This is a genomic window from Fulvivirga sp. M361 (genome assembly GCF_007097395.1).
Classification (GTDB): Bacteria; Bacteroidota; Bacteroidia; order Cytophagales; family Cyclobacteriaceae; genus Fulvivirga.
Genome location: NZ_VKDC01000008.1, coordinates 1 through 57,671 on the forward strand (window position 1 = coordinate 1; position 57,671 = coordinate 57,671).

General features: G+C 42.6%; 47 protein-coding genes and 1 tRNA gene (1 of these 48 running past the window's edge). 20 read left to right on the forward strand and 28 right to left on the reverse strand.

Going from position 1 to position 57,671, the window contains the following annotated elements:
* On the forward strand, positions 1–418 hold a 418-nt coding region (locus tag FNH22_RS10720; protein ID WP_221420256.1), incomplete at its 5' end, for a T9SS type A sorting domain-containing protein.
* A 139-nt stretch (positions 419–557) separates the two neighbouring features.
* On the opposite strand, the gene FNH22_RS10725 is transcribed toward FNH22_RS10720, so the two are convergent.
* From FNH22_RS10725 to nirB, 13 genes are all read right to left on the reverse strand, one after another.
* On the reverse strand, positions 558–1,586 hold the full coding sequence (locus FNH22_RS10725; protein ID WP_143398376.1) for a DUF2235 domain-containing protein: 1,029 nt from the start codon (positions 1,584–1,586) through the stop codon (positions 558–560).
* Positions 1,587–2,004: 418 nt separating this feature from the next.
* Positions 2,005–2,661, reverse strand: a complete 657-nt coding sequence (locus FNH22_RS10730; protein ID WP_143398377.1) for a hypothetical protein — start codon at positions 2,659–2,661, stop codon at positions 2,005–2,007.
* Between the two features lie 180 nt (positions 2,662–2,841).
* Entirely contained in the window at positions 2,842–4,299 is a 1,458-nt protein-coding gene (locus FNH22_RS10735; protein WP_255518029.1) for a rubredoxin, read from the reverse strand.
* Positions 4,296–7,811: a nitrate reductase gene (locus tag FNH22_RS10740; protein ID WP_143398378.1), complete on the reverse strand. Its 3,516-nt coding sequence runs from the start codon at positions 7,809–7,811 to the stop codon at positions 4,296–4,298. The genes FNH22_RS10735 and FNH22_RS10740 overlap by 4 nt, the downstream gene beginning before the upstream one ends.
* A 63-nt stretch (positions 7,812–7,874) precedes the next feature.
* A complete protein-coding gene (locus FNH22_RS10745) occupies positions 7,875–8,708 on the reverse strand; it encodes an ABC transporter ATP-binding protein (protein WP_143398379.1) in 834 nt (277 codons plus the stop codon).
* Between the two features lie 2 nt (positions 8,709–8,710).
* On the reverse strand, positions 8,711–9,595 hold the full coding sequence (locus tag FNH22_RS10750) for an ABC transporter ATP-binding protein (protein ID WP_143398380.1): 885 nt from the start codon (positions 9,593–9,595) through the stop codon (positions 8,711–8,713).
* A gap of 1 nt (position 9,596) precedes the next feature.
* Positions 9,597–10,697, reverse strand: coding sequence for an ABC transporter permease (locus tag FNH22_RS10755; protein ID WP_143398381.1), 1,101 nt, complete (start codon positions 10,695–10,697; stop codon positions 9,597–9,599).
* A 12-nt stretch (positions 10,698–10,709) separates the two neighbouring features.
* On the reverse strand, positions 10,710–12,083 hold the full coding sequence (locus tag FNH22_RS10760; protein ID WP_143398382.1) for a CmpA/NrtA family ABC transporter substrate-binding protein: 1,374 nt from the start codon (positions 12,081–12,083) through the stop codon (positions 10,710–10,712).
* A 38-nt stretch (positions 12,084–12,121) separates the two neighbouring features.
* Positions 12,122–13,372: an alginate export family protein gene (locus tag FNH22_RS10765; RefSeq protein ID WP_143398383.1), complete on the reverse strand. Its 1,251-nt coding sequence runs from the start codon at positions 13,370–13,372 to the stop codon at positions 12,122–12,124.
* A 337-nt stretch (positions 13,373–13,709) separates the two neighbouring features.
* Positions 13,710–14,393, reverse strand: a complete 684-nt coding sequence (locus FNH22_RS10770) for a response regulator transcription factor (RefSeq protein WP_143398384.1) — start codon at positions 14,391–14,393, stop codon at positions 13,710–13,712.
* Positions 14,394–14,396: 3 nt separating this feature from the next.
* A complete protein-coding gene (locus tag FNH22_RS10775) occupies positions 14,397–16,184 on the reverse strand; it encodes an ATP-binding protein (RefSeq protein ID WP_143398385.1) in 1,788 nt (595 codons plus the stop codon).
* 132 nt (positions 16,185–16,316) lie between these two features.
* A complete protein-coding gene (nirD, locus tag FNH22_RS10780) occupies positions 16,317–16,700 on the reverse strand; it encodes a nitrite reductase small subunit NirD (RefSeq protein WP_143398386.1) in 384 nt (127 codons plus the stop codon).
* A gap of 43 nt (positions 16,701–16,743) precedes the next feature.
* Positions 16,744–19,236, reverse strand: a complete 2,493-nt coding sequence (gene nirB / locus FNH22_RS10785; RefSeq protein WP_143398387.1) for a nitrite reductase large subunit NirB — start codon at positions 19,234–19,236, stop codon at positions 16,744–16,746.
* 93 nt (positions 19,237–19,329) lie between these two features.
* Here nirB and cobA point away from each other — a divergent pair, with 93 nt between their 5' ends.
* The 3 genes from cobA (at position 19,330) to FNH22_RS10800 (ending at position 22,107) form a co-directional block, all read left to right on the forward strand.
* Positions 19,330–20,103 carry a uroporphyrinogen-III C-methyltransferase gene (gene cobA, locus FNH22_RS10790; protein WP_143398388.1) on the forward strand — a complete coding sequence of 258 codons (774 nt, stop codon included), beginning with the start codon at positions 19,330–19,332 and terminating at the stop codon, positions 20,101–20,103.
* A gap of 371 nt (positions 20,104–20,474) precedes the next feature.
* On the forward strand, positions 20,475–21,056 hold the full coding sequence (locus tag FNH22_RS10795) for a DUF4202 domain-containing protein (protein ID WP_143398389.1): 582 nt from the start codon (positions 20,475–20,477) through the stop codon (positions 21,054–21,056).
* A 151-nt stretch (positions 21,057–21,207) separates the two neighbouring features.
* The gene (locus tag FNH22_RS10800) at positions 21,208–22,107 is read left to right on the forward strand and encodes a hypothetical protein (protein WP_143398390.1); all 900 of its coding nucleotides are present in this window, start codon (positions 21,208–21,210) and stop codon (positions 22,105–22,107) included.
* 7 nt (positions 22,108–22,114) lie between these two features.
* On the opposite strand, the gene FNH22_RS10805 is transcribed toward FNH22_RS10800, so the two are convergent.
* From FNH22_RS10805 to FNH22_RS10825, 5 genes are read right to left on the reverse strand one after another with little or no spacing between them, the layout of a single operon-like run.
* Positions 22,115–23,653 (reverse strand): YifB family Mg chelatase-like AAA ATPase, encoded by a 1,539-nt coding sequence (locus tag FNH22_RS10805; protein ID WP_143398391.1) that lies wholly within the window; start codon positions 23,651–23,653, stop codon positions 22,115–22,117.
* The gene (gene lpcA, locus FNH22_RS10810) at positions 23,653–24,231 is read right to left on the reverse strand and encodes a D-sedoheptulose 7-phosphate isomerase (protein WP_143398392.1); all 579 of its coding nucleotides are present in this window, start codon (positions 24,229–24,231) and stop codon (positions 23,653–23,655) included. The genes FNH22_RS10805 and lpcA overlap by 1 nt, the downstream gene beginning before the upstream one ends.
* 12 nt (positions 24,232–24,243) lie before the next feature.
* Positions 24,244–24,588, reverse strand: a complete 345-nt coding sequence (locus FNH22_RS10815) for a hypothetical protein (protein WP_143398393.1) — start codon at positions 24,586–24,588, stop codon at positions 24,244–24,246.
* Positions 24,589–24,648: 60 nt separating this feature from the next.
* Positions 24,649–26,472, reverse strand: a complete 1,824-nt coding sequence (locus FNH22_RS10820; protein WP_143398394.1) for an ABC transporter ATP-binding protein — start codon at positions 26,470–26,472, stop codon at positions 24,649–24,651.
* 30 nt (positions 26,473–26,502) lie between these two features.
* Positions 26,503–28,200 carry a hypothetical protein gene (locus FNH22_RS10825; protein ID WP_143398395.1) on the reverse strand — a complete coding sequence of 566 codons (1,698 nt, stop codon included), beginning with the start codon at positions 28,198–28,200 and terminating at the stop codon, positions 26,503–26,505.
* A gap of 108 nt (positions 28,201–28,308) precedes the next feature.
* Here FNH22_RS10825 and FNH22_RS10830 point away from each other — a divergent pair, with 108 nt between their 5' ends.
* Entirely contained in the window at positions 28,309–28,551 is a 243-nt protein-coding gene (locus FNH22_RS10830; RefSeq protein WP_143398396.1) for a type B 50S ribosomal protein L31, read from the forward strand.
* 78 nt (positions 28,552–28,629) lie between these two features.
* Here the strand turns inward: FNH22_RS10830 and FNH22_RS10835 are convergent, their stop codons facing one another.
* Together FNH22_RS10835 and FNH22_RS10840 are read right to left on the reverse strand one after the other, a co-directional pair.
* Positions 28,630–31,341 (reverse strand): outer membrane beta-barrel protein, encoded by a 2,712-nt coding sequence (locus tag FNH22_RS10835; RefSeq protein WP_143398397.1) that lies wholly within the window; start codon positions 31,339–31,341, stop codon positions 28,630–28,632.
* A 7-nt stretch (positions 31,342–31,348) separates the two neighbouring features.
* The gene (locus FNH22_RS10840; protein WP_143398398.1) at positions 31,349–31,777 is read right to left on the reverse strand and encodes a hypothetical protein; all 429 of its coding nucleotides are present in this window, start codon (positions 31,775–31,777) and stop codon (positions 31,349–31,351) included.
* A 327-nt stretch (positions 31,778–32,104) separates the two neighbouring features.
* Between FNH22_RS10840 and FNH22_RS10845 the strand changes: the two genes are divergently transcribed.
* The 8 genes from FNH22_RS10845 to FNH22_RS10880 all read left to right on the forward strand — a co-directional run bounded on the left by FNH22_RS10845 (position 32,105) and on the right by FNH22_RS10880 (position 40,772).
* A complete protein-coding gene (locus FNH22_RS10845) occupies positions 32,105–32,422 on the forward strand; it encodes a hypothetical protein (RefSeq protein ID WP_143398399.1) in 318 nt (105 codons plus the stop codon).
* A 102-nt stretch (positions 32,423–32,524) separates the two neighbouring features.
* Positions 32,525–34,780 carry a TonB-dependent receptor domain-containing protein gene (locus FNH22_RS10850; protein WP_143398400.1) on the forward strand — a complete coding sequence of 752 codons (2,256 nt, stop codon included), beginning with the start codon at positions 32,525–32,527 and terminating at the stop codon, positions 34,778–34,780.
* 149 nt (positions 34,781–34,929) lie between these two features.
* On the forward strand, positions 34,930–36,117 hold the full coding sequence (locus FNH22_RS10855) for a GlmU family protein (RefSeq protein WP_143398401.1): 1,188 nt from the start codon (positions 34,930–34,932) through the stop codon (positions 36,115–36,117).
* The gene (locus tag FNH22_RS10860; protein WP_143398402.1) at positions 36,114–37,232 is read left to right on the forward strand and encodes an ATP-binding protein; all 1,119 of its coding nucleotides are present in this window, start codon (positions 36,114–36,116) and stop codon (positions 37,230–37,232) included. The genes FNH22_RS10855 and FNH22_RS10860 overlap by 4 nt, the downstream gene beginning before the upstream one ends.
* Positions 37,229–38,155, forward strand: coding sequence for a hydroxymethylbilane synthase (hemC, locus tag FNH22_RS10865; RefSeq protein WP_143398403.1), 927 nt, complete (start codon positions 37,229–37,231; stop codon positions 38,153–38,155). Before FNH22_RS10860 ends, hemC begins: the two co-directional genes overlap by 4 nt.
* 25 nt (positions 38,156–38,180) lie before the next feature.
* Complete coding sequence (locus FNH22_RS10870; RefSeq protein WP_143398404.1) at positions 38,181–39,041, forward strand: peptidylprolyl isomerase; 861 nt, start codon at positions 38,181–38,183, stop codon at positions 39,039–39,041.
* A gap of 37 nt (positions 39,042–39,078) precedes the next feature.
* Complete coding sequence (locus FNH22_RS10875; protein WP_143398405.1) at positions 39,079–39,876, forward strand: hypothetical protein; 798 nt, start codon at positions 39,079–39,081, stop codon at positions 39,874–39,876.
* A complete protein-coding gene (locus FNH22_RS10880; protein ID WP_143398406.1) occupies positions 39,873–40,772 on the forward strand; it encodes an NAD(P)-dependent oxidoreductase in 900 nt (299 codons plus the stop codon). Before FNH22_RS10875 ends, FNH22_RS10880 begins: the two co-directional genes overlap by 4 nt.
* Positions 40,773–40,786: 14 nt before the next feature.
* On the opposite strand, the gene FNH22_RS10885 is transcribed toward FNH22_RS10880, so the two are convergent.
* The 7 genes from FNH22_RS10885 to FNH22_RS10915 form a co-directional block, all read right to left on the reverse strand.
* Positions 40,787–41,338 (reverse strand): hypothetical protein, encoded by a 552-nt coding sequence (locus tag FNH22_RS10885; RefSeq protein ID WP_143398407.1) that lies wholly within the window; start codon positions 41,336–41,338, stop codon positions 40,787–40,789.
* Positions 41,328–41,918, reverse strand: coding sequence for an RNA polymerase sigma factor (locus FNH22_RS10890; protein ID WP_143398408.1), 591 nt, complete (start codon positions 41,916–41,918; stop codon positions 41,328–41,330). Before FNH22_RS10890 ends, FNH22_RS10885 begins: the two co-directional genes overlap by 11 nt.
* A gap of 4 nt (positions 41,919–41,922) precedes the next feature.
* Positions 41,923–43,932, reverse strand: a complete 2,010-nt coding sequence (locus FNH22_RS10895) for an SUMF1/EgtB/PvdO family nonheme iron enzyme (RefSeq protein WP_143398409.1) — start codon at positions 43,930–43,932, stop codon at positions 41,923–41,925.
* A 311-nt stretch (positions 43,933–44,243) separates the two neighbouring features.
* Positions 44,244–44,423 (reverse strand): MetS family NSS transporter small subunit, encoded by a 180-nt coding sequence (locus FNH22_RS32900; protein WP_370513180.1) that lies wholly within the window; start codon positions 44,421–44,423, stop codon positions 44,244–44,246.
* Positions 44,348–45,856: a sodium-dependent transporter gene (locus tag FNH22_RS10905; RefSeq protein WP_143398411.1), complete on the reverse strand. Its 1,509-nt coding sequence runs from the start codon at positions 45,854–45,856 to the stop codon at positions 44,348–44,350. The genes FNH22_RS32900 and FNH22_RS10905 overlap by 76 nt, the downstream gene beginning before the upstream one ends.
* 89 nt (positions 45,857–45,945) lie before the next feature.
* Positions 45,946–47,553, reverse strand: coding sequence for an alkaline phosphatase PafA (gene pafA / locus FNH22_RS10910; protein WP_143398412.1), 1,608 nt, complete (start codon positions 47,551–47,553; stop codon positions 45,946–45,948).
* Positions 47,554–47,630: 77 nt separating this feature from the next.
* Positions 47,631–50,213, reverse strand: a complete 2,583-nt coding sequence (locus FNH22_RS10915; RefSeq protein ID WP_143398413.1) for a WG repeat-containing protein — start codon at positions 50,211–50,213, stop codon at positions 47,631–47,633.
* A gap of 191 nt (positions 50,214–50,404) precedes the next feature.
* On the opposite strand from FNH22_RS10915, the gene FNH22_RS10920 reads away from it, so the two are divergent.
* From FNH22_RS10920 to FNH22_RS10950, 7 genes are all read left to right on the forward strand, one after another.
* Positions 50,405–50,479 (forward strand) — tRNA-Pro (locus FNH22_RS10920).
* 441 nt (positions 50,480–50,920) lie between these two features.
* A complete protein-coding gene (locus FNH22_RS10925; RefSeq protein WP_143398414.1) occupies positions 50,921–51,130 on the forward strand; it encodes a helix-turn-helix domain-containing protein in 210 nt (69 codons plus the stop codon).
* Positions 51,127–51,462 carry a HipA N-terminal domain-containing protein gene (locus tag FNH22_RS10930; protein ID WP_143398415.1) on the forward strand — a complete coding sequence of 112 codons (336 nt, stop codon included), beginning with the start codon at positions 51,127–51,129 and terminating at the stop codon, positions 51,460–51,462. Before FNH22_RS10925 ends, FNH22_RS10930 begins: the two co-directional genes overlap by 4 nt.
* A complete protein-coding gene (locus FNH22_RS10935) occupies positions 51,452–52,399 on the forward strand; it encodes a HipA domain-containing protein (RefSeq protein WP_143398618.1) in 948 nt (315 codons plus the stop codon). The genes FNH22_RS10930 and FNH22_RS10935 overlap by 11 nt, the downstream gene beginning before the upstream one ends.
* 662 nt (positions 52,400–53,061) lie before the next feature.
* Positions 53,062–53,511: a hypothetical protein gene (locus FNH22_RS10940; protein WP_143398416.1), complete on the forward strand. Its 450-nt coding sequence runs from the start codon at positions 53,062–53,064 to the stop codon at positions 53,509–53,511.
* A gap of 130 nt (positions 53,512–53,641) precedes the next feature.
* Positions 53,642–54,532 carry a hypothetical protein gene (locus FNH22_RS10945; RefSeq protein WP_143398417.1) on the forward strand — a complete coding sequence of 297 codons (891 nt, stop codon included), beginning with the start codon at positions 53,642–53,644 and terminating at the stop codon, positions 54,530–54,532.
* Between the two features lie 421 nt (positions 54,533–54,953).
* The gene (locus FNH22_RS10950) at positions 54,954–55,352 is read left to right on the forward strand and encodes an ACT domain-containing protein (protein ID WP_143398418.1); all 399 of its coding nucleotides are present in this window, start codon (positions 54,954–54,956) and stop codon (positions 55,350–55,352) included.
* A gap of 130 nt (positions 55,353–55,482) precedes the next feature.
* Here FNH22_RS10950 and FNH22_RS10955 read toward each other — a convergent pair whose 3' ends face one another.
* On the reverse strand, positions 55,483–57,671 hold the 3' portion of the coding sequence (locus tag FNH22_RS10955; RefSeq protein WP_143398419.1) for a two-component regulator propeller domain-containing protein. Its footprint extends 1,870 nt past the window's final position; the window shows 2,189 of its 4,059 coding nt (coding positions 1,871–4,059); the start codon falls outside the window, past its right edge; the stop codon is at positions 55,483–55,485.

Here is a 57,671-nt window from a genome sequence, read left to right on the forward strand (position 1 = left end):
CGACGCCAGTCAACTTGCTCGAACTGTAGTAGGGCTTGGTTTAATAGTTTCAACGTTTTTTATGAAAAATACTACCGAAACACATTTTTTTCAACTAATCTATTACTTTTTTAACCCCGATAGACTTTATAGACAGACTCTAGCTAGCCATGAAAAGCCGGTGGAAGGGCTTTCTTCACCCGGACGAATTAGTATTTACCCTAATCCTACCGAAAACAGTTTCATTAACATAGAATTTAGCGGATTGGAGGATAAAGCTGCACTGCAGATCTATACACTTCAGGGACGGTTAGTACGGGATGTAATTTTGACGAAGGCTAAGACGCTTATTGCACTGGACGACATTAAACCGGGTATTTATACGATGAGGATAATAGAGAAGACTGGCTCCGTTACGAAGCAAATAGTAGTTAAATAACATGAGCTGGGGACAACTGTTAATCACCCCTACCCTATGCAGTCACTATGACCCTATTTTATAAGTCTTTAAGTTGACAAAACCGTGGCAATCTCTTCGATGAAAGAATTGCCACGGTTTTATCGCAAATTACTTTTAACTAATCTTCAATTACCGGCCATTGGTTGTGATCATTAATAAACTTTTCAATGGGAGCGCTTTTGTAATCAGAGTTTTCATAACGCTCTTTTACACTTGAATGCACTAATGTTGGAATAACGTCAGGATCCGGAATTTCACGTATATACTTTCCTAAAAAACGCATAAACCCTTTGTATTCATCATGTTGTGTAGCTGTCGGATTCAATGTTGAAACGTACAAAAAGTCCTCGAAACTCAGGCCTACTGATTGGGCTTCCTTCATTAGCCACGTCATAGGTATATCAGAAAGGTTAGTACCATCAGGATCATTTTCGTATCCTCCTCCTACATCAGTGTGAACCCCGGCAAACCAGACTTGTTTTAAATCCACATTATCATTAGGCTGCCATATGGTAGGTTCAAAATCATCTCTTCTTTCATCCAGGGACAAAGCATGTCGCGCAGTAATAACGTTGCTCCCCAATTTATTGTCATAAAAACGATGTTGATCTTTTATTAACCCAAAAAATGAAAAGGGTAATCCCATGGCGCCTACGGTATCCCATACACCAATAAAAGTGATCATGCTACTGCCTTCAATAGCATATTGATTTCTCCAGTTCACGGAATAGTCACTCATAGGAATATATGCCGGATTTTTGTATAGTTCAAAGGCTTCTTCAATACGTCTGGATTCAGACCCTTTCAATATATTGCAATTATTTATTAAGCCACAAAGGCTCCTTACCGTATAAGCTCCACGGCTAAAACCAAAGAGATATATTTCATCTCCCTGCTCATAATTATGCACCAGGAACCGATAGCCATCCATTACGTTTTTTTCAAGCCCGGCACCAAATCCACCTCCGCTTAACTTATCGTGGTAAGAACCTATTCCCCAATCATAGAATACCACTTGTTTGATCCCTTCGGTATCTTTAGGGGCGATACCTCTTGCAAACTTCAATACATTGGAGGGATGATCTTCTTCAATGTTCTCTTCCGGACGGTTCCAGGTACCATCGGCACAAATGATAATTCTTTTCATGATGTTTAAGTTAGTTTCTGAACTATTTTGGGTTGTTTATATTTAGTCAATGTTAACATTCAAACTTACTTCTTGCAAGGTCTTCCTATTATGTTGTGAGGATGAGGAAGTGTTGTGTCCCACCTCATCTTCAGACAGTTTTTCAATATTAAATATTTCCGCTCTTCATCCCAACTGGCTTAATCTGTCATGGAAGTCTAACATACCAAACTGTTTGAAAACCGCCATTGGTTCGAAGTACTTATTGAAGTTCAACAAAGCAAGTTACCTGTGCTTGACGAAATAGTAATGAAGGCCTGAAATTTGCAAAGATTGGCAGAAACAGGTTAAACATTGCTTAACTTATTCCCGGATGGTTCTTTTCAACTTTCCAGGCCCTCTTCAAAAGAGCAGGAGAAAGTCAAAAGGTATTCATACACTACAGAGTAGGTGTTGATCGATCACTGATCAGCATAGGTTCTTCCGGAGTGCCGTTCATAATAAAGTAGGGCTTTGAGTCATCCATAGGCTTTTGCCAAAATCCTTTGCCCGCTACAAAGATCCTCTCCCCTACCTCCAATATGCCTTCTTTGAAAATAAAGCGCTTATTGATCCCTAAAAAATTAGTGGCCTTTTCTCCATACTTCTCCAGGACCTTCATATGTGTGTGAGGAAGTTCATCAAATCGATTAAATTCCTCTACCAACTCTTTATGAAGTGATATTTCCTGGCACCTTGAAAGGATTTTGGCGGGATCGCCATTAACATCCACAATATAAAAAGCAACAGATTTCTTTTCCGTGATAAGTTCTGCTTCTACATCATCATAACTACTTGAAATCACCTGACTGACTTCAATTTGATAGGCTACACACTTCTTTCCTGAAATGGGAGCAACAAGTAAGTCATCCTGCTCTCTAATCTTTCCTTTGATCCGTACTTTTTGATCTTTTTTCGCATCACGGATAGCCACCCTTTGCACTGCCTCCAGCGAACGTAAGATACGCTCATCTCGTTTGAAGTGACGTGCTATCAGAAGAGAGACTACCGCTACAACCGGGAGTATAACAATTTCTAACCAATCCAGAATATCCATCCGTGTTCAAGCAATAGAATGTTACATCAAGTAAAACTATATATTTTTACTTTCACCTTTCAAAAGATTTTGAGCATTGATATCCGTAAAGGCCAACCTCACCCCTGTATTTTCGTTTTTGATCGCTGAAATCTCAAACCTACTCAGCATCGACAACCGTTTACTACAGCCATCCATCCCCTACTTCACCCGTTGAAAATTACTTTTAGGTGCATTACATAATGGACAGTGATACTGCTCAGGAAGCGCTTCAAAGGGTGTATTTTTAGCAATGTCCTGCGCCTCCTCTCCGAATTCCTGGTCGTATTGAGTAAGACAACTCTTACACTCATAAAGTAGTTTGAAACCAGGGAGCCGAACGTCGAGGTCCATGGGCTTATCCCCCGCGATGTACTCGTCAAGCTGCTCGTAATAGATGTGACTGAGCTCGATGAGTAGAGAGGCGATCACTTCCCTGGGCATATTTTCAGCATAGTATTGGTACTCCATCAGGTTAGGGTTGAAGTCACGGGAATAGAGGATGTTGTAGCTGTCCTCCTGTTCGGTGGATTTTTCAATGACGATAGAGGTGAAGGGTGTGATATCATGGGAGGTTTTTACGGTGAACGTTAGTCCGTAGGTACTGATGTCCTGTTGATCGAGGGTCCGGACAAGTTGTGTTTTTAGCTCCAGGGCTTCTTCGTCGAGGGCAGGCAGGTGCCAGTTGAGTTCCAAAGCGGAATGTCTGAGGTTCATACCAGCCTTACCCAACAGTTTCTCCCATCCTATGCGATCTGTTTCAAAAATATCTTTGATCACCAGTGATTTCCATGGGGTAAGGCTGATCTTACCTACCTCAGTCTGCAAACAGCGCTGACAGATATCTTTCAGGATGTTGAAGTTAAAATGGTTGTCTCTCCAATAGAGACCCAGCCAGTATTTACCATCTGGCATACGGTTGATCCCCTCGTAATAGGGAAAGTTGGTATCCGGGAAAATGAGCTCTTCGGTGACCGGTTGAGTGTAAGCATTGGTTTCTTCCAGCCGTTGGGTCACTTCCTGGTATGGGATGTTATTTTCCACAATATTCAGCTCCTCCAGATGGCGGGACACTTTAGCGATGTCTTCACCATAAATAAGCAGAGGTACCTGCCATGGAGCGGACTGTATTTCGTTAAACCTCAGGTAGAGGTACCAGAAGTTTTCAAGGTTAGCGGCAAGGAAGTTAATATTACCGGTAAAAAGAGGTACCAAACTCTGGGAAGGGTCTACAATATTTATCCTTAACCGCGGCCTGTAGCTAAAGCTTTCCAGTATGTAGTGGTATTCATCGGAGCCCAACCATTTTTTACTCGGTTGCAGGTCCAGCGATACATAGGAGCTGGATATATTTTGATAAACGAAATCGTTGACCTCGTACTCCATGTCAATGGCCCCAAAGGTTTTATTAAGCAGCTCACCGTCTTTCTCAGTGGCCGGAAAAAGGATGTCCTGCCGTGAGCCAATATGGAGGTAACCGGCACCCAATCTCTCTGCAACATAGATGATCTTGAGCAGATCGCCAGGTGATATAATACCTCCTTTTACAAATACCCGAATAATATCTTTGAACTTTACAGGCTTGGAAGTGCTTTTTCTATCACGCATCAGTTTATTCATGCAGTTACCGGCTCACTATTTTTATTCAATATACGTTGTATCTCTGACTTACAACTTCCACAGCCCAATCCAGCCCCTGTAGCCTGACAAACCTCATTCAATGTGTGACTGCCTGACGCTATGGATGTGGTAATATTCCCCTCACCCACGTTGTTACAAGAGCATACCAACTTTCCGGATACTGGCACTATTTCTCCTCCGGACCGCAGCAGTTGCTTACGTTTTTCCGATAGTTCGACCTTGTTTTCTATCAGGTTTTTGAATTCTGCAAATTCAACTTTATCACCTATTAAGATGGCACCTACCAGTTTATCTTTATAGATAATACATTTTTTATAATACAGCCTGGCTTTATCCAGGAAAATGATCTCATCGTACCCTCTGCTATTGGCAGGCGCCTCCACCATACCTATGGAACAAAGGTCTAAATGGGCAAATTTCAAAATATTCATGGGGATGGAGCCTCCGTAAACCGAAGAGAGGTCTCCGGCAATGAAACGGGCACAGCAGTCGGCTTGCTGTTCAGCGGCTGCGGTAATACCATTCATTTTCTGATTAAATTCTGCGATCTCACCCAGTGCAAAAATGTTTTCATCCTGTGTTTGAAGGTATTCATTGACCAGTACTCCACGGCCACACGCTAGTTTTGACGCTTTGGCAATTTCAATGTTCGGGCGTGTTCCTATGGCATAGACGATGGCATCACAGTCCACCTCTTTTCCACTTTTAAGAAACACCTGCACCCCTCCCTCTTTTTCCGACTTTTCCACCGCAGTGACCTGGTCATTGGTAAACACAGAAATGTCAAGATCTTCAACATACTCACGTAGCAAGGCACTCCCGATAGGGTCCAGCTGACGTTCCATAACGCGGGAACGAAGCTGCACTATCGTTACATCCACATCTATTTCCTTAAGAGCGGCAGCTAGTTCCAATCCTAAAAGACCTCCTCCTACGATCACCACGTGCCCTTTGTTTTGGAGGGACTGCTTGAGTTCATCGGCATTTTTGCGGTCACGCATGGTAAAGACACCAGGTAGGTCGAGCAGCGTATCCGGAGGAACAAATGCCCTGCTACCGGTGGCCAATATCAGTTTATCGTAGGAGTGTATTTCTCCTTTTTGATCGGTAACCGTCTGTGTTTCCCGGTCAATACTTCCTATGGTATTGGACGTATAAAGATGTACATTCAGCGCTTCCAACTCGCCATATTCAAATTTTAGCAGTTCTTCCCAGGATTTGTGTTCGTTGATGTAATCGGGCAAAAGTACGCGATTGTAAAACGGCCAGGGTTCTTTGGAAAATACCTGTAATTCATCCGTTGTGTTCATCGAACGGTAGGTTTGTATGAACCGGTAAGCCGCAGCACCGGCTCCTACGATCACGATCTTTTCTTTGGGTTTGGTATATTTCTCTACCTGTACCGCTGCAAATTTGAACCCGGGTTGTTTCGATTGTGGGTCTATAGAATTATCTGTCAAATTATTGGCACGGCTGAAGTCCTGCTCCAGTGTTTTGCCCCAGTGCATGGGTAAAAAAACCACTCCTTCTTTTATACCTTCAGATACTTTCGCGGTTACCCGAACCTCGCCACGGCCGTTGGTTACCACAACCGGATCTCCCTCTTTTACTTTCCGCTGAGTCGCGTCTTTCGGATGAATTTCCAGGAAGGGCACAGGCATATGGCTGTTCAGCTTGTTGACCTTACCCGTTTTGGTCATAGTATGCCATTGGTCACGGATACGCCCGGTGGTCAATATCAGTGGTAAGTCCGGACTTATCTTATCGGTCAGGTTTTGCAGACCGCTGGTTTTGATCCGGGCCTTACCATTGGGCGTATAAAAGACTTTATCTGTAAAAAGGCGGGGCGTGCCGGAATGATCAGCTTCAGGCACCGGCCATTGCAAGCTTCCTTCGGTTTTTAATCGCTGGTAATTCAATCCGGCAATATCGATGTTAGTACCTTTCGTCAGCTTGCAGTGTTCGGCATACACCTCAGCGACGTTGTCATGATCAAATCCGTGATATCCCATGGCTTGTGCAAACCGGGTCAATATCTCTACATCCGGCAGGGCTTCCCCGGGTGGGTCCATCACTTTGCTTAAGTGGCTGATCCTCCGCTCTGAATTGGTCATGGTGCCTTCTTTTTCCAGCCAACCTGCTGCGGGCAGTACCAGGTCCGCATACTTAAGCGTATCGCTACGGTTGGAGATATCCTGCACCACTACAAATTTTGCCATGGATAATGCTTCATCTACCAGCCGGGCGTTTGGCATACTCACAGAAGGGTTTGTACAGATGATCCAGAGGGCCTTCATTTTACCTGTCTTTAGCGCCTCAAACATGGCAGTAGCTGTAAGCCCGGGTTTTTCATTGATCTTTTCTACTCCCCAGTAATCTGCCACCTCCTGTCGGTGGTCTGCGTTGAACAGGTCTTTATGTACGGCCAACAGGTTAGCCATGCCGCCTACTTCGCGTCCCCCCATCGCATTGGGTTGACCTGTCAGCGAAAAAGGACCGGAACCAGGTTTGCCAATTTGCCCGGTAACCAGGTTAAGGTTGAGCAAAGCCAGATTTTTGTTAACGCCATCGGTGCTTTGATTCAGCCCCATCGCCCACATAGAAATAAAACCCCGGGCGCTACCAATGTATTTGGAGGCGGTGACAATATCGTCAACAGCTACTTGGCATATGGCAGCAGCCTCTTTAACTGACCTTTTCATTACCTCTTTACGATACAGCTCAAAGCCCTCGGTATGATCCCGGATGAATTTCTCATCGATCTGACCATTTTCTATCAACAGCCGACCTATAGCATGCATGAGCACTACATCCGTCCCGGGCATAAGTTGAAGATGCAGATCAGCGATCCCACAGCTATCGGTCACCCTCGGGTCTGCCACGATGACTTTGGTATCCGGGTTTTGCTCCTTGTGCTGTGCTAACCGACGAAAAAGGATTGGGTGACACCAGGCAGGATTGGCGCCGGCTATTAAAAAACAATTGGCCAACTCTATATCTTCATAGGCAATGGGTACGGCATCCTCTCCCAGGGCTTGCTTATACCCCACCACGGCAGAACTCATACAGAGCCTCGAATTGGTATCAATGTTATTCGTACCGATCAGCCCTTTGACGAGTTTATTGACCAGGTAATATTCTTCGGTCAGACACTGTCCCGAAACGTAAAATCCGACAGAATCCGGGCCATATTGTGCGATCAGTGTCTTAAAAACCGCTGCGGAACGAAAGATGGCTTGTTCCCAGCTTACTTTGCTCAATGGCTGAGACCTGCTTCCTCTCATTTGAGGATAAAGCAGTCGGTCACTTTTATCCATGACCGTGTAATGCAAATTCATCCCTTTAGAACAAAGCATTCCCCTGTTCACCGGATGGTCTTCATCTCCCTTCAGGTCAATCTCCCCCCGTCGATTGACAGATACCTCCATTCCACATCCCACGCCACAGTACGAACAGGTGGTTTTTATACTTGCCTCAGTCTTTTCAGTCATAAATTCTTTTTAACCATGCTACCTTGTTTCCCTTTTTTAGCAGCAATCACCATTCATTCATCATCAGTGTTCCAGGAAATTGATCAGGTATCCGCGATAATCGTAGTAATCGGGATGTTCCAGCACTTCGATACGGTTTCTGGGCCGCTCGAAAGGTATGATCAATTCATCCCCTATTTTAGCGCTCGGTCCGCTTGTCATCATGATCACACGGTCGGCCAGGAAAATGGATTCATCTACGTCATGTGTTACCATAACGGCCGTGATTTTTTCCCGCTGCCATACTTCCAATAATACATCCTGAAGTTCGCCCCTGGTCAGAGAGTCTAACATACCAAACGGTTCATCCAGCAATAGTACTTTTGGTTTGAGCGCAAATGCCCTGGCTATGCCTACGCGCTGCTTCATTCCTTGTGACAGCTCGGTAGCGCGTTTGTCAAATGCATTGCCCAAACCCACTTTATCCAAATAATATTTACAGATTTCCAGTTTTTGCTTTTTTGTAGCATGAGGAAATACCTGCTTTACCCCTATCATTACATTTTGAAGGGTCGTAAGCCAGGGAAATAAACTCGGTGACTGAAATACCACTGCACGGTCGGGGCCAGCGCCACGAATAGGCTCACCATCTACCCGAATATGGCCGCCACTCAGGTCATTCAGACCAGCTATCATGGAAAGTAATGTTGATTTACCACAGCCTGAGTGACCAATAATGGAGATAAACTCACTTTCCCGGATAGTCAGCATCAGATCTTCCAGCACCACATAATCTCCCTTTGGCGTGGGATATACCTTTTTGACACTGTCACAATCAAGCATGACAGGCATACCCTTTAACCGGTCTCTAACGATCAGGTCTTTCAGGTCCGTTTCTACTTTTTCAATCGTATTCATCCCTAGAAATATTTAACTTTTTCGTTTGCTTTTTTCTTTCTGAAAGTGATCCGGCCGGGCATCACCGGTTTTAGGTCCGGTAGTTGGTAAGTAGTGCTGGTGTGCTGACTTCTACTGGCTCCTACCTCAATGAGATATTCCAGCACTTCATTACGCAGCTTTTTATATTCCGAATTATTATTGATATCCATGATGTTTCTGGGACGGGCTATGTTAACGCTAAATTCCGGTCCCAAAGTAGCCCCCGGACCAATGGTCAGCGGGATAATCCTGTCTGCCATAATGATCCCTTCGTCCACGTCATTGGTAATGAGCAGGGCCGTTTTTTTGTCCTTACTCCAAATGTTGATGATCTCTTTCTGAAGTGTACCTCTGGTGAGGGCATCCAGTGCGCTAAGCGGCTCATCCATAAGAAGTACTTCGGGATTCATGGCCAGCGCTCTCGCCACTGAAACACGCTGCCGCATGCCACCGGATAATTCAGCAGGTCGCTTTTCTGCAGCCGGCGTAAGGCTTACCATATCTATGTATTTTCTGATGTGATTGTCCTTATCTTTTTTAGGCATTTCAGGAAACACTTCATCAACGGCCAGCTTTACATTCTGATAGACAGTGAGCCAGGGTAAAATGGAATAATTTTGAAAGATCACACCGCGGTCAGGCCCCGGGCCGGTGACCGGTTTACCTTTCAGCAACACCTGGCCCGAATCAGGGGATAACAAACCGTTGATCAGATTGATCAATGTGGTCTTTCCACTGCCTGTAAACCCAACAATGGCTACGAACTCTCCTTCATTCACACTGAGATTCACATCCGATAATACTTCCGTCTTCTGATACCCCGTACCATATGACTTACTGATATTTTTTAATTCCAGTATTGCCATATTATGCTACCTCGGCTTTGTTGAAGGACATAAACTGCTGCAACACGACCATGATCCGGTCCAGTAAAAAACCAATGCCTCCTATCACGAACATAGCTACGATGATCTTAGCGTTGGAGTCGTTGGCGCCGTTTTGGAATTCTTCCCAAACAAAAGACCCTAACCCGGGACTTTGGGCCAATAACTCTATGGCTATCAACACCATCCAGGCCACAGACAGCGTGATCCGCATGCCCGTGAAAATGAGCGGAAAAGATGCCGGCAAAATCACTTTAAAAATATTCTGCCCTATGCTCAAACGTAATACTTTAGCTACATTGATGAAATCTTTGTCCACTGTAGCCACACCCATACTGGTATTGACCAATGTGGCCCACATGGCACAAAAAGCCACACTGATAAAGGAGATTACAAAAGACTTATCCATGTCCGGGTTTACGATAAGCGTTTTCACGATCATAAACACCAACAGCAACCAGACCACGGGAGAAACCGGCCTGAAGATCTGTATGAGCCAATTCAGCGCTGTACGTAATGTACTGCTTAACCCCATGATGATACCCATGGGAATAGCAATGAGCACTGCCAGTAAAAATCCGGCAAATACCGTTTTTATGCTGGTACCGATCTGATCGAGAAAAGAAGGTCTGCCGGTATATTCTATTAAGGACAGTCCCTGAGCTTCTCTTTGCGCGTTAGTGGCAGATACTTTCTGGCTGAAGGCCGCTTTCTTATCACTAATGTTAAGATGGTCCTGCCACAATGAAAGATAAGCACTATACACCTGCTGAGGGGAAGGCAACGTATTGGGTTGACAGGACACATCCCCGGACGCGATACAAGCCCGCATATCGATAGCTGCTTGCTCTCCCTGATCAGCAAGTGCCTTTTCCACCCTGCGTTCCGTCTCGATGTTATACAGGTAACTGGCTGCGCCCTGCCATACCAGTATGAACAACATTATGGTGACTACCGGAAATACTGCTTTTTTGAAAAAAGCAATGGTATTTTTCCGGGGTTCTTCTTTGTAACATAACCTGATCAAAGGTTCCAGAAAGCCCAGCCCGATGAATCGTATTATACGTATTATCCTATCTTTCATCTGTCTTAACGTTTAGTGGTCCTTATTGCCTATTTCAAAGCTTTGAATGTAGTCTAAAGGTTTTTTACCGTCGTATGTCTTTCCGTCAATGAAGTCTGTAGTGGCTGGTTTGTATCCATCGGTATCCGGCACATCGGTAGCATCAATATGGCCTTCTTTTACCAGCATATCCGCTGCTTTTTTCCAGATATCAGGGCGATAAATGTCTTTGATGGTAGCATGATACCACTCTTCCGGTTTGCTTTCAGGGATCTGTCCCCATCTTCTCATTTGAGTCAGGAACCATATCCCGTCACTATAAAAGGGATAGGTGGCATGGTAACGGTAAAATACGTTAAAGTCAGGCATGGACCTTTTTTGCCCTTTTTCAAATTCGAACGTGCCGGTCATGGAGTTGGCGATAACGACAGAGTCTGCTCCCACATATTCCGGCATGGAAAGTATGCCCACGGCTTTGGGCCTGTTGCCCGGCGTATCCAGCCACTTACCGGCACGGATCAGTGCTTTGGTAACGGCCACGGCTGTATTAGGATATTTTTCAACAAAGCTTTTGGTCATTACAAATACTTTTTCGGGATTGTTTTTCCAGATATCATAGTTCGTAGTTACCGGCACACCTATTCCTTTAAAAACAGCTTGCTGGTTCCAGGGCTCTCCCACACAATATCCATATATAGTACCTGCTTCAAGGGTAGCCGGCATCTGTGGCGGTGGTGTTACACTCAGCAAGACATCAGCATCTACCTGCCCCTGGATGTTTTCTTTTGTATAAAAACCAGGATGAATACCGGCCGCTGCCAGCCAGTAACGGATCTCATAATTATGGGTAGACACGGGAAATACCATGCCCATCTTGAAAGGCTTACCGTTGTTTTTGTACTCGTTCACTACCGGTGCCAGTGCATCTGCAGTAATAGGATGTACCGGACTTCCATCTTCGCCAATGGGTACATTAGGTTTCATTTTAGCCCACACTTCATTAGAGACTGTGATACCGTTTCCATTTAAATCCATTGAAAAAGGGGTCACTAATCCTGCCTGACGTCCGAAACCTGCCCCGGCGGCCACCGGCTGTCCGGCCAGCATATGTGAACCGTCCAGCTGCCCATCAATAACCCTGTCCAACACATTCTTCCAGTTGGATTGTGCTTCTATGGTAACAAACAGTCCTTCCTCTTCAAAGTAGCCGAGTTCTTTGGCTATGGCCAGTGGCGCCATATCGGTAAGTTTAATAAAACCGAACGTCAGCTGTGGTTTTTCAATGGCTAACGTTGTAGCACTTAAGCCATCTGCCGGTTTGTCTGTGGCCTCGCTTTTGGCCCCTCCACCACACTGTGTGAATAAAACGACTGTGGCAGCCAATAGTACAAGGTGAATTCTTTTCATATTTATATTCATAGTTTTCATCTTTTAAATATTTCTGATTATTGATCCGTACTGTCAAAAATGGAGGTCTTTAATGTAAGCTGTAACCACGCCCAGTTATTGGTCTCGTCAGATGAGCCTGTTTTAAACAATTCAAAGCTATCATCCGCAAAAAGCTGTGAATAGCCCACTTTTACATTGAATTCAGGGCTTACTTTCAGATCATAGATCAGGTCTATTTCCGTACCCAGATAACCGTCAGCAGTTTCACCACTTTCCGCCACTTCATCGGTAAACTCCTGATTGGTGCTGAAATAGTGAATGTGTGTTAAGAGTTTGGATTTCTTGCCGGTTTTGAAGGCGGTCTTCACAAAAATGTCATTCAGCCCCATAGAAGGTTGCTCACCTACATAGAAGAAATCCATTAAGCCATAGAACTTATGGTTGGTACCAAACTGCTGCTTCCAGGTTTCATTTTTATCTGCGGTGCTTTCATCATCACCGGATACCATTTCAACCCCGACAGTTATGGGTATGGAACCTGTTTTATAGGTACCACTAAGCGCCAACAATGATCCGCCAATGTCTGTACCAAGGAACTGGCCAAATTGGACATAGGCTGAAGCATCCAAGGTGAGCTTACCTCCGATTTTTAAAGTTGGAATGAATCCCAACGTTGTATAAGCATAATACTGGCCCGGATCAGTTTCAGTGACCACATTCGCACCCATTAGTGAGTATTTAAAATCTCCGGCTGAAGGACTATCAAACCACACATACTGGATGCTCTTGTTTCCCGCATCCCCGATATTCCCGTTGACTTCGTTGGTATGCCCTACCTGGTTCAAGGTAAATCCGGCGTGGAGTGTAGCATCTCCCAACTTGAATTTACCGACAAAGGCATCATGCGAACGACCGGGTGCGGCCCAGGCCAGCGCACCGAAAAAACGCTGGTCGCCATAAGAAATGGGCTGTCTTCCAAATTTTAATGTAAATGATCCGGAAATATCATATGCTGCCCATGCTTCGAATACTGAGATAGAGCCCGAAGTGCTTGTTTGAGCTTGCTGTCCCCAGAAGTTGATATACTGAGGCGTGAACTTAAAAGTGAACTTATCTTTTTTGTATTGGAAATATAACCGGGTACGCTGTTGTGTGGCCAGCCCCGGGGTATTATCTTCTCCTGAAAGACTGGAGTTGGTCCCGTTATAAAACTCTGTTCGTGGTCTCACTTCACCACTTAACCTAAACTGCGCATAAGCTGGTGAAACACCTGACACCATCAGTAGTAAGTAAAGTATCTTTTTCATAAGCCTAAGTATTTAAATGTGTTATTTACTTACGTAAATGAACGCATTAATTTAAGTAGTTGCAAATATTATTACGTAATTATACGTAATAATAATAGCCATTAATTACGTATTATACTTAGAATTAATTTTAAGTAACGGAATCCTGGCAAAATATGGCTGTGCGTATAGGTTCTCCGCAAAGCAAGGAGGTACAAGGGACTTGCTAAACACAGTTTAAACCTTGCGTCTTTGCGTTTTCGCAAAACACCATGCTTTCTGATTTAACTCATAAAGAAGTCATTTGTAAATTTGCCGGCTGCCTGTTCGCCAATTACCGACCGTGCCCTGTACCCTGCTATTGGAGAAACTCTTTCAATTCAGGCTCCTGGTCTATTTTATGAAGCAGTTCAACTATATTATTGACGTCAAGCTTTTTCATTATATTGAAACGGTGCGTTTCTACGGTACGGATGCTCTTGCTCAGATCATCGGCAATGGCTTTATTAGAAACCCCACGTGAAATCAGGGACAAGATCTGCCGCTCCCTTTTAGTGAGGTTGTAATCTACCTTTTTTTCTTCAGTCACCTGGCTTCTTGGCTCTTCCCGGATGGAAGACAAATACCTGGTCACCAAAATATTGGACACATCACCACTAAAATACTTATGCCCTTTGCAAACAGCATGTATGGCCTTTAGAAACTCGCCCTTGCCGGTATCCTTAAGCAAATAACCGTCAGCGCCACAGTCGATGGACTTGGTGATATACTCCTCATCATCATGCATGGTAAGCATAAGAACTTTCACCTTCGGGTAGCTGCGCTTGATCTTACTGGTCGTCTCTATACCGTTTCCATTGGGCATGCGTATGTCCATAATTACTGCATCAGGCTGCTCTTTTTCTATGGTGAGAAAAGCTTCTTCACCATCCGAAGCTTCGGCTACTACCTCAATATCTTCTTCTGTTTCCAACAGCAGCTTCAGACCGGTTCTAACAATTTCATGATCATCAGCTAATACGATCCTAATGACTTCACTCATGCTTTAATCCAAAGGTATAGTTATGGTAATCATGGTTCCCTCTTCTGGCTTAGTATTCAAATCAAACGTACCATTTATAAAGGCCGTGCGTTCTTTCATATTAAAAATACCGTGACCGGAACTCTCAAAATAACCAGTTTTTTTCAATTTCTCATAGTCGAAGCCTTTGCCGTCGTCCTGTATGGTAATTTCTAATTCTCTGGGACTATGAATCAGTTTAACATCTATAGAAGAAGCTTTTGCATATTTTATAGCATTGTTAATGGCTTCTTGAATGATTCGATAAATATTATTTTCAACATGACTCTCCAGGCGATTTACAAAACGGGTTTCATTAGTGAAAAATACCTTATTCCCAGACAGTTGACTTACTTCCTGACAAAATTTTGTGATGGCTGGAGTAATGCCAAAATCACTCAGGCTGGCCGGAGTCAGATTAAAGGATACTCTGCGGATCTCCCGTAAGATGCTTTTCATCAACTCCCGGGTATCTTCCAGCCTGCGCTTGGTATGAATGGAGCTTGATGGTGTAATCGCCTCCAGGTTCAATTTAAGCGCCGTAAGCATTTGACCTATCCCGTCATGGATCTCGCGGCCTAATCGCCATCGCTCTTCTTCCTGACCTTCCAGGATCAAAACCGAACGGTACTGCTGTTCTTTCACCCGTTTCTCTATTTTCTCCCTGTTAATTTCGCGCGAGCGTATTTTTGCTTCTTTCAGTTCGGTAATGTCACGCGCCACCAGCTTATAGGTATAGCTCTCCCGGATCTTTACGGGTATAATGAACAGTTCAAGCCAGATGAAATCACCGTCTTCATTGACCAATTTTATTTCACCTGACCACGGCCGGTGGTTTTTCAGGATTTTCATCAACCCTCCTGTAAATTCTTTTCTGTAGTCATTATCCAGCAGTAATTGCACAAAACTTTCCGGTGACTTCTCCCATTGCATTAGTACTTTAAACTTGTCTGAAACGGAGGTGAAGCTTCCCTTATCATCAATGGTGGCAAAAACCAGTGGAGCTTCAGGTTCATAACGAGTAGACTCCAGGTCCTGATAGGATTTTACCAGTTCTTCATACAACCTGCTCAACTCACCCGCCATACGGATAGAACCTTCTTCTGACTCCACCAATTCATCGACCGTTTGCCTCACATTACGCGCTATTGGCCTGAAAACAAATATCAGTTCTATCAAAATAATGGAAAGAGAAAGTATGAGAAGGGTGATCTCAATTTTACGTAGTTCTTTAACACGTGCGTTAGCTTCTTTATCATATTGGAATACGATAGCGTTCATCCCCCGCAGAAAGCTGTCCTCATGTGTCAGAATGGCTTGAATAGAAGTATCTAGGTCTGATCTGACCAAATCGTTTACTGGCAATTGAATGATCTTATGTGCATGAAACACCATCTGGGTATAATGGTTTTCTATCTGCTTATACATCTTTAATACATCGGAAGAAGGCTTATCCTGAAGTCCCAGTTCTTCATTACCTTCCAGTAGTCCCCGGTGTGATTTTTCCCAAAGCGCTACAGTATTTTTGAGTTCTTTGACCTCCTGGCTATAGGAAATAGTATCTGATACCCTGCCGATTTTCAAGGCGATCTTACTGATTTTCTGACTTAGCATTCGCTGCCTGCCCGCAACATTAATGGTGCGGGCATCATCTTGCTGGGTCCCTATGTAGTTCTGTACGACAAGCTGACTTAGAATAATGCTCACCGCGATGCCTGACAATGCCAGAATGTAAAAAAGCCCTAGTTTGTCAAATTTTCGGTGCTTATTCATGGATTATCTTTCCTTCTACAGATCAAGCCTGTAAATAGAGCAAAAGAATGGTAATATGGAAGCTGAAGTGTAATCTTCTGGTATTGCCGGACTTCTATAGCTCCACAAAAAACTGAATACCCTTACATCTAACTATCCTTTAAATCCAACATACACACACCCTTCCTCTACCTTTACCGGGTAAGTGGCAAGACTGCATTCATTACCATTCAGGTTTTCACCACTTTTCAGGGAAAATGTTTTTTTATGATATGGGCATGCTACTTTGGGTTCATTTTGTTGTGTACCGATCATGCCCCTGGAGAGGATCATTTGTTGCTTATGCGGACATACGTTTTGTGTGGCATACCACTCCTGCCTGCGACTGAAGTTAAAAACAGCTATCTGCATACCTTTGTATAAAACACAGGCACCACCATTCACCGGAAAGTCCCCGATCTTAGCCACTTTATGCCATACTTTCACTTCTTCCAAAGCCACGGTTTCATATTGTATTATCTCTTCGCTTACATCCATTGTATTATCATTACCTGCTTTATCATTGAATTTTATTTAGCCATCACCAGGCTGCCGGTACTTTCTGCCCCCGGATGCTGTCAAACTTCTGCGTAGGGTCACCTGCATCGGTATTAATGAAATGGCTGAATTTGGCTTTTAAGGCATCGTTTTTCACTACTTCAGCCCATTCACAGCTATATGTGTCTACCAGGTACTGCATTTCCTTCTCTAACTCCGCACCTATTCTAAGGCAGTCGTTCACAATCACATCTTTAACATAATCCAGTCCGCCTTCCAATTTATTTAACCAGGTAGCTGTTCTATTGAGGGGTTCAGCGGTTTTGATATAAAACATCAAAAACCTGTCAAGGTATTTGACACAGGTTTCTGAATCAAGGTCACCTGCCAGCAATTGTGCGTGCTGAGGGTTAGCGCCCCCGTTACCACAGATGTAGAGGTTCCAGCCCACTTCAGTAGCTATAATACCAAAATCCTTACTTTGGGCCTCAGCACACTCTCTGCGACAGCCGGAAACTCCTCCCTTCAATTTGTGTGGCGCTCGTAATCCTCGATAGCGGTTTTCCACTTCAATAGCAAAGGAAACAGAGTCATGCAATCCAAATCGACACCAGGCGGACCCCACACAGCTTTTTACTGTTCGTAGTGATTTTCCATAGGCATGCCCGCTCTCAAAACCAACGGCTATTAGTTCTTCCCAAATGGAAGGCAGGTCTTCCAACCGGGCACCAAACAGATCAATACGTTGCCCTCCGGTGATCTTGGAATAGAGGTTATACTTTTTAGCCACCTGACCCAGTACAATGAGTTTCTCAGGGGTTATCTCCCCACCGGGTACACGAGGCACCACTGAATACGAGCCCCCTTTTTGAATATTTGCCAAAAACCGGTCATTAGTATCCTGTATGGTATCCTGATTTACGATCAGATCATTCCAAATACTGGCTAACAGTGAGGCTACTGCCGGCTTACATACTTCACAGCCGTCTCCTTTACCGTAGCTGTCCAGCAAGTGATCGTATGTTTTAATTTCCTTTATCCTGATCAGGTCGTAAAGTTCCTGGCGCGTATAGTCCAGGTGCTCACAAATCACCTTTCTCACCCTTTTACCCATTGCCGCCACGGTATCATGAAAAATATCCGCTACCATAGGACCACAAGCGCCACATCCTGTACCTGCTTTTGTACATGTTTTTACTGCCTTAAGGTCTTCAATCCTCTCTTCCCGGATCGCTTTAACGATATCTGCTTTCGTCACATCTTCACAAGAGCATACCTGCGCTGTATCAGGTAATGTAGTAATGGAGCCACCTCCTCCGCCTTCAGCACTGCGATCACCCAGGATGAGGTCTTCCGGATCGGGAGGAAGTACCGTACTATTGTTCATAATCTGCCAAAGCATGTTGTATTCGCTTGTATCACCTACCAGTATTCCACCCAATAGCTGTTTTTTATCTCCGGAAATAGTGATCTTTTTATAAATTCCGGTACTTTCATTTTTGTAAACTACCGTTTTACACCCTTCCGTATCTCCCATAGCATCACCAAAACTTCCCACTTCTATCCCTATCAACTTAAGCTTGGTAGACATATCGCTTCCGTCAAAGACTTTGTCACCACTCGCTGTCAACTGTTGTGCTACTGATTCTGCCATATCATATCCCGGCGCCACCAGCCCATAGATCATGTTGTTAAACAATGCCGCCTCACCTATCGCATAGATATTCGGATCATCTGTTTTTAGCTTCTCATTGACGATCACACCTCCACGCGGTCCTGTACTCAACCCACACGATGACGCCAATTCATCCCTTGGAACAATACCGCAAGAAATCACGAGCATATCTGTACTTAAATGTGTGTTATCAGAAAATGAAAGACAGTCCAGTGCGCCTTCACCTAGAAGGGCAGTAGTGTTTTTATTCAGGTGAATGGATAACCCAATATCTTCTAACTGGTTTTTCAAAATCTCAGCGCCTGTATCATCTAGCTGACGAGGCATAAGCCGTGAAGCAAATTCTATCACATGGGTTTTTAGCCCCATATCCATTAACGCCTTTGCTGCTTCTAATCCCAGCAGTCCTCCCCCCAAAACGGCTGCGCTTTTTGCTTTGGTCCCATACGCCATGATATTGTTAAGGTCCTCGAGTGTCCTGTATACAAATACCCCTACTTTATTTACCCCATCGATCGGCGGAACAAGCGGACTTGACCCGGTGGCAAGAATGAGTGTGTCATAATGCTCTTCATGCCCCAGGTGTGTGATGACTTTTTTCTGATTTCGATCAATGGTTACCACCAACTCCCCGGTTCGCAGGTCTATATGGTTTTCACGATACCAATTTGCAGGCGCCATGCTTAGCCTCTCGGCAGAAGGGTCCGTAAAATATTCACTTAAATGGACCCGATCGTATGCAGGAACAGGCTCTTCTCCAAATACCACCAGCTGTATCTTATCTGCACCAGCTTTTAACCTGATCTTCTCACAGAATTTATACCCAACCATTCCATTTCCAATGACGACTACTTTTTCCATAGCTTTATTTTTACGTAAAATTACGTAATAATTTTTTAATTCAAACGAAAATATACGTAATTTGAATAAGTGAGAAACAAAAATTACGTAAGAATGGGAAAGTTATTATTAGTAGGCGCGGGTCCCGGAGACCCGGAATTAATTACTTTAAAGGCTATAAAGGCCTTGGAAATGGCTGATGTAGTACTTTATGATGCGCTTGCCAATGATGAACTACTGAATTATTGTCGAAAAGATTGCCATAAAGTATACGTAGGAAAGAAGGCCGGACTGCACGCTTACCAGCAGATATTCATCAATGATATGATGGTGGATTATGTACGGCAAAACAAAATAGTGGTCCGGTTAAAGGGTGGTGACCCTTTTATTTTGGGTCGGGGGCATGAAGAATTAGCCTATGCATGGGAACGGGGTATCGACGTTGAGGTAGTACCCGGGGTAAGTAGTGCACTGGCAGTTCCTACCGCTCATCATATACCTTTGACAAAAAGAGGTGTGAACGAGAGTTTCTGGGTGGTGACCGGTACTACCATGAACGGTAGTTTTTCTAATGATCTGGCTTTTGCCGCCCGGTCTACAGCTACGGTGGTTATACTCATGGGTATGAAGAATTTAAGTAAAATCATATCCCTGTTCCAAACCCACAGAGGTAGTGAAGAATCCATTGCTATCATCCAAAACGGTACACGACATAACGAAAAAGCAGTGATCGGCACCCTGAAATGCGTCGAACAAAGAGTATTGGAAAATGAAATGTCCAACCCCGCCATCATTGTCATTGGAGAAGTTGTTAAATACTGTTTATCAAGCCCTTGCCTTGAAAAACAGCTGAATTCAATTTATTCGGACTTAATGGTTAAAGTTTAGGGCAATTCCATCTGGTTTGTAGAGGAGTTGACTTGATTTTTAGGTTTTAGGAATGAATGGTGAAAGGGTAAAATAAGATTGATACAATAATTGGTCATAAGAGCAAAAGATCAATGGTGAGTCCCATTCAACACCACTTTAACAACATAGACCATTTACTTGTCAACCAATTAAAAAAAATGTGTTGATCCTTTCACAGAAAAACTGCTAACATTGATCCTGGGAATACGTTTTAAAAAAGACTGTTGCCTATCACTCTTTATAATTAACAAACCGTTTTAGTACCAGTGGTGGGAACAGATCAGGTTAAAATATGGTTTGCTTCAACATCAGGTATGATGTGAAATTTTAGTTCAAAGAGGGCACTAGCTATGGTTAATAAGTTTAATCTGGTGATTGATGAAATAGATGTTATAAACAGTCACGACCCTAATAGCGAGTATGTCATCCGGAAAAAAATACCTGCCGCATTGATTTACGGACATCGCATGACAGAGACGTTGTACCAACTTGACCCCGAACCGGATGAACTTTTGGTCATAGCCGCTCGTGGACAACATATTAAAAGATGGTCTATTCCCAGGAGCAGTTATACGGCCGATCGTAAAGGTTATTTAAAGTGGCGGACGGAACTTATGATGATGCACGCCCGCACTGTTAAGGAAATAATGCTACGGAATGACTATACTCCCGAGGAAGCCGAAAAAACCAGTGACCTGATCCTGAAAAAAAAGATGAAGCAGGACCCGGAAGCACAACTACTGGAAGATGTAGTGTGCCTGGTCTTTTTGCAACACTATTTTGAAGACTTTATTGAAAAACATAAGGAAGAGAAGGTTGTCTCAATTCTTCAAAAAACATGGGGCAAAATGAGTAGAAAAGGTCAGGAAACAGCATTAAAGCTCAATCTTTCGCCAAAAGCGTCAAATTTAGTGGCCCAGGCATTAGCTTAGCTCAAACCAGGCAACTCATTGGCCATCTTACACACTATACTCTCTTTAGATCAACTATCTAAGTTAAAAATTCTTGCTACCTCAAATCATTTCACTGTCTCCCGTGTTTATCATGGAGTTATTGAATTGATTCAAATTGAACTGCCTCAATATGCCAAGCAACTATGATCTACTTATCCGGCAATTGAAAAATGGGCTATTTTGTTTGGCACTAAGCTACTTTTTGGCCTGTACTAACGATGAGGAAATACCGGATATAACCAAAGCCCCACCGCAAACGGGCAACAACGCCATCATAGAAAAACTAAGGACCGACTACAACCTGATGGCAGAAGAACAGATAGCTGTAAGTAACGATGAAACTGTATATGCTCAATTCACTGATCCGGTGACCCGGTATGCACACGGTATTCTGGGTGATCAAATAGAAGCCAGTAGACTAGTGGTAGTCGTCAACGGCGCTTTTCATGAGATCGCTTTAGATAATGAATACGTTTTTGAGGATATCAGACCCAGACTGTTTGATGTGGACAGTGATGGTGAATTGGAGTTTATTACTATCCGAACCCACATACATGAAGGGGCCGGGATTGTGATCTATAAGGTAGTTGATAACCAACTCGAAGAGTTCGCATATGTCAACGAGATCGGAACACCGAATCGATGGTTGAATATTGTGACCATTTATGACCTGGACCAGGATGGCATTGTAGAACTGGCATGGATCCAAACACCTCACATTGGAGGCATCCTCAAGGTAGCAAAAATACGTGATGGAAAGCTTTTACCTACAGATGAAGCTAGTCAATACAGTAATCATGCGATTGGAGAAACCAATTTATGCCTCTCTGAACTTATTCAGGTAGGTGAGCAATCTATATTTTATGTACCTGCACAAAACAGGGAAGGTATAACGGGATTTTTTTATAAAGATCTGAAGTTGAATATCCACGAAGAGGTCTCGATTAACGTTGATTTTTCCAAAGACCTGATGTCACAATACAACTTTCAGAAGATAGTTCGTACGGAGGACAATTGCATAAACCCTTGACTGTTGCTTATCCGGCCCACCCTTCTCTATCCAGGCTGCGGTATTGAATGGCTTCGGCCAAATGCTCTATTTTTATTTCTTCTGAACCCGCCAGGTCGGCTATGGTACGTGATACTTTCAGAATACGGTCATAAGCCCTGGCAGAAAGGCCCAATCTTTCCATAGCAGTTTTGAGCAGGGTTTTCCCTGCATCGTTAATCTGGCATATCTTTTTGACCATTTGTGCGGGCATCATAGCATTACAATGCAGCGAAGCATCTTTGACAAATCGCCTGGATTGTACCTCCCGGGCGGTAATCACCCGGTCGCGGATCTCCTCACTACTTTCCGTCTTCATCGTTCCTGTCATCTCATCAAAGGAGACCGGTGTCACTTCTACATGCAAATCTATTCTGTCAAGTAATGGTCCACTTACTTTGCTCAGGTAACGTTGTACTACTCCCGGTCCACATACGCATTCTTTTTCAGGGTGATTGTAATAACCACACGGACAGGGATTCATACTGGCGATAAGCATAAAATTTGCCGGATAATCATGTGATACTTTTGCCCTGGAAATCGTCACCTTTCTCTCTTCCATGGGCTGCCGCATTACTTCCAATACTGTCCGTTTAAATTCGGGAAGTTCATCTAAAAACAGAACCCCATTATGCGATAAAGAGATCTCACCGGGCTGCGGGTTTCCTCCACCCCCTACCAGCGCCACGTCGCTTATGGTATGATGCGGGCTACGAAAGGGACGCGTAGAGATAAGCGATGCTTTAACATCTAACTTTCCAGCCACAGAATGGATCTTAGTAGTTTCAAGCGCTTCATAGAGTGATAACGGCGGCAGAATACTGGACAGCCTCTTGGCAAGCATTGTTTTACCGGCCCCCGGAGGTCCTATCATAATCACATTATGCCCTCCTGCAGCGGCTATCTCCATAGCCCGTTTGATATTATCCTGCCCCTGAACGTCGGAAAAGTCAACGCCATAATTGTTTAATTCCGTCATAAATACATCGCGTGTATCCACTTCAAGAGGCTTGATCTCCTGATTTCCTTCAAAAAAGTCTAATGCTTCCTGCATTGTTTCTACTCCTATGATGTCCAGGTCATTGACAATTGCCGCCTCAGTAGCATTTTCTTTCGGGAGTACGAAGCCCTTAAATTTGTTTTTACGCGCTTCTATGGCAATGGGTAACACTCCTTTAATGGGTCGTAACTCTCCATCCAGTGAAAGCTCACCCATTACCAGGTAATCTTTCATGGTGTCACATTTGAACTGCCCGGAGGCCTGCAGCACACTTAACGCTATGGGCAGGTCATAGGCGCTGCCCTCTTTTTTGATGTCTGCAGGAGCCAGGTTGACCACCACTTTCTGACGTGGCATACGGTGTCCATAGTGTTTTATAGCTGACTCTACACGATGGGCACTTTCTTTGACCGCACTATCCGGTAGCCCGCTCATCCAGAACTTGGTACCCTGTACTACTGTCACCTCTATGGTAATGATCTTAGCATCCACTCCGAAAACAGCAGCTCCGAAATTCTTAGCTACCATTAAACCGTGAGCTTTTCTATTAGCAGTATTAAAATATGGATGACCTTAATGTGTATTTCCTGGATACGATCAGCATAACCATAGTGAGGTACGCAAATCTCTACATCCGCCATACCTATCATTTGACCGCCCCCGTTACCTGTGAGCACCACCACTTTGGCACCCTTCTTTTTAGCCTCCTTGATCGCCTCTAAAATATTTTTTGAATTTCCACTGGTACTGATACATAATATAACATCTTTTTCAGTGGCCACCGCCTTGATAAACCTGGAAAAAACATAATTGAAACCGTAGTCATTCCCGACGCAGGACATATGGCTGGGTTCAGCTATGGAGATGGCCGGGAGTGGCTCTCTTTCATCACGAAAACGTCCGGTCAGCTCTTCTGCAAAATGCATCGCATCACAGTGTGACCCACCATTGCCACAGGAAATGGCTTTTCCGCCGTTTTTAAAGGAATCAACAAAAAGTTGTGCCGCTTTATCTATGTTGGTCATGCAGGTAGCATCCGAAAGCACTTTATCTAATACATCGGACGCATGAAGCAGCTCCTGCTTAATGAGTTGTTGGTTGTTCATAAAGGTATTATCTTATTCTGTCACTCCATCATCGGAGGCTGGGGTATTCTTTTCTGATGATCCGTCTTTGGTAGCTTCCTGAAGGTCAAACATTTTAGCTTTATATGAATTTGCCTCTTGCCGTAATTTTGAAGCTTCTTTTTTGGCATTTCTGCCCGTTAAATTCATAAGTATCATATTGACTCCAAACAATATGAAACCAAAAATTGACGCGTATATCATCCAATCTATGTGCCCGCGCATCCATAAAAGGAATTCAAAATCTTCAGAACGATAATTTACATATATAGAAGTCACCAGAAGGCCAAAATGGAAAAGGAAATACGTAAGAAAAAATATAGACTTTGGATTTTTCATCTTTGGCTTCTATCAATTAAGATGGGTATGGAACATGAGAATTAAAACTACAAAAATTAATCAAGTATTCTGCATAGCGCTCAACTTTTTGTAAAGCCCGCCCTTTTCAAGCAATTCATCATGTTTCCCTCGTTCAAGGATCTCTCCATTTTGGATAACTACAATTTCATCAGCATGTTGTATCGTACTCAGGCGATGTGCAATCACGATGGAAGTTCGGTTTTGCATGAGGTTAAAAAGTGCTTGCTGTACCAGCATTTCAGATTCAGAATCGAGTGCTGAGGTAGCTTCATCAAGGAGCAATATGGGTGGGTTTTTCATGACTGCGCGTGCAATACTAAGTCGCTGACGTTGCCCCCCCGAAAGTTTCATACCCCTATCACCAATATTAGTATGATATCCCTGCTCTAACTCAATAACAAAATCATGCGCGTTAGCTACTTTAGCTGCTTTTATCACATCTTCTTCGCGAGCGCTTTCTATACCGAAAGCAATATTATTAAATACAGTATCATTAAAAAGGATAGATTCCTGGGTGACAATCCCCATCTGTTGCCTTACAGAATCCACCTTGCAATCCACTAAGGGTATATTATCAATCTTTATGGCACCTGAGACAGGGTCATAAAAACGCGGGATCAGATCTACCAATGTAGATTTACCTCCCCCGGACGGCCCTACCAATGCCACTGTGGTCCCCTTTTTGATTTTTAAGTTTATGTTTTTGAGTACCCTCTCTTTATCATAAGCAAAGGACACATTTTCAAATTCAATGGCCTCATGAAATCCGTCCAGTTCAACAGCCCCTACCTTATCCCTGATAGCTGGTACCGCGTCAATAATGGAGAAAATACGTTCTCCTGAGGCAATTCCTTTCTGTACGCTGGATATACCCTGTGCAAAGGCTTTTGCCGGGGATATGATTTGAGCAAAAATAGCCAGGTAAGCAATAAATTGTGCCGCATCCAGGGACGACTGGTCGCTCAACACTAAAGAGCCTCCAAAATAGAGTATTAAACTAACGATAGCTATACCAATAAACTCGGAAATGGGAGACCCTAACTCTTTTCGATAGCTATAGGATAGGTTTACTTTTCTATAGAAATTCGTTTCTTCATCTACCTTTTTATTTACGTATTCACGGGCATTAAAAGCTTTAATGATACGCATCCCTCCTAATGTCTCATCCAATATATTAAGTATCCTGCCCAATGATTCCTGGCTGAGAATGGCCTTTTTCTTTAGCTTTTTAACAATATACCCCAATGCACCACCTGCTGTAGGCAAAACCAACAGTGTGAAAAATGTAAGTTTCACCGAAAGCATAAACAGAACAATGAAGAAAATAACGATCTGCACCGGCTCTCTGAATAACGCCTTAGGGCTACCTAAAACAGACACTTCCAACTCGAGCACATCGGTAGTACTTCTTGAAATGAGGTCTCCCTTACGCTCATTGGAAAAGAAGCCCAGATGCATGCTCGAAATTTTTTTGTAAATGGCCATGCGCAGGTATTTTACTGCATCCAGTTTGATCCTGGCGCTAATGACAGCCGCTAAGTAACGAAACAGATTAGTGAGCAATACAGACACCAATACTATCAGGCATACGAAAACAAGTGCCTGCTCCTCCCCCTGGTGTTTTATGATGTATGAAAAGTAATAGTTGAAATAGTTCGTTACGTAATCAATACTAAATTCAAAGCCGGCTGGTTCTGCAAAAACAGTATCCGGAGTAAGTTTAAAAAGTACATTGAGAAGTGGGATCAACAGCGCAACATTGAATGCACTGAATATTACGCTGAGCAATACAAAAGCAACATACTGCGGCACAAAAAGGCGTAGTTTTTTGGCATATCCGAATACCCGAAAAAATGTTTTCATTGCTATAGCTTACAAATTAAAAGTATTCACTTAAAACTCGTTCAATCGTTGCGGAATATTCCAGCGAAGAACCAGTGAAGTGAAATTGGTGTCATTAGAAAGTGCAGACAGGGCACTTTCTTCTTTTCTGTAAATATGTTTAAGGTCTATAAAAAAATTATGTTTCCAGTGATAGCTGATGGTAAGATCTCCATAAATCAAGTTGGTGTCCACTCCTTGGGCTATTTCATTACCAAATTCCTGTTCACGGGTATCATTTTGAAGTAAAATATTCGCTCCCCAATTGGAGCCGGTAGTGTCTGCACCATAATTGGCGTACATAAGTTTCGCAGATAGGAATACTTTATCCATGGGTTGATACCTGACTATCCCTATAAGCTCATTAAAATTAGCGCCTAAAGGGTGTGCTAAAGATTGACGATAATGGGAGTAACTACCAAACGGTGTACCATGTGAATAAGCATATGGACGAGCCACATTAACCTCTCCTTGCAGATCAAGATTGTTAATACCAAAAGCATCCACATATTCACCTCCAAGCTGAAAAGCCCACTTATTGCCCCACCAACCGGTACCTTCTCTTAAATTGTCCAGCAGGAATTCATCAAACACCAATTGACCGTAAATAGAAATGTTTTTTATAGCTAACCACTTAAAATCTGCTCCTACCAGTACATTGTCAGAACTTCCGTTTTGTTGTTCAATGGCCCGGTAGAAAATCACAGGGTTGAGGTACTTGAGTTCAAAAGCATTGTTAGATGCAGAATCGGTATTGCTGAAGATCACAGATTCAAAAATCCCGATATTAAGTTTTTTGCCAATATTCAAGCTTAAATGATGCAATGCCATATATTTATCCGGGAACCGGGTACTGCCTGAAAGGCCGCTTGGCGTACCAAATACATCCGCAGTCATTTGGGTGAAAAGGTTCGTATAGTTAAACTTCCACACTTTTGTATTAAGCTTCAGAAATAAGTAAGCCGGTGCATAATCAGAAAGTATCAGCGAACGGTAGCCATTCCCTACCGTAAAACGATCATGACCAAATTGAACATTAATATGTTTGCTGGCATTGAAACTTAAATAGCCACGTGCTGTGAAAAAATCAGCACCGTTATCTTCATACCCTTTCCAGAAACCTTCGTGGGGTACTACCAGTGTAGAGTCCCGACGTTGTCGAACATATAATGGGTGTACAAGCTGATTTTCACCAATGAAGGAGTAAAACCCAACTTTATTATCCACCATACCACGAACTTCCACTCCACGGGTATTGATAAACGTATTGGCATTGTCGGCGCTTTCTCTACCCGCTGATAAATGCAGGACAGGATTTACATGGAGATCAAAGTCATCGACCGACACATTATATAAATCGGACTTTACTTTATAGAAATGCTTTAAAAAAGGCTTCCGGGAATCATTTATGTCCTTTTTTGACCATTCCCAGCTATCATTTCTCAGGTAGTTAAAATTAAACCGGTCCTGCTTTGAAAGTGTCGAAAACTCACCGGCTATTGTATCCGCAAAAGCTGCTATGTCCTCTCTTTGATAGGCTTTCCAGGAACTATGGAAATAAGGGTTAACACGGCCTGACTTGATCTCATATCTGTCTATCAAATGGTAATAATCATCATTCAACGGCGCATTGACACTTTGCGCTTCCACTGAAAACGTAATATAACACAGTAAAAATGACAAACATCCCGCTAAACGACCTATCTTCATGAGCGCAAAATAAAGGAAAAAATGTTTAAGTCCTGATTTGTAACTGACGGATTAATATGTAACTTTGCATTCCTTTTGGAGATAGTAAAAGAATAAAGCATTACTAAGATGAGAAAAGATATCCACCCAGAATATAGAGAAGTAGTATTTCAGGACAGTTCCAGTGACTTCTCATTCATCACCAGGTCTACTATGACTTCTGAGGATACCATTAAATGGGAAGACGGAAATGAATATCCTTTAATCAAAATAGAGGTTTCTTCAGCTTCACATCCTTTTTATACTGGCAAGAAACTATTTGTTGATACTGCCGGTAGAGTAGAGAAATTCAACAGAAAATATAAGAAATAGGTACAGTTCGTAAAACTGTTATTCAAGAAGCCGTTTCTCTGAGAGACGGCTTCTTTTTTTATACGCATTTATTAAAGATCAGCTATTTGTTTTAAACCTCCTGAGCTGATACGTGAAGGAGAACATCCAGTATTGTTCCAGTACCAATGATCTTGTTTCTCCCAGGTAAGCAGAAGTTACCTGCTGCGTGATACTTTGGTTTTGTCCAAGGATATCAAATACTCTTATCGTTAGCTCTCCCCTGTCATTTTTAAGGAATTTCTTCGCCACACTGGCATTCCACAAGGCATAATCCGTATCAAATTCCTCTGAGATACCTCTGTAGATCTGATAATTTATATCACTGCGAAAAACAAATCCCTTGAACAGGATCAGGTTCAGTTTCCCTGATATTGTCTGGGTAGTATACCGGTTATTACTATTGGAGCGTACTGTATTCTCTACACGATTTAAACTCGTGCCATAGGACAAGTTGAAATCCACATTTTGACTTATATTACTTGCCATGACAAGGCGAGCATTCCCGTTGTACGTTTCTGAAATGTTTTCAAGCCCGTTAACAATGCCCGGGGACCGAATAAAACCAACACCGATATCAGCACTCATATTGAGTTTTAAAGGCGCAATTACAAAGCTGTAGGTAGTATTATTTTGTAAATTCCAATATCCATCTATGTTCAGAGGTTGTGAGATCTGGCCTCCCCTGGGTAACACTATATCACCAGTGATCACCGAATCTGAAGATGCTGTGAAAGTGGCATTTGTAATAAAATCCGAGGTATTACTTATTCTGATAAAATTGGATAAAGACCTGTTTTTATCAACATTTGTACGTCTTAGCCGAGCAAATAGCTGATGTGTATAGCTTTGTTCCAGATCAGCATTACCGACGGAATAAAACAGGGGATTACTGTTGTCCACCACTTGTTGTAATTGATTGGATGAAGGTGTACCTACCTGGGTATTGTATCTTACAAACAGGTTTGTATTATCTCCAAGTTGCATTCTGGTTGAGACGGATGGTAGTAGCTTAACAAACGAATTAGATGTTTTATCCAAGGTTGGAAAGACCTGCTCATTATCCAGAGTGGCATATTGTAAGGCAAGTTCAACAGAATAAAATTGACTAAAAGTCCGTTTTCCCAGGTTAACGGAAGGGCGATGAACGGTGAGTGTACTGTTAAACCTATTCGAAAGATCTTCACGTTCCTGAAATTCATCTCCTACTGCAGTAGTCTCAAGTGTAATAATATCAGAAGTACGATCACTTTGCTCCAGAACATAACTAAACTGAAGTTGTGAGCTTGAACCCACCGGCTCGATATATGTCAGTTCACTCCGGTATGTATGATTATCAATTTCACTCAGATAAAGGAAGGATGAATCCGATGCGAGGTCTTGAAATGTATTTTCTCTGTCAGAATCACTTATAGTAGACCTTACATTAAAAAGTAGCGAACGCCCCAGTTTTTCAAATTTATGCCTGAAAAGCAAATCACCATTCAGCCTGACCCCTGAATTATCGCCTGAATAGTTGTTTTGCGTTTGATTCAAAAGTTGACCGCCAAGAGTAGTTTGCCCATTTGTAATGTCCAGAGACTCATTATCCTGGATAGTAGCTGAAGGGGTAAAAACCATTGAGTTTTGCTCGTCAAAGTTATATTCAAGCCGCGCATTGAACCTGTGATTTTTGTTAACAGAGTTTGACACCGAGTTTTCGGTGTAAAATTGGCTGCCCTGACCCAAAAATGTTTCCCTGTCACTATCCGTCTCATTATCCAATTCTGCCCGATCATAGAAATAACTGGATTCAAGCTTCCATTTGTCTTTTTTCTGATTGGAGTAGTTAAGCCCGAAACTCTCTGTCTGCGTAATCCCTATGGGAACCTCTGCCCCTCCTCCCAGAAATCGATTTCCACCCCTTCGGCCCGAACGTACTCCGGTAATATCACTGTCTGAAAAATTCTTTTTGTTAATGTTATTTGACATTCCCAACACGCTCAATTGTCTATCATTTTTAAAGTCATTGATGTTTCCTTCTAACAGGTATCGACTGTCAGTCCCTATACCGGAATAAAACTTCCCAAACTGGCCGGACCGCTTGTCTTCTTTGGTCACCACATTCATGGTTTTCGTAGTATTACCGTCATCAAACCCTGTAAACTGTGATCTCTCGCTTTGCTGGTCAAAGACCTCGACCTGGTTGACCACCTCGGCCGGAATGGTATTAAGCGCCAACAAAGGATCCTGACCAAAAAACCTCTTGCCATCCAGCAACACCTGTTGTACACTTTCACCATTGGCTTCCACACCGGTGTCACTCACCGTAATTCCAGGCATTTTACTCACCAGGTCTGCAACCGAGGCATCCGGGTTAGTTGCAAAGGCGTCAGCCCGGTATAGCGTGGTATCTCCTTTTTGTTCTACAGGAATGACCTGCCCTGTGATTTCCACTTCTTTCAGGATTTTTGTATCCTCTTCCAACCCTATCACACCGATACTCACATCTTGTGTTAGTCTGATTATCTGTGTATGCGGTTTGTAATTTACTGTTTGAATTTTTAACCTGTAAAATGCGCGGGAAGCATCCGGAATCAAAAATTCACCATTCACGTCGCTAATCGCAAATCGGGAGGCTGTGGAATCTTTAATGTTTATGAGCAGGATGTTAGCTCCAACCACGCCTTCTTTCGTTGTTTTATCAACGACCTTTCCATTAAATTTAATGCTTTGTGCATTAGCTGCCTGAACCAACAAACTGCCTAATAAAAACAGCAAAAGCTTTTTCATGTACACTTTAATTATCCTCTATATTTACCGAATCTTTACTACTGGATTGTACACGTTGCCGTCTCTGCTTACGCTCGCTTTCTACTATTGAGAGATAGATGTTATATTGATCTTCATCCAACACATCTTTCATCAACAAGTCTTTTTCCTCTCTCAATGCCTGCATTTTCGGACGCATTTCAGAAAAGCTTCTTGTCCTTCTTGCTTCTTCCAGGGTTTCTTTAAATGTGGCACCAAACTCATCATAAATACCGTTTAACAGCAATAGCTGATCTTCCGACAGGTCATCAATTTTGGCAATAACATTTTCTTTCTCCCTTAAGATCATCTCTTCCGGATTGAAATTACCCCTTCTGCCTCCACCACGGGGCTGAGCCAATGAATACGTCAGGCAACCTAGTACCATGACCAAAAGAATTGTGCGCTTTGTGTTCATACTACTGTTAGACGCCATGTATCAGAGAAACTTGCGCTTCATTTCCATTTTTTTTCAACTATTTTATTTGCAAATAAATCATCAGCAATTGATCCCTTTCCAAACGGCTGATTCACTGAAATTTATCAATAAATCACACTTTACATGGGCATAAGGACCAGTAAGCGCTATACCTGGTGTTATTATATTTTTAAGTCATTTTATAGATGACAAACACCCCTTCAAAGTGCTATATTTGCATGGAAGTGATACAATGATTTGAAGCAGGTTTTATCCATCGCGCTACTTTTGGTTTTACTCACCCCAACATTGAGTAAAATCAGCATTTTGGTTGATTTTAAAATTAACCAAGACTTTATTTACGAGATCTTATGTATCAATAAGCAAAGTGATATCACGGTTTGCGGAGGTCAATGTTACCTGGCAAAAAAGTTAAACGGGGTGGAAGAAACCGATCAAAAACGAGTACCGCAAGGGATACAGGAAAAATCCGAAATACTTGTATTTGTTAAGCTTGTCAATTGGTTTTCCGAAGACAGACTTCAAACCGCCTCATCGGTAAAACTTCGAACGTACCGACAATCTCTTTATTCAACTTCTTTTATTAAGAGCATCTTCCATCCGCCGGAGTTCCCTGTGATTTAATCTGGTTTTGCTCAGGCAAAATATTTTTATGGCTTGTATCAAATACAAGCTCCGTTTCGCCATGCTTATGGCAAACGCTTCCACCATTAAAAAATCACACGTATGACTTTTAATAAATTTTTAATGTGCCTGCTCATTGTTTGGCTGTGCACTACAACGCTATCCGCTCAAAAGGCCGGGCATGTAAAACTGCTGGATGAAGTTACCTTCGCACCAATCGTGGGAGCTATATTTCTATATGATACTCAATCCGGCATCTCTAATGAGCAAGGTACTATCGAGTTCATTTATACAGAAGGCAGCACTATGAAGTTATCACATGTTAACTATGGCAAATGGCAGTTGGACGATCTTCAGGTAAAGGACATGATCCAACAGCAACAGCATTATCGTGAGAGCATCCCTCTTCAACTATATCCTGTTACCATTATTGCTGTTAAGTCTAAAGAAATCCCTTCAGACAAACTTCAAATTGATTACCAGGACAGGATGGCCCATGATGGCGCCACCTTACTCAATCAGACTCCTGCGATCAACAGTATTCGAAAAAGCGGGAACTATGGGTTTGACCCTGTTTTTAGAGGTTTTAAATATGACCAGCTCAATATAGTAATGAATGGAGCTCAAAGTGCCACGGCAGCCTGCCCTAACCGTATGGACCCACCCACCAGCCAGATGGTACCCAATATGACGGACAGGATCGAAATACTTAAAGGCCCGCATGCACTACGCTATGGAGCAGGTTTTGGAGGAACAATAAATTTCGTTTCTTCCAAACCACGTTTTTCAGAACAATCTACCACGTATGGAAGGCTGTCCGGGGGGTATGAAAGTAACAGCAATATATTCCGAAGCGAAGCGATAATAGGGTTTAGCGGCCAAAAATATGACGCAGGAGTTTTTAGTTCCTGGTCGCAGGGAAATGATTATACTGCTGGAAACGACAGTAAGGTACAAGCTGATTTTTCAAGAGGAAGTTTTGGTGCAAACCTCGGGCTGAGACTGACTGATCGTCAACAACTACAAGTATTAGCCATTTACAACCTGGCCCGGGATGCGGACTTCCCGGCCTTACCCATGGACCTGCGCGAAGACGACACCTGGATGTTTAACGCCCGGCATGAAATAAGCATTAATAAAGGCCGCCTTACCTCCTGGAATACCACCGTGTTTGGATCATTTGTCGATCACTTAATGAACAATTTTTTAAACCCCCTGGACCCTCGAATGGTCAATGCCGAAACCCTGGCTACTACTTATAATTTCGGTGGACGAACGGAAGCAAAATGGCAATACAAATACGGTATATTGTTTACAGGTGCCGATCTAAGAGTAGAAGGAGCAGAAGGCACCCGGGTACGTGAATTTTTAATGGGACCTAATGCCGGAAATACTTTAGAAGATAATGCCTGGCAAAATGGTCGTATCAGTAAAACAGGACTCTTTGCGGAATACAATTTCAATAAATACGCCTATAGATTTGTTTTTTCAGGAAGGCTGGAGCTTAACAACGCCGACATTTCTGACCCCAGGCCGGAGTTCACCCAGATCTATGCGGAAACCCAGGAAACCCGTATAAACCCCAGTTTCAGTCTCGGGGTCTCACGAGATTTAAAAAAAAATACCGCAATAGGGTTATGGATGGGACGTACCGAGCGTAGTGGAAGCTTAACAGAACGTTTTATCAATTATTTCCCCGTAGGACAGGACCCATTCGAGATGTTGGGTAACCCGGACATAAAGCCTGAAACAAATAATCAGGTGGATCTGAATTTCACTTGGAGTACAAATAAAACTGCTTTGAACGTTGATGTATTTGCCTCCTACCTTCAGGATTTCATTTCCTCGGTAATTGATACTACCTTAAGTCCGCGCCTGCCTAATAGTCCGGGTGTTCGTCAATTTGTTAACATTGATGAAGCCTTTAAAACAGGCTTTGAAATAAACTGGACCCAAGACCTTTTAAAAGGTCTGCAACATCAATTAGGGATCGCTTATACTTATGCCCAGGACCTTGAAAGAGATGAGCCTTTACCAGAGATCGCTCCCCTAGATTTCAGATATACTCTTCGAGGTAACTACCTAAAAAATAAATTACAGACAGAGCTAATTTTCCGGCATGTATTAGAACAATCGCGAATTGCTACAGAGTTCGGCGAAACGGTTAGTCCTGAGTTTTCTCTTCTGGACGTAAAAGTATATTACAAGGTATCTGATACTTTCAAATTAAGTACCGGAATAAACAATATTATGGATGAAAATTATTATGAACATCTTAACCGTTCGGTAAGGGGGGCAGGTGGCCCTATTTTTGCGCAGGGCAGAAATTTCTTTGCATCTTTTAATCTTAAATTCTAGTGTTACCAGTGAATATTTGTTGGTTTGCAGGTATTTTATTTTGATAATTGAAAAAGGGGATGAACAGATCCATCCCCTAAATCCGGATTGACTTATAATTCTGATGTTTTTATCATCAACATGTGATAATATATAATATTTTTGCTCCAGTGCATATTCATTTATTTGACGAAAAAACCGTACGCCAAAAGCTACTTCCACTTACGTATACACGTCCGGTGGCTGAAATCAGGGTGGGCATACTTACCATAGCAGAGAAGTGGCAAAAATGGCTTAAAAAACCTGTGTTTTATCAAACAGAGGAGTATCTTGCCAACGCCTTCCCCTCTCATAAAACAACTGAAAAGCTCTTTATTAATGGGGCAGTTTGCCCTAATAATGAACTAATTACACAAATAGAGCACCTTCAGGCAGGGCAAGCTTTATACTATGATAATATACTTATAGCAGGTAAAAATGAAGGTTCGACCGATCTGTCCAGATTAAAAAAAATTGTATTTGAAAGCCATCTCAATATCATAGATGAGCGCTGGAAAATATTTAAACTAAATGCTGCGGAGATCAAATCGGATTTTGGTCTTATCACGGCAGGCAGGACATCGGCTGCATTGACTGACCCTCATACCATTGTTTATGGAAAAGAAAATTTGTTCATCGAGGAAGGAGCCGTGGTAAAGGCAGCTATTATTAATGCAGAAAAAGGACCGGTATACCTGGGAAAAAACACCCAGGTCCTTGAGGGGGCGATCATCAAAGGCTCATTTGCCCTTTGTGAAGGTTCTACTGTGAATATAGGAGGAAAAATGAGGGGTGACACAACTGTCGGCCCCTATTCCAAAGTAGGTGGCGAAGTGAGTAATTCTGTAATTTTTGGCTATTCTAATAAGGGCCACGAAGGCTATCTTGGAAACTCGGTACTTGGCGAATGGTGTAACTTAGGCGCTGACACGAACACTTCCAACCTTAGAAATGACTACGGCAATGTGAAAGTCTGGAGCTACTTAGACAATGGTTTTCAAGATAGTGGTCAGGAGTTCTGCGGCCTGGTAATGGGTGACCATTCTAAATGCGGGATTAACACCATGTTCAATACCGGTACAGTGGTAGGTGTTTCAGCGAACATTTTTGGAGCCGGTTTCCCCAGAAACTTTGTCCCTTCTTTTTCCTGGGGAGGGTCCGCCGGGTTCCTTACCTACCGGCTGGATAAGGCGCTCGATGTGGCCAAAAAAGTGCAGGAACGCAGACGTAAAGATCTCAATAATACAGATCAATCCATTTTAAAAGAGGTATTCAGGCAATCGGCACAATACCGCATTTGGGAGAAACAGGAGGCATGAGGTTTAGCGATATCACCGGACTTTCAGACGTAAAAGAGAAGTTGATCAACTCAGTAAAAAATGATCATGTAGCGCACGCACAACTATTTTTAGGTAAGGCAGGCAGCCCAAACCTGCCTATGGCGCTGGCCTACGCTGCTTATCTGAACTGTGAGCAGCCGGGAGAAAGCGATGCCTGCGGAAACTGTCCGGCCTGCGTGAAAAATCATAAATCCATCCATCCTGACGTACATTTCGTTTTCCCGGTAAGCCCCACAAAAAACATTACCGGTAAAGATGTCATTTCCACCAACTTCCTGAAGACATGGCGTGAATTCCTCACCTCTTCCCCTTTTGGCAAACTGGAACAATGGGCAGCACACTATGGAGGAGAAGACAAACAGGCCAATATTTCAAAAGAGGAAAGCAGGCAGATCATCAAAAACCTGAGCTTAAAAGCCTTTGAAGGGAGGTATAAGGTCATGATCATATGGCTACCTGAATACATGCACCCTTCATCGGCCAATGGCATTCTGAAGATATTAGAGGAGCCGCCGGAAAGAACCATTTTCCTGTTGGTGTCAAACGACGCTGAAAAGCTGCTGGCCACGATCCTGTCAAGGACACAGATCATTACAATACCTGGTTTTTCGGATGATGAACTGGTCACTATCCTTACTGAAAAACATGAAGTGCCCAAAGAGCAGGCACAGCGTTTTGCACATCTCGCTGATGGTGATCTGACCCTGGCGCTTAGACTGGTAAATAATGTAGAAGATGATAACCACCAGTGGTTTGCCGCCTGGATGCGTGACTGTTTTAAAAGAGACTTCACCTCGATGGTACAAAAATCAGACACTTTTCATGGCATGAACAAAGTGGCACAAAAAAGCTTACTGGCCTATGGCACTAACATGATGCGAGAAGCACTAATAAGGCAAATGGCACCTGAATTGGTGCGGGTCAACGGCCAGGAAAATCAGTTTATTGAAAACTTTAGTAAAGTGATAGATGAAGAAAAAGTAAGGGCCATCACACCCCTTTTGAACGAAGCGCAATTTCACCTCGAACGTAACGCAAGCGCCCGCATCACTTTTCTTGACCTTTCACTACAAATCTCGCGGATCATCAAATGACAGAACCGATAAAAATAGGCACACGAGGCAGTAAATTAGCTTTATGGCAGGCGCATTATGTAGCTGACAAACTAAATGCCACTGGTATTGATACCGAAATTGTCACTATAGAAACTCGTGGTGATAAAATATTGGATGTATCCATCGCCAAAATAGGTAGTAAAGGTGTGTTCACGGAAGAAATAGAGGACCAGTTGAAAGAGGGAAATATTGATATAGCCGTCCACAGCGCCAAAGACATGCAATCTGAGCTACCGGAAGGGTTCGAGTTAATTGCTTTCACAGAGCGTGAAAAAGTAAACGACGTACTGGTCAGCGAAAATAGGTCGCTTAGCCTCAACGATCAGGAGCTAATCGTGGGTACTTCCTCTACACGACGGGTGGCAGTACTCAAGCACCTGTACCCACATGTAAAAACAGTGGCCGTGAGAGGTAACCTACAAACACGCATAGCTAAGATGAAGGAAGGAGCATGCGACGCATTAATGCTGGCGTATGCCGGAATGTACCGTATGGGATATGGTGACCTGATTGTGGCAGAACTACCCCTGACAGATTTCATCCCTGCCGTCGGGCAGGGAAGTGTAGCTATAGAATGTGCTTTGGAACTGGCTGAACCAAAAAAAGCAGCTATTACCCATGCACTGAACCACTCCATAACGGCCTCACGCCTGAACTGTGAACGTGCTTTTTTACGCGAGCTACAGGGAGGGTGCAGTATCCCTGTTTTTGGATTGGCACATGTTATGGAAGATCAGATCAAGATAGAAGGCGGTATTATCAACCTGGAAGGTACTGAAGTGATCAGAAAAACCAGGTCCGGAAATATAAAAGACGCTAAACACATAGGCAGTGACCTGGCGAAGGAAGTGCTGAAAGCCGGAGGGGACAGGATACTGGCGGATATCAAAAGTAAACTTTAAGAACCAACCACCAGACTTAAAAAATATGAAAAAGCTATTCTTAGGCATTGCATTAGGCACATTATTCCTGTCTTGTGCCACTGACAAAGACTACCTGATCACTATTAAAACGGACCATGGCGACATGAAGGCCATCCTTTACGATCAAACGCCGAAACACAAAGAGAATTTCCTCAAACTGGCAAAAGAAGGTTTTTTTGACAGCACCCTTTTCCATCGTGTTATCAAAGATTTTATGATCCAGGGGGGTGACCCTAACTCAAAAAACAGCGCGCCGGGGTCACCGTTGGGTAATGGAGGCCCCGGTTACACGGTACCCGCCGAATTCAATAAGGAGCTTTTTCATGAAAAGGGAGCACTGTCCGCTGCACGCCAGGGAGACCGTACCAACCCCAAAAAAGAAAGTAGCGGCAGCCAGTTTTACATCGTTCAGGGGAAGAAATGGACAGAAAAAGAACTCTTGACCGATGAAAATAAATTGAACGCCGCCGTACAGCAGTTGGTGGGCCGTAGTGACCAGGATTCCATTCGTCAGCTACTGATGAATATCTACCAAACGGAAGGGCCACAGGCCTATGGCAAGAAAATCATAGAAATGAAAGATTATGTGGCCAAGGTGATGCAGGTGAATGTGGATAAAACCACTACTCCTGAACGACTAAAGACCTATACTGCTGTGGGAGGCGCACCACATCTTGATGATCAATATACGGTATTTGGTAAAGTGATAGAAGGCCTGGAAGTAATCGACAAGATCGCTGACCAGCCTACCAACAGAAGGGATCGTCCGGAAGAAAATATTATGATGATGGTGGAAGTAGAAGAACTGACTAAAAAGAAGATCACTAAACTTTATGGGTATGAATACCCGGAAGAAAAAAAGTAGTTTCAAGCATTGTACCAAACCCTGGAGATTTACATAAGTGCTTAAGTTCATCATCCATGGAATAGCTATCGCCTTTTTAACAGTGCTCACTCAAGTAGGGGGCATTGTTTATCTGATCGTTTTAGCGCTCTCGAACCGTTATCAACTCAACCTACTCAAATCTTCGGGGTTATTTCTAGGTACATATATGGTAGTATGTTTACTCATCCTCCCGTTCCTGGCCCCAATGTTCGGCCGGGTGGCGCTTCCTGTAACGGGAAACCTTAAACCGCTGAACTATATTACCTGCCTTCTGAACAGGCACTATGTCAGGACAGAGCTCAGGGAACAATTAGTAGGTGTGTCCGACCGGATAAATAAGCAATTTGAAGGAACCAAAACCAATTACCTGGATGCTAATTTTCCATTTTACGATGGCTTTCCCCTTTTTCCCCATTTAAGTCATAATGACGGCAGAAAGGTAGACATCGCTTTTTATTATACTAACCAAGAGACTAAAGCCTATTCAAATTCAGCCCCTTCGTTTATTGGCTATGGTATTTATGAAGGACCGGCAGCTAATGAAACTAATTACCCAAAACAATGCGCCGACAAAGGGTATTGGCAATATGGCTTTTTGAATTACCTGATACCCCACTGGAAAGCAGATAAATTTTCCGTGGATGTGAAAAGGACCGGAACACTTATTCGTTCATTAGCTACTGACCAGCGAACTTCAAAGATCTTTCTTGAGCCACATTTAAAACAACGGTGGAAACTCGGTGGCTATAATAAAATAAGGTTTCATGGATGCCAGGCTGTAAGGCATGACGATCATATTCATTTACAACTATGAAAATACTAATAACAGGCTCCAATGGCCTTTTAGGGCAGAAACTTGTGGACCTCTTAAGCGTAAACAAAGCGGTAGAGGTAATAGCCACAGCACGTCATAAGAACCGTTTACCGGAGCATTGGGAGGGTTACACGTTTGCCGAAATGGACATTACTGATCCAACACAAACCGACGACGTGATCGCTCGTTATCAACCGGATTGTATTATTCATGGCGCCGCCATGACCCAGGTAGATGACTGCGAACTCAATCAAGAGGAATGCTGGAAACAGAATGTCACTGCTGTAGAGTACCTCATCCATGCCGCCCAGGGCATAAATGCCCATTTCATTTATGTATCCACGGATTTTATTTTCGATGGTCAAAAAGGACCTCTTGATGAAAGTGCTGTGCCGAACCCCATCAACTATTACGGCGAGTCGAAGCAGGAAGCAGAAAGGCTTGTTCAGCAAAGCGGACTGGACTATGCTATTATAAGAACAGTGCTGGTATATGGCATTACCCATGACATGAGCCGGTCCAATATTGTACTTTGGGTAAAGAACAGTCTCGAATCAGGTAAATCCATCCAGGTAGTCAATGACCAATGGAGAACGCCTACACTGGCCGAAGACCTGGCCATGGGATGCTACCTGGCGGCTCACCATAAGGCTTGTGGCATTTACCACATCAGTAGTGATGAAATGCTTACTCCTTATGACATTGCCATGAAAACGGCCCATTTCTTCCAACTGGATGCTTCGCTCATTAACAAAACCGATGGTTCCCGGTTTACACAGCCTGCCAAAAGGCCACCTAAGACAGGGTTTATCATTAAAAAAGCCAGAAAAGACCTGGGGTTTGCCCCTCATACTTTTAATGAAGGGCTGGCGCTAATGGCCAAACAAATGAGATAATTCATATCATTTTTCTAATCCATCCTAACCAGCAAATCAGTCCATTCTTCATGATCCGCCAGAGATTGGCCGGATAGCTCGACTGGCTTTTCCTGAGGTTTCTTATTTTCCTGGTGAACAGATAAATATACAGGTACCTCAACGATACGCTCTAAAAACACCGTATCAGCTCTTTGTACTATAAAAACGGTATCTACCACCGGTTCGGCAGCGATGGTCACAGTTTTTTGTACGATCACTTGTCTTTCAGGCACGGCAAAGAACACCACAAAGATCCCCATGATCAATAGCAGAACTCCTATGTAAGCTGGCATTTTATAGTTCAGCACACGGACCCATAACGGTTTGTGTTTTGATTTCATCCGGGTCACCAGCGACTGCCTGACATGGGCACTAACAGCCATTTTTTCCTCACGGGCCGCAGTTTTCACTATGTGGCTTAACGGATGAAACACTTCTTCTCCACCTAATTCAGCTTCTACCCACTCTCTTTCTTCAGCAGTGAGCTCATCATATCGCTTGGTAGTCAGAAGGTGGTCCAGTTTTTCAGAATGTTTATTTTCCATTTTCTTTCATCATTACGTTTTGATCTGCACTCATAGACTTTAATAGCCGTTTTTTTATATAATGCAACCTGGATTTAATGGTCCCCTCGGATGTTTCAAAAACGGCCGCCAGCTCTTTGATAGAAAGCTGTTGCTGATATCGCAGTAAAAATAGTTGCCGCCTGTCTTCTTCCAGGTCATTCAGCCTATGATGTAGCTCATCTTTTAGTATTTTTTCATCCATTTTTTGATCGACGTCAGGATGATGTACATGATTCCCATTCAGTTGGTCCCGGTAATCCATTTCAAACTGCCTTTTTCGATAAGCATTCTTACACATATTGGACGCCACCTGAAACAACCACGGTGCAAGAGCCCGGTCGGCGTTATACACGTCCGGCCTTTCGATGATCCTGGTAAATAAGTCATGGACAAAGTCTTCAGCCATCGTATCATCTGACCATAGCATTCTGTAGAAAAAAGCCTTCATCCTACCTGCATACCTGTCGTATACGACTTCAAACGCACGATGGTCCCCGTTTTTCACCAAGACCATCAATTGCTCATCTGATTTGTTTTTATAGGATTTAAAAAGTCTCAACAAGTTACTCTTCAATTACCTCCATAAATGGTCTGAATCCCACCGTTATATCCGAGCCTTCGTAAGTATTAACGCTGGTTATCGTACTTTCATCTGGCACATGGTTCCAACTGCCGCCCATGGCTTTCCCGTCTTCATCAATCATCTCCCCGACATTTCCTATGACATCAAATAACCCCAACTCATTGGGAAAATAGGTTCCAGTCGGGGACATAAGTGACCACCCGTCCCCTTTAATTCCGATTGGGCACAGGATCTCTTCAGGTGCTTTTATATTGGCCAGATAACAGTCCTTATGGTTGATAATGCTATTTCTTAACTCAAAGTCGCGCATACCCCATGGGTAACTTACAGTAAAATCCGCCAGGTCACGCAAAGCCCTGGATTTCTTTTTACCATCTGCGCCCGGATACACATTGACTATATTCTCCCGTAAGTTCCATGATGTAAATTCTTTATACCCCAGTGCGGCCATCGTCCATTCTTTTTGGGTAGGGAGTCTGAAACGCACTCGTTTGTATGCTCTGTCAGCTTGTTGATTGTACTGAAAAGTAAGCCATTGGCAATATGCCTTAGCGGCTTCAAAGGTCATGTCGATAGCCGGATACCTCCAAACGTCATCCATTTTGGACTTCGAAACCCTGGCAGCCTGGGCATTTACCGGGCTATAGTGATACCCGCTAAGAAACGTACCTGTAAATTCATCATACTTTGACAGATCGGCCTTTGACTTTTCGTACAGTTCGGTGTAACCGTTCTGCCGTAAATAATCCAGGAAAAACCAATACTCTTTGTTGGTCAACTCCATTTGTGAGGCATAGAGATTGCCTTTAATCCTCATCATACTTCTGTCCAACTCCTTAATATCTAATTTCACAGGTTTGAAACGCACGTTCTTCTTATCACTACGGCTATCCAGAAGCATGGTCACACGATTTTTTATTTGAGACCGGTCTGCCAGTGTAAGTATCATATCCTGCCATTTTTGTGCATATTCAGCGTTGCCTGTATTGTCATAGTATTCTTTGAGTAAGAAGAATGGAAGGATGTAATTTGCCTCATACACTTTTCCCGTAGCTGTTTTAGGCTCTCCATTCAGGTCTAAGGTCAAATAATCAATCAGAAACCGGGTTTCAATATTCTCTTTAAGCATCTTATAGTGATCGAATACCTTTTCACTATGAAGAGAGGTAAGACCTACCACATAAAGCCTTTCCTCCATACCATTGACCTGATCATTAGGTAGTGTGAGTGCGTAAAAAAAGTTGTCATCAGGATTTAAACCCGGTAACCTGCTGATAAACTCTCTGTATGCCGTTGATGTTACTTTTTCTTTCCCATTCAGCTGATTCTCCATCATCCAATGGGTCAGGTAATCAGGGTTTTTGGCCAGGTCAATATCTAATACTCTCACATCCTGGCGTACCTTCAGTACATCCTGAAGAAGCCAGACGGGCACCGTGGCCGTTTCTCCCTGAACTACCAGTATACCTTTATCTCCTACTGACATCAGTTCATTGTATGAATAATTTAATAAACTAGGATAGATAACTTTTCTATCGGACAGTTCTTCTAACAGTTTTTTTCTTTGAGGCCGGTCTCCAAGCACTTCAGCCATTAGAATACGCTCTGATAATAACTTCTCAGTGTCCGGAGCTTTCTGTATTGCCAAACTCAATTCTTCTATACCTTCGTCACTCCATCCAAGCATTTGAGACCTGGCATAATGCGCTTCATGGGTGTTTTCAAATTTCAGACTTATCTCGCCTGCCACAGCTGACAGTTCCTGTGCTGTGGCCCCGGCATATTGCATGGCTTTAAAGTATTCCAGCCAGCCCATTCTATCCTCAGGCTTTTCAGCAAGGTAGGATTGCCAGGACCGCACTTTTTCCTCATACCAGTCACGCGCCTGGATCTCGGTTAACTTGGAAGGTATATTTTTCGGCCGTTCGACGGTTGCGGCTACCAGCGAACCTATGGGGACAAACAAGGCAATGATCAGTTTTAATAGCATAGTGCAATATTTTGTGAATGACTGTGTGAATCACTAAGTAGTACACTTGAAGAACATCGGGGTTCAATCACAGCTCATTTTTTTCAATGCTGTGCATGACAGCCGATGATACCCGCCATTCCAAAGAAGAAATAAGCAATACTTCAGGCCGCTGTCATTACATGCCATCCAGTCAAAATCTTTAAATATGGAAACTACTGTTGATGAAAACCCGGCATTTCATTGACAACTCATATTTTGCCTTAAAGTGAGTTATACTACTTGGGTATGGCAATAATTAGTTACTCTCTAAGATCAGGAAATCCGTTATTTCACTCTTTCTCGCGTTCTTTTTTGATAGCCTGGCTTAAAAAGAAGATAAAGCCTCCAACGACTACTCCTAAAATAAATACCATTGCGAAGATGGATGAAAGACTCATACTGTTTTCTTTACAAATGTTCTGTACAGGTATCGGTTGGTGAATATCCCTACCAGCAATACTACCACCCATTGGGTTACAATAGAAGCATTGCTATAGACGTCAAATACATTCCAGTTGCCTTCAGCGTCCCACCATGGATAGGATGAATACCCCTGGCTCATCCACCAATAGACCAGGAAAACACCCAGGCCGACATTAAAGATCAACGCCCAGCTGAAATACTGTGTAGGAATGGAAAAATCAGAATCCGTGTCTATAAACTCTTTTTTGAATTTACCCGGACCATATTTTAGTACGGCAATTATGATTAACAAGCCCGTAACAATAAGCCCAATACCCCATACCCAGTCCTGGTTATTAAAAAAGTCAAGGGAGTAAGCGGAAGGCAAGCCAAAAATGACACAAAATATTCCAGCCCGGATCGCTGCGGACTTCCTGGTAAATCCCATGTCATGTAAATTACTGATGAACAATTCAAGCATAGGAAGCAGAGAACTGAAAGCGGCCATAAAAAACGCTAAAAAGAACACTACAGAAAGTATGGCTCCGCCTGTAAACGTTGAAAACAGCCTGGGAATGATGGTAAATGTCAAGGCCTGGTTCCCACTTTGAAGGAACGAAATAGCCTCCGCATCACTCGCAGATAACGCAAATACAGCCGGCAATATGGCCATGCCCGCCATAAGAGAAGCGGTATTATTGCCGAACCCGCCTATAAATGTATTGAGTACCACATCTTCCTTTTTCCTGGAATACGACGAAATGGTAATGATCAGTCCCCATCCGGCACCGGTAGACCATGCGGACTGCGACAACGCTTCTATCCATATCGTAGGGTCGGAAAACTGGTTGAAATCTACAGAAAACATATACTCCAGCCCTTTGAAGCCATTTTCCATACTCAGGGACAAAGCTGTGATAATAACAAGTAAGCCGAATAAGCTTGGTATCAATACTTTATTGGCCTTTTCCAGTCCTTTTTGGATGCCTTTTATCAGTACTACGATCCCTATGATAACAGCTACGGAGAAAAGTATAACAGTCAAATGACTCCCATTGGAAATACTCTGCCAGTACTCATTAAGGTACTCCGGGTTCTTTTCGAGGCGTCCGGCAATGGTTGGTGTCCCTGCCATGAAAGAATACAGGTTTTCCAGCGACAGCCCCAGGTAACGTAAGGCCCAACCGGTAACTACCGAATAATAAAAGGCAATACCCAGCGTACATGCGGTAATGAAAAAACCACCCCAGGCCATTTTTTTTCCGGCAAGCTGGCTAAAACCACCAATTACACCCTGGTGATATTTCTTTCCAATAGAAAACTCAGCCATCATCAGAGGAATGGACCATACCAAAAGGAAGAAGATCCACAATAGTAGGAAAGCGCCTCCGTACTGCCCGGCCAGCCGGGGAAATCTCCACAGGTTACCAGCGCCTATGGCCATTCCTAAAGAAGCAAGGATAATTCCCCACCGGTTACTAAATTCCTCCGTTTTACGCACTACTCTTTTAAGTTGGCGTTAATGATAGAGAAAAAAAAGCAAACGAACGAATTGGAAAGTGTTAATCAAATGTAATGTCCTGGAACGACCTAGTCAAAAAGCTCGTGTATGGGTTGCCCCGTAACGCCATTAGGTAATTTGATCTCAAGCATCATAGAAAGCGTAGGTACAATATCTGTAATAGGATGATATTTAACCGAAGATCCTTGTTTGATCCCTGCTCCGTACCAAAGCATAGGTACATGTGTATCGTAGCTGTAAGGCGAACCATGTGAAGTACCCACTTTACGACTTGTCGCTAACCATCCGGGACGTAGCGCGTACAATACGTCGCCTGAACGGCTTTGATTATATCCTCTTACCATCATTCCTTTTACTCCGGAGGTGTTAAAATCCATAGTTCTAAGTGTTGAAGCTGCATAGCACTCTGCCACGCCTTCTATACTTATCAGGAATTCAACCAGTTCTTCCTGTACATCACTCAAAGAGAGTCCCTTAGACCTTACCTGATCCCTGTTCAGAAAAAGTTGATTATTACTGATGGTCTCTACCCAGTCAGCATCTTCATATTTCTGATCCATAAATGCCTCAACCAGCTTTTTAACGTCTATTTGAAAATATCCGGATTGTACTTTGTTATCTATCAAGAACTGAGGCACATCTACTACAGCATGATCAGCGGTTAGAAATACGGTGTAGTTTCCTTCACCTACTTTCTGATCCAGTGCCTTGAGCAAAGCACTAATATTTTTATCCAGCCGAAGATAAGTATCTTCTACTTCCACTGAATTAGGCCCAAATTGATGACCGATGTAATCGGTAGAAGAATAACTAATGGCCAGAAAATCGGTATAATCTCCCTGTCCTAATTGTTCTCCATCCACGGCAGCCAGGGCAGCCTCGGTAAGAAAATCATTACCAAACGGACTGGAAGGCAAACGAGCATATTTCTTATCCCCGGGTAACTTTGACATATCATATGGAAACACCGGATCTTTGTCTCCTGATCTCACCTCATAAGGGGCATCATCAGGGCCGCTGGCTGTGTAGGTAGCCAGGTCATAAAGGGTAGACCAGGTTTGTTTCATGTAGCGGTCTGCTAATTTCTTTTTATTGAATTTTTGTACCCACTCCGGCAGTTCTTCATGATAGTAGGTACTGGTTATAAAGCCTCCGGTAGTATTGTCATACCAGTAAGCCTCTCCTGTATGGCCTGCCGGAAATATAGCTCCACGGTCTTTAATAGAAAGTCCAACTACTTTGGATCGCATCTGGTTTGAAAATCGCAGTTCGTCCGTAATGGAGGTTACCAGCATATTTTTTGGTGACATCTCGCCTTTATCGGAACTACTACCTACGGTTTGTACACTTTTATCTGAGGCGCAATAAACGCCATCTTTTGACACGTGATCATACCAGCTATTGGCAATTACGCCGTGAATGGCTGGTGTAGTACCTGTATAAACAGAGGTATGCCCAGGCCCTGTGTAGGTCGGGACGTAATTAAAATGAGCATTTTTGAAGTGATAACCTTCTTTCATCAACCGGTTAAAACCACCCTCTTCAAAGCGCTCGCCAAAACGCCAGAGGTACTCCTGCCGCATTTGGTCCACAATAATTCCTACAACAAGCCTGGGCTGTTGTGCAAATGATAAGGTAGTAATAAATAGGCCTATAACAACACTAAATGCTCTCATTGATTTGGGATGAATTTTAAAACGCAAATTTAATGATAAGTGGTTTAAATCGAATCAACCAGCATATTAATTGTAAGTTACCGATCGCAATAGATCAGGTCATAATCTTCTGCTTCCAGCGCCTGTTTTCTAATGACTTTACCAGCCTGATCATAATAGATCACTACGTAAAACTCTGCTTCCTCAATGTGTGTTTCGGTAAAATAGACCGGTAATCCGGGCTTACCGATATTCACGACATCATTGAATGACAGTGGGATCACCTCCCCTTTTTGACTACTGATCACACCATAGCCATTTTCTCCGAGGGCAATGATAATGATCTCTTCATCTGTCTGCTCCGTATAGCTAAAAGATTTTAATGATTGGCCAAGCGGTACCTGATTTTTAAGGTCGTAAAAATCCCATCCGTCGTTTTGACGGACCAAGGCTGCGGTATCATTCCAATAGACCACTTCATTGTAGATAAACTTAGAAAGCGGTTCTCCTTTCCTATCCACTAACCCTACTTTACCCTCTTTTCGTGCTACGAACGTACGGACATTATATTTTTCAAGTGCCTTATCGTATTGAGGAGGTACCAGCACCGTATCACGTTCTGAAAATAATCCGAACTTTTTGTTTTTGAGTAGGGACACGTAACTGTCTTTATAACTGCCAATGGCATCATATTCTGCCGACAATAATTTTCCATGCATGGAATAAAGTCCTTTTTTATTCTTTTTTGAGACAATAAGATATTCTCCTATGGCAAACGCATCATCGTATTTACCTGAAAGAATGTTATTACCCAATTCATTGAGCACTTCTGTGGAGCGCTCGGAAGTGACCTGAACGAATTCTGCAGCTCCGGATGAAGATAAAACAGCAGTACGACTCTGCTGATCAAGCACAATACTTGCTGTGTTCCTACTGTACAAAAAAGTACTGTCCTGCCGGTATCCTAAAGCAAAATGGTGCCCCAAAAGCACTAAAGAATCGAGCGCTTTGGCTACCTCTACGTAATTGGCTGCTTTGAGTAAGGTCCATAGTGTATCCTGTTTTACCGCCAGATATGAGGTATTGTGATCTACCTGGTCATATCCGGGGGGATAGATCGTTTCAAATGCATCATTCAATACCTGGTAAGCGCCTTTTTTTTCTACCAGGTAGCCATAGGGTAAAAAACTGATCTCTTGCTTCTCGTAGGGGATCAGCTCGTTGAGTTGTTCATCATATACCCCTTCACCATAACCGGACTGTAGCCAGAGCTTACCTTCTTCCAGCAGCTCATAATCCGTAAACAGCATTTGAAAGCGCAGTGCGCCGTTATCAGCAGCATCAATAATCTCACTGCTGATCTTCACGTCCAGTAACTTCCCTTTTTTGAAAAGCAAAAATTCTCCCAGTTGAAAAATATCGTCAAACCTTTGCTCTGTCAATACAATTCCGCTCATAGTCATCAGGTCCCAGGCACCCTTATAGTGGTATGCTATGAACTTCCCATTTAATACCTTCACATCCTGGAAACCGCGGTCTGTCAGCTTCATTCCCGATTTGTGCACCAGGTGATACAGACCATTTCCTCCTGACTTTAACCATCCATAGCCCAGGTCCGTCACCTCTTTGGCGTAGGGCGCTATGACGCTTCCGTCTTTTGCCACCACCTTTTGACCTGCATGAATGAAATCATTTTCTACCAACCCGCACAAATGGTCTTCGCTGACTTGCGAAAACCGGGCGGTCAACACTTCCAGCCCTCTCAGATCCATAAAACCATATTCCCGTTTTTCTAAGAAGGTGATCAGCGGCTTGTCAAGATCTGATAACGCCTTGAGCGAATCCGCAAGAAAACGCTGGGGATAGGTACCGACTTTCCCCTGTTCTTTTAATAAATGGAAAAGAAAGTTTTTCGCCTGGAGGGCCTTTTTGCTGTCCGGGTACTGATCAGCAAACTGGGTATAGCCTTTTACGGTGTTAGGCGCTGTCATTACCTCGTAGATCTTACGTTCTGCCTCTTCCCTGTAAGGCGTGGTGGGATGTTGTTTCAGAAACTTTTGGTAGCTCACCATCTTACCATCTGCCGTACTCTTATCGAAATAAAGCTTTTCATAACGCTCCTTAGCCTGTTTGTATTGAACAGCTTTGGGATATTTTTTCATAAACGCCAGGTACGACTGGTAGGTATTCATACGCACTGCTTCTTCAAAAGCATGGAGGTCACGTTCCGTTATGGCCCGCGATTCAAACCGAGACTTTGGGAAATGACTTAAAAAGGAAAGGTAGGCCTCTTCTGAATTTTCCTGCACTGCCCTGGCAAAGCCTGCACTATCTATCTGTAGTTTCAGCGTTTCCATAGCAATGGGCCCCGCACCTATTTTGGAGAGTTTATCACGCTCTTTGGAATCAAGCCCTGTAAAGTAGTCTTTGGCTACGTTTACATACTGAAGCGCTGAATCGATGTTTAGCAAATGATAGTCCGGGTGAAAATACAGCAGCGCTTTCAGATGATAAGCTCCCGGATAAGTACTGTCTTTGTCCAGCGACTTATGGATAATGGCTTCCATTTTGTCCAACTGACCGGTCGCATGGAATTTCAGTCCACGTTTTACCAGTCCAGCCTGTCCGTAAGCAGTAACAGCCAACGCAAGAAAACTTATGATTACGACAACCCGACCCATAAACCTTTTAAAATCCCGGCAATAATATGCAATAAACCGCAATGGAGTAAGCGAATGGAAATTTAATGAGAGGGCCTGTTGCGCTCTTTTCTAAATAATCCTTAATATTGCAATCCGTTTGGGAATGCTTCCTATTGGGGTAAGCATTTTAGAACACCAAGTAGCTCAGACAGTTGAGCAAAATAAGGCCTCGGGATGTGGCGCAGCCCGGTTAGCGCACCACGTTAGGGACGTGGGGGCCGCTGGTTCGAATCCAGTCATCCCGACATTGCCTGAATCGTTATGATTCAGGCTTTTTTGTTTGAATTCGCAAGAAATTGAGCCCAGAGCCTTGTTTTTATCAACACTATTCACTGTAGTTAAAACATTTTTGAATCCGATAAAAAATCCCTTGGATTAAAATTCACCTGGTGCGCATATAGTGATAGCGTTATGCGTGATGAATAATCTAAGGTTACAATCCGGGCTTTATCCCATCGAAAAATTTAATAAGATGCACCGTGAACTCATGCACTGTTAAAAGTTCAGCGTTCCGTACTTGGGACGCTGAACAGGGAAAACCGTTACATGTCATTCAAAAATTCGGGTAAACTTTATTGATTTCTCAACTATATGTCATCGCATATAAAAAAGTCTTCTAAAACCAAATTATATCTAATTGCATATAAATTGGTACATTCGCTTATTATTATATTCAAATGCATATAATGAAGCAATTAGCAGAGTTTGTCAAAGAACGGAGAAGAGAAGTTAATCTGACGCAAGAAGAATTTGCGGAACGATCAGGAGTTGCACTAACCGTAATACGCAAAATCGAACAGGGTAAAACGAATCTGAATATGGACAAGGTTAACTTAGTTCTTCAAATGTTTGGACATGAATTGGCCCCTGTTAGCCGTAAAGATCTGAATGAATGAGACAGGGAAAGGTTTTTTACAAAGATCATTTGGCCGGTATCATTACGGAAACGAATGAGGGCGAATATGTATTTCAGTATGATAATCAATATGTCAAAGATCATCCGAATGACTTTATCACGTTCACTATGCCTGTTACAGATAAACCATATACCGAAAAGAGACTCTTTCCTTTTTTTGAAGGATTGATCCCCGAAGGATGGTTGTTAGACATAGCTTCTGAAAACTGGAGGATCAATAAAAATGATCGTATGGGGTTACTTCTCGCCTGTTGTCAGAATTGTATCGGTGCTGTGAGTGTAGAACCAAATGCAGAAGAAGATGAAGCATAGATGTCTATACTGCTACAAACCAATTGAAGGCCAACTGGACTTTCACGAGAAGTGTTCAATAGAGTTCTTTGGAACACCAACACCGCCTAAAATAGAATATTCGCTCGATCAAATGGATGAGTTAGCGAAAAATATAGTGGAACGAAGCATTGCTGTCCCTGGTGTTCAGCCAAAATTATCTATGTCCTTAGTCAAAGACACTATTGAGAATCCCGATACGCGGCTGACTGTGGTTGGTACATTAGGTGGGCAATATATTTTTAAACCTCCTTCTGACAAATTTCCCGAGATGCCCGAAAACGAACATGTAACAATGCGAATGGCAGAGTCTTATGGAATTCGAGTAGTACCATCTTCATTGATTCGATTATTATCCGGAGAACTGTCCTATATAACAAAACGAGTTGATCGTAAAGAAACCGGAGAAAAGATCCACATGCTTGATATGTTTCAAATCACGGAAGCATTTGATAAGTATAAAGGTTCTTTGGAGAAAGTAGGAAAAGCATTGGACAGCTATTCGAGTAACACTTTGCTTGATAAGACCTTTTACTTTGACTTAGTTCTTTTCTCATTTCTTACCGGAAATAATGATATGCATTTGAAGAACTTCTCTATGATCGAAAATCTTTCTGGTTGGGTGTTGTCTCCTGCCTACGATCTCTTAAACGTTGCGATTGTCTTCCCAGAAGATACCGAAGAACTTGCATTGACATTAGTTGGGAAGAAAAAGAAGCTGAAGCGAGAACATTTTGAACATTTAGGAGAAGGACTGGGATTGACTTCTAAACAGATAAAAGGGGCTTTCAATCGAGTGATAAATAATAAATCAAAAGCATTCGATTGGATTGATCGATCATTCCTGTCAAATGATATGAAAAATTCTTATAAAGAAGTACTTGAGGGAAAATATAAACAATTAGGGCTAAAAGAATAAAGTGACACACAATAACAATAATGGTAGCCGTTGCACATAAGCCTCTAAAATCATTTTTTTTTTAATAAAGACAACGCACTTGGTGCGCATTTAGCGAAAGCGTAATGCGTGCTGATCTTGAAACAGGATTGCAATACGGGCCTTATCCCATCGAAAAATTTAATAAGATGTACTGTGAACTCATGCATAAAGTTCAGCGTCCCGTACTGGAGACGCTGAACAGGGGAAATTTTATACAAAGATCTTGACAGTCTATTAAACAAATAACTATTGTCAACTAACGCAAATATAGCGAAAGTATCATGCCTGTTGATTTTGGAATAGGTTGTAATCCAAGCTTTATCACATTGGCAGATTGTTGTTACTTATATACACTTTGAGTTTATCTGAACTAATATATATCATGCGTTTCGCATCAGTAACGTATAATTTCAGCTCATGTCGTATTAAGCACATTGTATTAACATCGTATATGGTAAAAATGCCGCTAAGAAAGTTTTGTGCTGTTAACAGACTACAGCTTGAGGGATTTTTGGACTTGTGAGACGTGTCGCATTCTGAAACTTTGGAAGCACCGGCAGACTTCACTACATTAGTGCCATTTACCAGGTGTGAGCACACACCTTATACATGGACGTTAGTTTGAATTATCATAGACAAAAATGAACATAAAACCGATTCTTGTATCATTTATACTTACTGCACTAATCGGCTGTTCGGACAAATACAGTCGAGTAGACGACGAAAAGTTTGTAGGAACCTGGCGATTGGAGGGCCGTTCAATGTTTGATGGAATAACAATTGAAATCGCCAGAAACGATAATGGTGAACTAATTGGACGTATACAAAAGTTGAATGATAATAAGTATATCCAAATGTTTGCGAATATAGGAGACACATGGGTGTCAGACATTTCAAGAAACTCAAACTTTCAGTTTCGTATGACTGAAAAGAAAATAGCACGTGAGCTTTTTGGGCTTTATGGTCTGAGTTCATCAACTGAGTTTAAGGTTGAATTTATTAACGAGAATACAATCGGTTTATCAACTGGTGGCGACCCAACAGAATCGTCTGTAAGATATGTACGTAAGGACGAAACTCAGGCGGATTGAGCAGACGGCTGATAGCCAATCGACCAATAGTATGCCTCTAAAAATAATATTCAAAACCGCTAGATTGTGGGTAATAAAATAGTTCAGAGGCACATGCCATATCTGGACGTTAGCTTTAAGGCAAATACTTATGGGATACATGGGGTTTGGAATGCGAAAAGAGGTTTACACAAGGAAACCCAAAGAAGCTTTCAAAAGATTAAAGCAAATACATGGCGAAACGCCCAAAAAAGAGAAAGGATTAAAGGACTCTGAATATCTTGAGCTCAAACAACACAGAAAATCTGGCTTTCGACATTTTTATCAGTCTAGAGTTTTCATGTTTCTTTTAAGTGTCTTAATCACTGTCGCGCTATTTGGTTTATTATGGCAGTTCATCCTTTCTAATTATTATCTAGACTACCAGCGGTCACAGTTTGAACAAAGTGGCATAAATGATTATTATGAGTCAAAACGACTTCAATTAGCCACTATTCAACCTTTCTTTAGTAAAAGGCGTAACAAACTAAAATCTGTTTACAATGGTTTCCTTGAACATCAAACGATTAAAATAAAATCGGCCGATGTACGACATTCTTATAACATTGACTCGATAAGAAGGGTGAAATTTAATACCGACTGGACCGATAAAAAATGTACCATCAATCAGAATAACCTGAACGTTTCTGGTAAAGGTTTTATTAGTACAACTTATCCCGACAAATGGATACTTGATATATTAATTTCAAATTCCAACCCAATTAACTCCTCCACTCTCAAATATTTAGAAACTGATTGGAATGAACTAGAAAGAATATTGCATATTCTAAAAGAAAATGACTGGACAATATCTACTCATGAGAATTATATCAGTATCCATTATGAGCATCCACTATTTGAAAATTACAACATAATTTTTGCAGACTACTTGCCACAAGAGATCTCTAAACAATGGAATATAAAAGGCTATATAATGAAATCAGGTATTATTCTAAAAGGTGAAGTATATTGGACAAGATTAGAAAAATTACCCAAAAGCTAATCATGTAATCATGTAGACAGTTCTGCCAGCAGAAACTGACGACGTGAACCTCACAAACCATCGTACGTACTTAGCAACGTGAACTCTCAATTAGCGCGATTATAGCGAAAGTGCCATAAGTGCTGATCTTGCAATAGGATTTCTAATCTGAGCTTGATCACATCGAAAAATTCAATAAGATGCACCATGAACTCATACATTGTCAAAAGTTCAGCCTCCCATACCGGAGACGCTGAATAGGGGAAAGGACATAATTCCGGCAAAACCACTGAAACATACACTCAGGCCGGCAACAGATATGAATTCCATTAAAAATCCATTAGATTGAGGTCCTGATGAAATAAATGTAAACACCACATTGTGGTGTAGAGCCAATGGTCAACAGCAAGCTGAGAACAACATTATATACACAAAATATTGAATGGCAGGAGAAACTGACTTAAAAAAATTAATCAGAGGAATGACCCCAAAACTAAACGAAGGGGAATATATATTTTCTACGGTAACAAGTTTAAATAAAATCAACCGGGAGGATACACTTTGTGAATTCAAAGAAAAGGAAGGGACAACGATTGTTATCGATAAAGAAAAGGCAGACGAATTAAATCTGAAGTATGAATACATTGCCTCATGGATAACCCTTATGGTCCATTCATCTCTTGATGCCGTTGGTCTGACAGCACTATTTTCAACCGAATTAGCGAAAAATAATATTAGCTGTAATGTTATCGCAGGATATTATCACGATCATATTTTTGTAGATAAAAAAGATGCTGATAAAGCGATTAACGTTTTGACAAAACTCTCAGCAGAGAAATAATAAAACCTGTTGTTAACCAAGGTGATCTTTGCACAAACCCACTTAACGCCTGCTTGGCAAAATCATCATGTATACTGTGGTAACCAATATCCCGAACATGTGTAAGAAATCCTACTTTAACTGAAGCATTTCAAAGCTCCTGGATTTTAATACCTTCTACAACAGAAGCATTAGCATTTCGATATGCGGAAGGCGTCATGCCAAGCTGTTCTTTGAAACACTTTCGGAAATACTTCAAATCAGAAAAATCAAGACTAAAGGCCACTTCAGAGACTGAGTAATCGTCACTTATGAGAAGCTCAGCCGCACGTTTGATCTTCACTTTTCTTATGAACATTTGAATGGAGTCCCCCGTAAGCATTTTGATCTTCCTGTAAAGAGATGTCTGGCTTAGTCCCAACTCTCTGCACAAATCCGGAACATTGAACTGTGAAGTATCCAGCAAGTCAAGTATAACTGCTTGAACCTTTAAAATAAACTTGACTTCTTTAGGTGAAGCCTGATCCACATTTTCCAGCTCAACGCCCGATTGGTATCTTAGTTTGATCAGTTTTCTATTATTGAGAATAGCATTTACCCGAACGATCAGCAATTCAGAGTTGAAAGGTTTGGTGATATAATCATCCGCGCCAAACTCATAGCCCTTTATCTTGGATTCATCCGAGTTCTTTGCTGTTAAAAGGATCACCGGAATATGACTGGTAGCCATGGTATTTTTGACCGCCTTACAGAACTCCAGCCCATCCATATCCGGCATCATCCAGTCAGATATGACCAGATCAGGTGCGCTTTTTATGGCCAGATCCAGGGCATCTCTACCATTCGCAGCCCTCAAAACTTTAAAGCCTGAAGAGAACAGCATACTTATGTAAGAAGTTATATCCGGGTTATCATCCACGATCAGGATAACCTTATCTGAATCAGTGATGGTCTGACCCTGGTCTGAAAGTCCTTCACTGCGAGTTAAAATGGTTTCATTCGTTTCTTCCTGCTTCATCTCCACAAACCGTACATGGTCCTTATCCAGCAGGTGTTGTTTATCCTTGGGTAAATGGATCAGGAATTGTGTCCCTTGGCCTTCTTTACTCTTTAATGCTATTTTACCTCCATGCAATTCAACAAAGTTTTTACATAAGGCCAGTCCTATACCTGTACCTCCTTTTCCAGCCGAGTTTTCTGTCTGATAAAAAGGGGTAAAGATCTTCTCAATCTCTTTCTCCGATATTCCTACACCTTCATCTTTAACCTCTATTATGATATGGTCCTGTTCGTGCAGCACACCAAATTTTATGGTCTGCCCCTTCCCGGAAAATTTAATGGCATTGGACAGAAGGTTATTCATAATGATCTGTATCTTCTCAATATCGACCCAGGCGTACAAGTCAGTCTCACAATAAAATCCAAACTTCATCTCTTGCTTTTTTGCGAGGTATGCAAAGCTTTCTGCTTCCTCCTGTGCAAGGATATTCAAATCGTGATAGCCAAGGTTCAGTAGTGTTTTGTTCGTTTCCATCTTCCGGAACTCAAGAATTTTACCGATAAATCGCAGTAGCACATTGGTATTCTTCCTGATCAGATATAAGTAAGGCAGATATTCTTTATCCTTGGTTTTTTTGATCAGATCATTAACAGGGCCCTGAATGAGGGTTAAGGGTGTTTTGAGCTCGTGTGAAAAATTAGTATAAAACCTTAATTTCTCTTTCATATCCCTTGATTCCTTAAGCCTTAGTTCTTTTTCAAAAGCCAGTTTTTCCCTTAGAACAAGCCTGCTGTTGTTGAATTTAATGAGCCTCCAAAGGGTTAATAAAATAAGTGCTGTAAACAAGCAGTAAGCCTGCCATGTTTTCCAAAGAGGGGGGGTAATGGTAATGTTCAGTTGTTTGATCACTGAAGTTTTGTCCCTGTATTTTATCTGAAACCGGTAATTCCCCGGGGGAACATTTCTGTAGACGGCAGTATTGAAATCTCGGATCCACTGCCACTCCTCGTCATAACCTTCCAATTTGTATTCCAGCTCATTCTGCATTCCGCTGTAAAAGCCAGGGATCATAAAGTCTACAGAAAAAAAGTTATCATCATACGCCAGCCGGACCCCCTTGGTCAGGAAGATACTCTCTCCGTCAGGGAATACTTCCGAATTGATCGGGTTCACTTTTTTGTTCAGGATCCTGAACTCATTAAAAACAACATCAGGGTATGAACTTTTTTCCAATATTTTATGGGGATAGAAGATGTTCATGCCAAAGATCCCTCCCACTACGATGTAGCCCTCTTTCGACAGGAAAATGGACCCTTGATTGAACTGGCCTTTTTGAAACC

Coding starts and splice junctions, on each gene's coding strand:
- FNH22_RS10725 (WP_143398376.1), bottom strand. CDS start 1,586: ATGAAAAGAATTATCATTTGTGCCGATGGTACCTGGAACCGTCCGGAA.
- FNH22_RS10730 (WP_143398377.1), bottom strand. CDS start 2,661: ATGGATATTCTGGATTGGTTAGAAATTGTTATACTCCCGGTTGTAGCG.
- FNH22_RS10735 (WP_255518029.1), bottom strand. CDS start 4,299: ATGAATAAACTGATGCGTGATAGAAAAAGCACTTCCAAGCCTGTAAAG.
- FNH22_RS10740 (WP_143398378.1), bottom strand. CDS start 7,811: ATGACTGAAAAGACTGAGGCAAGTATAAAAACCACCTGTTCGTACTGT.
- FNH22_RS10745 (WP_143398379.1), bottom strand. CDS start 8,708: ATGAATACGATTGAAAAAGTAGAAACGGACCTGAAAGACCTGATCGTT.
- FNH22_RS10750 (WP_143398380.1), bottom strand. CDS start 9,595: ATGGCAATACTGGAATTAAAAAATATCAGTAAGTCATATGGTACGGGG.
- FNH22_RS10755 (WP_143398381.1), bottom strand. CDS start 10,697: ATGAAAGATAGGATAATACGTATAATACGATTCATCGGGCTGGGCTTT.
- FNH22_RS10760 (WP_143398382.1), bottom strand. CDS start 12,083: ATGAAAAGAATTCACCTTGTACTATTGGCTGCCACAGTCGTTTTATTC.
- FNH22_RS10765 (WP_143398383.1), bottom strand. CDS start 13,372: ATGAAAAAGATACTTTACTTACTACTGATGGTGTCAGGTGTTTCACCA.
- FNH22_RS10770 (WP_143398384.1), bottom strand. CDS start 14,393: ATGAGTGAAGTCATTAGGATCGTATTAGCTGATGATCATGAAATTGTT.
- FNH22_RS10775 (WP_143398385.1), bottom strand. CDS start 16,184: ATGAATAAGCACCGAAAATTTGACAAACTAGGGCTTTTTTACATTCTG.
- nirD (WP_143398386.1), bottom strand. CDS start 16,700: ATGGATGTAAGCGAAGAGATAATACAATATGAAACCGTGGCTTTGGAA.
- nirB (WP_143398387.1), bottom strand. CDS start 19,236: ATGGAAAAAGTAGTCGTCATTGGAAATGGAATGGTTGGGTATAAATTC.
- cobA (WP_143398388.1), top strand. CDS start 19,330: ATGGGAAAGTTATTATTAGTAGGCGCGGGTCCCGGAGACCCGGAATTA.
- FNH22_RS10795 (WP_143398389.1), top strand. CDS start 20,475: ATGGTTAATAAGTTTAATCTGGTGATTGATGAAATAGATGTTATAAAC.
- FNH22_RS10800 (WP_143398390.1), top strand. CDS start 21,208: ATGCCAAGCAACTATGATCTACTTATCCGGCAATTGAAAAATGGGCTA.
- FNH22_RS10805 (WP_143398391.1), bottom strand. CDS start 23,653: ATGGTAGCTAAGAATTTCGGAGCTGCTGTTTTCGGAGTGGATGCTAAG.
- lpcA (WP_143398392.1), bottom strand. CDS start 24,231: ATGAACAACCAACAACTCATTAAGCAGGAGCTGCTTCATGCGTCCGAT.
- FNH22_RS10815 (WP_143398393.1), bottom strand. CDS start 24,588: ATGAAAAATCCAAAGTCTATATTTTTTCTTACGTATTTCCTTTTCCAT.
- FNH22_RS10820 (WP_143398394.1), bottom strand. CDS start 26,472: ATGAAAACATTTTTTCGGGTATTCGGATATGCCAAAAAACTACGCCTT.
- FNH22_RS10825 (WP_143398395.1), bottom strand. CDS start 28,200: ATGAAGATAGGTCGTTTAGCGGGATGTTTGTCATTTTTACTGTGTTAT.
- FNH22_RS10830 (WP_143398396.1), top strand. CDS start 28,309: ATGAGAAAAGATATCCACCCAGAATATAGAGAAGTAGTATTTCAGGAC.
- FNH22_RS10835 (WP_143398397.1), bottom strand. CDS start 31,341: ATGAAAAAGCTTTTGCTGTTTTTATTAGGCAGTTTGTTGGTTCAGGCA.
- FNH22_RS10840 (WP_143398398.1), bottom strand. CDS start 31,777: ATGAACACAAAGCGCACAATTCTTTTGGTCATGGTACTAGGTTGCCTG.
- FNH22_RS10850 (WP_143398400.1), top strand. CDS start 32,525: ATGACTTTTAATAAATTTTTAATGTGCCTGCTCATTGTTTGGCTGTGC.
- FNH22_RS10860 (WP_143398402.1), top strand. CDS start 36,114: ATGAGGTTTAGCGATATCACCGGACTTTCAGACGTAAAAGAGAAGTTG.
- hemC (WP_143398403.1), top strand. CDS start 37,229: ATGACAGAACCGATAAAAATAGGCACACGAGGCAGTAAATTAGCTTTA.
- FNH22_RS10870 (WP_143398404.1), top strand. CDS start 38,181: ATGAAAAAGCTATTCTTAGGCATTGCATTAGGCACATTATTCCTGTCT.
- FNH22_RS10880 (WP_143398406.1), top strand. CDS start 39,873: ATGAAAATACTAATAACAGGCTCCAATGGCCTTTTAGGGCAGAAACTT.
- FNH22_RS10885 (WP_143398407.1), bottom strand. CDS start 41,338: ATGGAAAATAAACATTCTGAAAAACTGGACCACCTTCTGACTACCAAG.
- FNH22_RS10895 (WP_143398409.1), bottom strand. CDS start 43,932: ATGCTATTAAAACTGATCATTGCCTTGTTTGTCCCCATAGGTTCGCTG.
- FNH22_RS32900 (WP_370513180.1), bottom strand. CDS start 44,423: ATGGGTGGTAGTATTGCTGGTAGGGATATTCACCAACCGATACCTGTA.
- pafA (WP_143398412.1), bottom strand. CDS start 47,553: ATGAGAGCATTTAGTGTTGTTATAGGCCTATTTATTACTACCTTATCA.
- FNH22_RS10915 (WP_143398413.1), bottom strand. CDS start 50,213: ATGGGTCGGGTTGTCGTAATCATAAGTTTTCTTGCGTTGGCTGTTACT.
- FNH22_RS10925 (WP_143398414.1), top strand. CDS start 50,921: ATGAAGCAATTAGCAGAGTTTGTCAAAGAACGGAGAAGAGAAGTTAAT.
- FNH22_RS10930 (WP_143398415.1), top strand. CDS start 51,127: ATGAGACAGGGAAAGGTTTTTTACAAAGATCATTTGGCCGGTATCATT.
- FNH22_RS10935 (WP_143398618.1), top strand. CDS start 51,452: ATGAAGCATAGATGTCTATACTGCTACAAACCAATTGAAGGCCAACTG.
- FNH22_RS10940 (WP_143398416.1), top strand. CDS start 53,062: ATGAACATAAAACCGATTCTTGTATCATTTATACTTACTGCACTAATC.
- FNH22_RS10945 (WP_143398417.1), top strand. CDS start 53,642: ATGGGATACATGGGGTTTGGAATGCGAAAAGAGGTTTACACAAGGAAA.
- FNH22_RS10950 (WP_143398418.1), top strand. CDS start 54,954: ATGGCAGGAGAAACTGACTTAAAAAAATTAATCAGAGGAATGACCCCA.